The 50,204-nt window shown below is 57.9% G+C and carries 55 protein-coding genes (1 of these 55 only partly in view); 10 read left to right on the top strand and 45 right to left on the bottom strand.

Translation table 11 applies throughout. The features are described 5' to 3' along the window. The 3 genes from fumC to HMPREF1627_RS04240 all read left to right on the top strand — a co-directional run. A partial coding sequence (fumC, locus tag HMPREF1627_RS04250; protein WP_034501407.1) for a class II fumarate hydratase occupies window positions 1-1,329 on the top strand: 1,329 nt, incomplete at its 5' end. Between the two features lie 211 nt (window positions 1,330-1,540). Then, window positions 1,541-1,792: a hypothetical protein gene (locus HMPREF1627_RS04245; RefSeq protein WP_158705811.1), complete on the top strand. Its 252-nt coding sequence runs from the start codon at window positions 1,541-1,543 to the stop codon at window positions 1,790-1,792. 317 nt (window positions 1,793-2,109) lie between these two features. Then, the gene (locus tag HMPREF1627_RS04240) at window positions 2,110-2,580 is read left to right on the top strand and encodes a hypothetical protein (RefSeq protein ID WP_034501404.1); all 471 of its coding nucleotides are present in this window, start codon (window positions 2,110-2,112) and stop codon (window positions 2,578-2,580) included. A 46-nt stretch (window positions 2,581-2,626) separates the two neighbouring features. Here the strand turns inward: HMPREF1627_RS04240 and HMPREF1627_RS04235 are convergent, their stop codons facing one another. Beyond that, a complete protein-coding gene (locus tag HMPREF1627_RS04235; protein WP_034501402.1) occupies window positions 2,627-3,748 on the bottom strand; it encodes a GuaB3 family IMP dehydrogenase-related protein in 1,122 nt (373 codons plus the stop codon). A 672-nt stretch (window positions 3,749-4,420) separates the two neighbouring features. Between HMPREF1627_RS04235 and HMPREF1627_RS04225 the strand changes: the two genes are divergently transcribed. After that, window positions 4,421-5,185: an exonuclease domain-containing protein gene (locus HMPREF1627_RS04225; protein ID WP_034501390.1), complete on the top strand. Its 765-nt coding sequence runs from the start codon at window positions 4,421-4,423 to the stop codon at window positions 5,183-5,185. A 322-nt stretch (window positions 5,186-5,507) separates the two neighbouring features. Here HMPREF1627_RS04225 and HMPREF1627_RS04220 read toward each other — a convergent pair whose 3' ends face one another. From HMPREF1627_RS04220 to HMPREF1627_RS04200, 5 genes are all read right to left on the bottom strand, one after another. Then, on the bottom strand, window positions 5,508-6,674 hold the full coding sequence (locus HMPREF1627_RS04220; protein WP_034501387.1) for a macrolide family glycosyltransferase: 1,167 nt from the start codon (window positions 6,672-6,674) through the stop codon (window positions 5,508-5,510). Beyond that, the gene (locus HMPREF1627_RS04215; protein ID WP_034501385.1) at window positions 6,667-7,305 is read right to left on the bottom strand and encodes a TetR/AcrR family transcriptional regulator; all 639 of its coding nucleotides are present in this window, start codon (window positions 7,303-7,305) and stop codon (window positions 6,667-6,669) included. Before HMPREF1627_RS04215 ends, HMPREF1627_RS04220 begins: the two co-directional genes overlap by 8 nt. Window positions 7,306-7,615: 310 nt before the next feature. Continuing rightward, on the bottom strand, window positions 7,616-9,133 hold the full coding sequence (gene guaB / locus HMPREF1627_RS04210; protein WP_034501382.1) for an IMP dehydrogenase: 1,518 nt from the start codon (window positions 9,131-9,133) through the stop codon (window positions 7,616-7,618). Between the two features lie 91 nt (window positions 9,134-9,224). Then, window positions 9,225-10,508, bottom strand: a complete 1,284-nt coding sequence (locus tag HMPREF1627_RS04205; RefSeq protein WP_052040838.1) for an AGE family epimerase/isomerase — start codon at window positions 10,506-10,508, stop codon at window positions 9,225-9,227. 133 nt (window positions 10,509-10,641) lie between these two features. Beyond that, the gene (locus HMPREF1627_RS04200; RefSeq protein ID WP_034501381.1) at window positions 10,642-11,574 is read right to left on the bottom strand and encodes a MerR family transcriptional regulator; all 933 of its coding nucleotides are present in this window, start codon (window positions 11,572-11,574) and stop codon (window positions 10,642-10,644) included. 344 nt (window positions 11,575-11,918) lie between these two features. On the opposite strand from HMPREF1627_RS04200, the gene HMPREF1627_RS04195 reads away from it, so the two are divergent. The 3 genes from HMPREF1627_RS04195 to HMPREF1627_RS04185 all read left to right on the top strand — a co-directional run bounded on the left by HMPREF1627_RS04195 (window position 11,919) and on the right by HMPREF1627_RS04185 (window position 14,097). After that, window positions 11,919-12,212, top strand: coding sequence for a WhiB family transcriptional regulator (locus tag HMPREF1627_RS04195; protein ID WP_034501378.1), 294 nt, complete (start codon window positions 11,919-11,921; stop codon window positions 12,210-12,212). Window positions 12,213-12,349: 137 nt separating this feature from the next. Further along, window positions 12,350-13,144: a DsbA family protein gene (locus HMPREF1627_RS04190; protein ID WP_034501376.1), complete on the top strand. Its 795-nt coding sequence runs from the start codon at window positions 12,350-12,352 to the stop codon at window positions 13,142-13,144. A 56-nt stretch (window positions 13,145-13,200) separates the two neighbouring features. Beyond that, window positions 13,201-14,097, top strand: coding sequence for a cytochrome c biogenesis protein CcdA (locus HMPREF1627_RS04185; protein WP_052040837.1), 897 nt, complete (start codon window positions 13,201-13,203; stop codon window positions 14,095-14,097). A gap of 65 nt (window positions 14,098-14,162) precedes the next feature. Here the strand turns inward: HMPREF1627_RS04185 and groES are convergent, their stop codons facing one another. Continuing rightward, complete coding sequence (gene groES / locus HMPREF1627_RS04180) at window positions 14,163-14,459, bottom strand: co-chaperone GroES (protein ID WP_034501374.1); 297 nt, start codon at window positions 14,457-14,459, stop codon at window positions 14,163-14,165. A 214-nt stretch (window positions 14,460-14,673) separates the two neighbouring features. Between groES and HMPREF1627_RS04175 the strand changes: the two genes are divergently transcribed. Beyond that, window positions 14,674-15,912 (top strand): THUMP-like domain-containing protein, encoded by a 1,239-nt coding sequence (locus HMPREF1627_RS04175; RefSeq protein ID WP_034501373.1) that lies wholly within the window; start codon window positions 14,674-14,676, stop codon window positions 15,910-15,912. On the opposite strand, the gene tsaD is transcribed toward HMPREF1627_RS04175, so the two are convergent. The 10 genes from tsaD to HMPREF1627_RS04125 form a co-directional block, all read right to left on the bottom strand. Continuing rightward, the gene (tsaD, locus tag HMPREF1627_RS04170; RefSeq protein WP_034501372.1) at window positions 15,893-16,954 is read right to left on the bottom strand and encodes a tRNA (adenosine(37)-N6)-threonylcarbamoyltransferase complex transferase subunit TsaD; all 1,062 of its coding nucleotides are present in this window, start codon (window positions 16,952-16,954) and stop codon (window positions 15,893-15,895) included. The two genes, HMPREF1627_RS04175 and tsaD, sit on opposite strands and share 20 nt — an antisense overlap. Before the next feature lie 99 nt (window positions 16,955-17,053). Then, entirely contained in the window at window positions 17,054-17,797 is a 744-nt protein-coding gene (locus HMPREF1627_RS04165) for a succinate dehydrogenase/fumarate reductase iron-sulfur subunit (RefSeq protein WP_034501371.1), read from the bottom strand. Next, a complete protein-coding gene (locus HMPREF1627_RS04160; protein WP_034501370.1) occupies window positions 17,794-19,773 on the bottom strand; it encodes a fumarate reductase/succinate dehydrogenase flavoprotein subunit in 1,980 nt (659 codons plus the stop codon). The genes HMPREF1627_RS04165 and HMPREF1627_RS04160 overlap by 4 nt, the downstream gene beginning before the upstream one ends. Window positions 19,774-19,788: 15 nt before the next feature. Further along, entirely contained in the window at window positions 19,789-20,490 is a 702-nt protein-coding gene (locus tag HMPREF1627_RS04155; RefSeq protein ID WP_034501369.1) for a succinate dehydrogenase cytochrome b subunit, read from the bottom strand. 210 nt (window positions 20,491-20,700) lie between these two features. Beyond that, the gene (rimI, locus tag HMPREF1627_RS04150; protein WP_052040836.1) at window positions 20,701-21,204 is read right to left on the bottom strand and encodes a ribosomal protein S18-alanine N-acetyltransferase; all 504 of its coding nucleotides are present in this window, start codon (window positions 21,202-21,204) and stop codon (window positions 20,701-20,703) included. After that, a complete protein-coding gene (gene tsaB, locus HMPREF1627_RS04145; RefSeq protein ID WP_034501368.1) occupies window positions 21,201-21,896 on the bottom strand; it encodes a tRNA (adenosine(37)-N6)-threonylcarbamoyltransferase complex dimerization subunit type 1 TsaB in 696 nt (231 codons plus the stop codon). The genes rimI and tsaB overlap by 4 nt, the downstream gene beginning before the upstream one ends. A 9-nt stretch (window positions 21,897-21,905) precedes the next feature. After that, window positions 21,906-22,460, bottom strand: coding sequence for a tRNA (adenosine(37)-N6)-threonylcarbamoyltransferase complex ATPase subunit type 1 TsaE (gene tsaE / locus HMPREF1627_RS04140; RefSeq protein ID WP_034501366.1), 555 nt, complete (start codon window positions 22,458-22,460; stop codon window positions 21,906-21,908). Next, window positions 22,457-23,698, bottom strand: a complete 1,242-nt coding sequence (gene alr / locus HMPREF1627_RS04135; protein WP_034501365.1) for an alanine racemase — start codon at window positions 23,696-23,698, stop codon at window positions 22,457-22,459. The genes tsaE and alr overlap by 4 nt, the downstream gene beginning before the upstream one ends. A 25-nt stretch (window positions 23,699-23,723) precedes the next feature. Further along, window positions 23,724-24,644, bottom strand: a complete 921-nt coding sequence (locus HMPREF1627_RS04130) for an ADP-dependent NAD(P)H-hydrate dehydratase (protein WP_052040835.1) — start codon at window positions 24,642-24,644, stop codon at window positions 23,724-23,726. Window positions 24,645-24,674: 30 nt separating this feature from the next. Next, window positions 24,675-25,607, bottom strand: coding sequence for a GRP family sugar transporter (locus tag HMPREF1627_RS04125; RefSeq protein WP_234305245.1), 933 nt, complete (start codon window positions 25,605-25,607; stop codon window positions 24,675-24,677). 142 nt (window positions 25,608-25,749) lie between these two features. Here HMPREF1627_RS04125 and coaA point away from each other — a divergent pair, with 142 nt between their 5' ends. After that, window positions 25,750-26,700, top strand: coding sequence for a type I pantothenate kinase (gene coaA / locus HMPREF1627_RS04120; RefSeq protein ID WP_034501363.1), 951 nt, complete (start codon window positions 25,750-25,752; stop codon window positions 26,698-26,700). Here the strand turns inward: coaA and HMPREF1627_RS04115 are convergent. The 5 genes from HMPREF1627_RS04115 to HMPREF1627_RS04095 all read right to left on the bottom strand — a co-directional run bounded on the left by HMPREF1627_RS04115 (window position 26,690) and on the right by HMPREF1627_RS04095 (window position 34,445). Next, a complete protein-coding gene (locus HMPREF1627_RS04115) occupies window positions 26,690-28,123 on the bottom strand; it encodes an alpha-L-fucosidase (RefSeq protein ID WP_034501362.1) in 1,434 nt (477 codons plus the stop codon). The genes coaA and HMPREF1627_RS04115 overlap by 11 nt on opposite strands. A gap of 20 nt (window positions 28,124-28,143) precedes the next feature. Continuing rightward, complete coding sequence (locus tag HMPREF1627_RS04110; RefSeq protein ID WP_034501360.1) at window positions 28,144-29,079, bottom strand: carbohydrate ABC transporter permease; 936 nt, start codon at window positions 29,077-29,079, stop codon at window positions 28,144-28,146. Next, a complete protein-coding gene (locus HMPREF1627_RS04105) occupies window positions 29,076-29,987 on the bottom strand; it encodes a carbohydrate ABC transporter permease (RefSeq protein WP_034501358.1) in 912 nt (303 codons plus the stop codon). Before HMPREF1627_RS04105 ends, HMPREF1627_RS04110 begins: the two co-directional genes overlap by 4 nt. Before the next feature lie 74 nt (window positions 29,988-30,061). Further along, the gene (locus tag HMPREF1627_RS04100; RefSeq protein WP_034501357.1) at window positions 30,062-31,477 is read right to left on the bottom strand and encodes an extracellular solute-binding protein; all 1,416 of its coding nucleotides are present in this window, start codon (window positions 31,475-31,477) and stop codon (window positions 30,062-30,064) included. Between the two features lie 124 nt (window positions 31,478-31,601). Next, window positions 31,602-34,445 carry a glycoside hydrolase family 2 TIM barrel-domain containing protein gene (locus tag HMPREF1627_RS04095; RefSeq protein WP_034501356.1) on the bottom strand — a complete coding sequence of 948 codons (2,844 nt, stop codon included), beginning with the start codon at window positions 34,443-34,445 and terminating at the stop codon, window positions 31,602-31,604. Between the two features lie 114 nt (window positions 34,446-34,559). Here HMPREF1627_RS04095 and HMPREF1627_RS04090 point away from each other — a divergent pair, with 114 nt between their 5' ends. Continuing rightward, complete coding sequence (locus HMPREF1627_RS04090; protein WP_034501355.1) at window positions 34,560-35,582, top strand: LacI family DNA-binding transcriptional regulator; 1,023 nt, start codon at window positions 34,560-34,562, stop codon at window positions 35,580-35,582. Here HMPREF1627_RS04090 and glmM read toward each other — a convergent pair. From glmM to rplX, 23 genes are all read right to left on the bottom strand, one after another. Continuing rightward, the gene (gene glmM / locus HMPREF1627_RS04085) at window positions 35,579-36,928 is read right to left on the bottom strand and encodes a phosphoglucosamine mutase (RefSeq protein WP_034501353.1); all 1,350 of its coding nucleotides are present in this window, start codon (window positions 36,926-36,928) and stop codon (window positions 35,579-35,581) included. The two genes, HMPREF1627_RS04090 and glmM, sit on opposite strands and share 4 nt — an antisense overlap. A gap of 177 nt (window positions 36,929-37,105) precedes the next feature. Then, window positions 37,106-37,597 carry a 30S ribosomal protein S9 gene (rpsI, locus tag HMPREF1627_RS04080; RefSeq protein WP_009408809.1) on the bottom strand — a complete coding sequence of 164 codons (492 nt, stop codon included), beginning with the start codon at window positions 37,595-37,597 and terminating at the stop codon, window positions 37,106-37,108. A gap of 44 nt (window positions 37,598-37,641) precedes the next feature. Further along, window positions 37,642-38,085, bottom strand: a complete 444-nt coding sequence (gene rplM, locus HMPREF1627_RS04075; RefSeq protein ID WP_019126481.1) for a 50S ribosomal protein L13 — start codon at window positions 38,083-38,085, stop codon at window positions 37,642-37,644. Window positions 38,086-38,310: 225 nt separating this feature from the next. Continuing rightward, window positions 38,311-39,297 (bottom strand): tRNA pseudouridine synthase A, encoded by a 987-nt coding sequence (locus HMPREF1627_RS04070; protein ID WP_034501350.1) that lies wholly within the window; start codon window positions 39,295-39,297, stop codon window positions 38,311-38,313. Then, on the bottom strand, window positions 39,285-40,034 hold the full coding sequence (locus tag HMPREF1627_RS04065) for an ROK family protein (RefSeq protein WP_034501348.1): 750 nt from the start codon (window positions 40,032-40,034) through the stop codon (window positions 39,285-39,287). Before HMPREF1627_RS04065 ends, HMPREF1627_RS04070 begins: the two co-directional genes overlap by 13 nt. A gap of 131 nt (window positions 40,035-40,165) precedes the next feature. After that, on the bottom strand, window positions 40,166-40,747 hold the full coding sequence (rplQ, locus tag HMPREF1627_RS04060; RefSeq protein WP_034501347.1) for a 50S ribosomal protein L17: 582 nt from the start codon (window positions 40,745-40,747) through the stop codon (window positions 40,166-40,168). Window positions 40,748-40,788: 41 nt separating this feature from the next. Continuing rightward, window positions 40,789-41,787, bottom strand: a complete 999-nt coding sequence (locus HMPREF1627_RS04055; protein WP_034501346.1) for a DNA-directed RNA polymerase subunit alpha — start codon at window positions 41,785-41,787, stop codon at window positions 40,789-40,791. Window positions 41,788-41,938: 151 nt separating this feature from the next. Then, window positions 41,939-42,346 (bottom strand): 30S ribosomal protein S11, encoded by a 408-nt coding sequence (gene rpsK, locus HMPREF1627_RS04050; RefSeq protein WP_009408802.1) that lies wholly within the window; start codon window positions 42,344-42,346, stop codon window positions 41,939-41,941. 55 nt (window positions 42,347-42,401) lie between these two features. Continuing rightward, on the bottom strand, window positions 42,402-42,776 hold the full coding sequence (rpsM, locus tag HMPREF1627_RS04045) for a 30S ribosomal protein S13 (RefSeq protein WP_009408801.1): 375 nt from the start codon (window positions 42,774-42,776) through the stop codon (window positions 42,402-42,404). A gap of 141 nt (window positions 42,777-42,917) precedes the next feature. After that, window positions 42,918-43,031, bottom strand: coding sequence for a 50S ribosomal protein L36 (gene rpmJ, locus HMPREF1627_RS04040; protein ID WP_003790577.1), 114 nt, complete (start codon window positions 43,029-43,031; stop codon window positions 42,918-42,920). 43 nt (window positions 43,032-43,074) lie between these two features. Then, complete coding sequence (gene infA / locus HMPREF1627_RS04035; RefSeq protein ID WP_034501345.1) at window positions 43,075-43,296, bottom strand: translation initiation factor IF-1; 222 nt, start codon at window positions 43,294-43,296, stop codon at window positions 43,075-43,077. Between the two features lie 171 nt (window positions 43,297-43,467). Next, entirely contained in the window at window positions 43,468-44,448 is a 981-nt protein-coding gene (locus tag HMPREF1627_RS04030; protein ID WP_034501344.1) for a type I methionyl aminopeptidase, read from the bottom strand. 99 nt (window positions 44,449-44,547) lie between these two features. Then, on the bottom strand, window positions 44,548-45,123 hold the full coding sequence (locus HMPREF1627_RS04025) for an adenylate kinase (RefSeq protein WP_034501343.1): 576 nt from the start codon (window positions 45,121-45,123) through the stop codon (window positions 44,548-44,550). Continuing rightward, window positions 45,120-46,412: a preprotein translocase subunit SecY gene (secY, locus tag HMPREF1627_RS04020; RefSeq protein WP_034501342.1), complete on the bottom strand. Its 1,293-nt coding sequence runs from the start codon at window positions 46,410-46,412 to the stop codon at window positions 45,120-45,122. Before secY ends, HMPREF1627_RS04025 begins: the two co-directional genes overlap by 4 nt. 232 nt (window positions 46,413-46,644) lie before the next feature. Next, complete coding sequence (gene rplO / locus HMPREF1627_RS04015; RefSeq protein ID WP_034501341.1) at window positions 46,645-47,124, bottom strand: 50S ribosomal protein L15; 480 nt, start codon at window positions 47,122-47,124, stop codon at window positions 46,645-46,647. A 2-nt stretch (window positions 47,125-47,126) separates the two neighbouring features. Further along, on the bottom strand, window positions 47,127-47,309 hold the full coding sequence (gene rpmD / locus HMPREF1627_RS04010; protein WP_034501339.1) for a 50S ribosomal protein L30: 183 nt from the start codon (window positions 47,307-47,309) through the stop codon (window positions 47,127-47,129). Then, a complete protein-coding gene (rpsE, locus tag HMPREF1627_RS04005; RefSeq protein WP_034501435.1) occupies window positions 47,309-48,001 on the bottom strand; it encodes a 30S ribosomal protein S5 in 693 nt (230 codons plus the stop codon). The genes rpmD and rpsE overlap by 1 nt, the downstream gene beginning before the upstream one ends. Window positions 48,002-48,030: 29 nt before the next feature. Next, complete coding sequence (gene rplR / locus HMPREF1627_RS04000) at window positions 48,031-48,402, bottom strand: 50S ribosomal protein L18 (RefSeq protein ID WP_034501337.1); 372 nt, start codon at window positions 48,400-48,402, stop codon at window positions 48,031-48,033. After that, complete coding sequence (gene rplF / locus HMPREF1627_RS03995) at window positions 48,402-48,938, bottom strand: 50S ribosomal protein L6 (protein WP_034501334.1); 537 nt, start codon at window positions 48,936-48,938, stop codon at window positions 48,402-48,404. Before rplF ends, rplR begins: the two co-directional genes overlap by 1 nt. Window positions 48,939-48,953: 15 nt before the next feature. Beyond that, window positions 48,954-49,352, bottom strand: coding sequence for a 30S ribosomal protein S8 (gene rpsH, locus HMPREF1627_RS03990; RefSeq protein ID WP_034501333.1), 399 nt, complete (start codon window positions 49,350-49,352; stop codon window positions 48,954-48,956). Window positions 49,353-49,414: 62 nt separating this feature from the next. After that, window positions 49,415-49,600, bottom strand: a complete 186-nt coding sequence (locus tag HMPREF1627_RS03985; RefSeq protein WP_009408789.1) for a type Z 30S ribosomal protein S14 — start codon at window positions 49,598-49,600, stop codon at window positions 49,415-49,417. A gap of 2 nt (window positions 49,601-49,602) precedes the next feature. Further along, window positions 49,603-50,148: a 50S ribosomal protein L5 gene (rplE, locus tag HMPREF1627_RS03980; RefSeq protein WP_034501332.1), complete on the bottom strand. Its 546-nt coding sequence runs from the start codon at window positions 50,146-50,148 to the stop codon at window positions 49,603-49,605. A 2-nt stretch (window positions 50,149-50,150) separates the two neighbouring features. Beyond that, a protein-coding gene (gene rplX / locus HMPREF1627_RS03975; protein WP_034501330.1) for a 50S ribosomal protein L24 crosses the window boundary here: on the bottom strand, window positions 50,151-50,204 show its end. 381 nt of this gene lie beyond the right edge of the window; the window shows 54 of its 435 coding nt (coding positions 382-435); its start codon lies off the right edge, out of view; it ends in the stop codon at window positions 50,151-50,153.

The following is a 50,204-nucleotide window of genomic DNA, read 5'->3' as shown; positions in this document are numbered from 1 at the left end:
GAGCGTTCGCTGCACAATTTCGACATCGGCCGTAACACTTTCGTCTGGGGCCGCCCGATGGTGCGCGCACTGGGAACCCTGAAGAAGGCTGCTGCGCTGGCAAACGCCGAACTCGGCGAGCTGCCCCAAGATATCGCAGACCTGATTGCACGCGCCGCCGATGAGGTCATTGAGGGCAAGCTTGACGACCATTTCCCACTGGTTGTCTTCCAGACCGGTTCGGGCACCCAGTCGAACATGAATGCCAACGAGGTGATCTCGAACCGCGCCATCGAACTTGCGGGCGGCGTCATGGGCTCCAAGACTCCCGTTCACCCCAACGACCACGTGAACCGCGGCCAGTCCTCAAATGACACCTTCCCCACCGCAATGCACATTGCTGTGGTCCAGGAGCTTCAGGCGATGTACCCGCGCGTTGAGCAACTGCGCAACACCCTGGACAAGAAGTCGAAGGAATACGCCGACGTCGTCATGGTTGGCCGCACCCACCTGCAGGATGCAACGCCCATTACGCTTGGCCAGGTTATTTCCGGCTGGGTCGCGCAGATCGATTTCGCACTTGATGGCATTCACTACGCGGATTCTCGCGCACGTGAACTCGCAATTGGCGGAACCGCGGTGGGAACCGGCCTCAATGCTCACCCTGCATTCGGTCAGCTGGCTGCACAGAAGATTTCTGATGAAACCGGCATCGAGTTCAAGCAGGCCGATAACCTCTTCGCAGCCCTGGGCGCACACGACGCGCTGGTATTGGTTTCCGGCGCACTGCGTGTTCTGGCAGATGCACTCATGAAGATCGCCAACGATGTGCGCTGGTACGCTTCCGGCCCGCGCGACGGCATCGGCGAGCTCATCATCCCCGAGAACGAACCCGGATCGTCGATTATGCCCGGCAAGGTCAACCCGACCCAGTGTGAGGCCATGACTATGGTCGCAACCCAGGTCTTCGGCAACGATGCAACCGTCGGTTTCGCTGGTTCACAGGGCAACTTCCAGCTCAACGTTTTCAAGCCCGTCATGGCATGGAATGTTCTGGAGTCCATCCGTCTCCTGGGTGATGCCTGCGTTTCCTTTGATATCCACTGCGCATACGGCATTGAGCCGAACCGCGAAAAGATTCAGCACCACCTGGATATCAACCTCATGCAGGTGACGGCCCTGAACCGCCACATCGGTTACGACAAGGCCTCAAAGATCGCGAAGAATGCCCACCACAAGGGCATTTCACTTCGCGAGTCCGCTCTGGAGCTCGGTTTCGTCACGCCCGAAGAGTTTGATGCATGGGTTGTTCCCGCGGATATGACGCACCCCAGCGCAGCAGATCAGTGATCTAGGGAGCGTCTAGCAAGTTACTGAGAGTGGTCCCGGTCTGGTTTTCTAGACCGGGACCACTTTTCACGTTCTAAACCGTCGCCAAAACATCACTATTTATGCATGATGCTGGAAACTATTCAACCGAAATATGCACACAGTCGCAGACTTAATCAAAATCACAAGCGCTTGTACTGAAGCTCCAACTGCTCAGATTTATGATTTTTCCGTGAGAAAATCCCTGATCACTCCCATCATCCTTGCAGTCGCCCTTTTCGCCTGCGTTTTTGCTCCAGCACTGCGCCCCATGGTTCTCGTTGTGGGACTAGTGGCCGCAGTCTTCTTACCTTTTGCAGCGATCTGGCATCAGACCGCTTCCGAAGGCCCCTCATACCAACGAAATCTCTACGGCGCACTAGCCTTAGCTCTGATTCTCATCAGCCCGGCAATCACTGCCCTGGTGATGAACACAGCCGCCTAAAGCCAAGCACCAACCCCCTTCAATAGTTGTGGGGCGATCACAACTGTGGTCGCCCCACATTTTCATGCCTTGACCTGCAGAAAAACTATTGACAAGGGATTAAACACCCGGGGATAATTATTCATGGGTGCACCAAAGAACCGCTGCACGCCACCTGTCTTTCCTTCGCGGCCTCCCCCACCGCCACCGCCAGCTTTGCGCGACCCTTTTCCTTCGGTTTCAAGGAAGAAATCTAGTTCACTCCAAACTGGCCATCGTTTGCATTTCGGCTCCTGCTGCAACCAATGGGATCCGAATTCGTTCCACTAGGAGGAATAATGTCAAATCTACGCAGCGCGACTGTCGACACTCAATGGAACGCATGGGAGACATCCACCTATCTTGCTTTCGTTGGTGGCCTCCCACTTCTCGTGCTTTGGCTTCCGCCTCTCTTCCATGACAATCCATTAATCTGGCTCACGAAACCAGTCGCTATCGCCATTGTTATTGGGCTCTTACTGGCACTCACTGGAAGCATTCTCAGGATAAGAAATATCGTCGGACCCTCACGGGTGATTCGGATTATTTCAGTAGTCGTCAATTTCAGTATTCCTTTAATCGTCATTGGAACACTGTTGGGAACACTCCATACGACCGCTGCCGATAGCTTCTACGCTTTCTCACTAGAGTACGAAAACATTCTCTGGCCGAGCTGTTTGTCTTTGGCCTTCGCTGGATTCACGGCATTAGATCTGTGGGTTCCACGAGCGGAAGTTGCTTCGCTTACTCTTCACAAACCCACCCTCTAACTGATCTGGGTGGCGAACTAAGACGTTCGCCACCCAGAATTTTGTGTCAGCGCGAATAGGGGCTGACGACGACTTCCGCCTTTTGCAGGTCCTTCACTTCCGAATACCCTGTCGAGGCCATAGTTCGCTTGAGCGCACCAATAAAGTTCAGCGTTCCATCCGCTCGCGTCGAGGGACCGTACAAGATTTCACTGAAGGTCCCCGAAGTCCCCACGCGCACACGGTGGCCTCGCGGGAGCTCCGGGTGCGTGGCCTCGGAACCCCAGTGCCAACCACGTCCGGGAGCTTCCTCGGCGCGAGCAAGGGCAGCACCCATCATCACCGCGTCTGCACCACAAGCAATTGCGCGCGTCATGTCCCCAGAGCGCCCAATTCCACCATCCGCAATCACGTGGACGTAGCGGCCGCCAGATTCATCCATGTAGTCGCGGCGCGCCGCAGCAACGTCGGCGATTGCCGTCGCCATGGGAGCATGAACTCCCAGCGACTGGCGAGTTGCATGGGCTGCTCCCCCACCAAAACCGACCAGAATACCTGCAGCGCCCGTACGCATCAGATGCAAGGCAGCGGTATCTGTGGAGACTCCACCCACAATGACGGGAACATCAAGCTCATAGATGAAGCGTTTGAGATTGAGGGGCTCTGCACGCGAGGAGACGTGCTCGGCAGACACCGTCGTTCCGCGGATAACGAAGAGATCAACACCCGCCTCGACAACAGCGCGCCAGTAGCGCTGGGTGCGCTGGGGCGAAAGCCTTCCTGCCACCACGACTCCCGCATCTCGGATGTATTGGAGACGTTCGGTGATGAGATCGGCTTGGATAGGTGCCGAATAAATTTGTTGAAGTCGAGCGATTGAGCCTTCGGCGGGGAGCTGGGCAATCTCATCCAAGATCGGTTGAGGATTTTCGTATCGAGTCCACAGACCGTCCAGGTCTAAAACCCCAATTCCACCGAGCTTGCCGAAGAGAATTGCCGTATCGGGACTCATCACCGAGTCCATGGGGGCAGCCATGATGGGGACATCGACGTGGTAGGCATCGATCTGCCATCCAACGTTCACGTCGGCAGGGTCCCTGGTTCTGCGTGCCGAAACAAGTGCGATGTCATCTAGCGTGTAGGCGCGGCGGCCTCGTTTTCCTCGACCGATTTCGACCTCATTACCCATGGGGCCATTGTAGTCACTCCACATGGGCGCGATATTGACGCCGCATCGAAGACACGCCACATACACCGAGCATAAAGTGGCATATTTCACAGTCGGCTTGCATTCTGATACGACTTTACTTTTACCCCGAAAGCCCTGTGGAGACATGACGATCGCCCACAAATTTTTACCGAATTTTTAGATTATTGAGGACGAGGCCATGGGGAGACTTCACCAGTTCCCAACCTTTTGCTTTTCAATCCACGCCTGAAGGAACGACCCTGCACGCCGAGGGTGAAAAACACTTGAAGAGATCGTCGGCAATGCGCAGAATGTATACGTCATCACAAATACACCCGCAAGTGGTGTTCGCCATTTGATCCGCAGGAGGTCATCATGTTGACAGCAGCAGCTGCCACTCAAAGGGATTTCCGTCGCAGTTCACGCGCGGAAAGCCGCATTGCGCAGGATGTATCGCGCCGCACAAACGAGCGCACACCCCGTAAGTTGGGATCTCGCGATCGCGCCCAGATGCCTGGTGCATACACGCGTTTCTCGTTCCCCTTGCCTTTGCATCCCTGATTCACCACAGTTCATCTAGCGATGTCCCACTTCCATGACGAAGTGGGACATCTTTTTTATGCGGATCTGAAATTGGACGCAAATGACGGAGCAACAGTGCACACTTAAGGCATGACACACACATCAGTTCCGTCGTGGGCACAACTCCCCTGGCTTGGCTTTGATACCGAAACAACAGGGGTTAACCCCCACAGTGACCGCTTGGTTACTGCAGCACTCGTTCTACGCGCAGACGGAGCTGCAGCCACTGCCGGCTCTGACGTCATTACGACATGGCTCGCAGACCCCGAAGTTGTCATCCCTGACTCTGCAGCTCAGATTCACGGGATTACGACGCAAACGGCACAAACCCATGGCCGTCCGATCCGTGAAGTTCTTGAAGAACTTGCCACTTCTCTTGCTTCGCATATGGGACGCGGATATCCCGTTGTCGCATTCAATGGAAGTTTCGATTTCACCTTGCTTGAAGAAGAGCTACGCAGACATAAGCTCCCCACTCTCAGTGAACGGCTCGGTCTAAGCGAGCCCGCGCCCATCATCGATCCCTTGGTCTTGGACCGTCATCTTGATCGCTACCGCAAGGGCAAAAAGCAGCTTTCTCTCATGGCCAGCGCGTACGGGGTTCCAGTTTCAGAAAATGCACATACCGCCGAATACGACGTGGTCATGACCTTGGACGTGCTGGCCGCGATCGCCCGAAAGTTCCCGGATTGTGCGGCTCAGAGCTGCATTCAAATCCACGCATTCCAAAAGGAAGCTCACGCAGCGTGGGCAGAAAACTTTGAAAACTTTCTACGTTCAAGGGGACGGGAGACCCACATCGACCGAGAGTGGCCCCAGATCACGCCGAGAGGTCGTAGCGACGACCAGGAGTAAGCATGCTTCGTACGGGTACGCCGAGTACCGCCGTTTTCGCCATGTCTTGGGAATCGCCTGCGTCTGGGCGCCCGTCGGGCAGGAAGATGTTGAATTAAGTGCCGAACGCCGAGGAGTTCCTTGTCCTCCCGGTGCAGAATCGTTAGGACGGTCGTCAATCCGTCGATGGGCGGCCATTCCAGGGGCTTTGCCGTGGAATAGACATCCGCATGATCGATGAGGATGAACATTGGAGCGATTCTATTTTGCACTCTTGCGAGTTTTCGTAGCTTTAAGACAGTGCTGGCGGGGAGCAGCCCGTCAACTGCTCCCCGCCCGCGTTTCACGCTCGATTGAGCCGTTCGACGATGAGCTTCGCAGCTTCTGCATTGCCACCTGCGTTGCATGTCTCTCTGCGAAACTCGGAAAGACGCGTGTGACACTCACGATCAGATAACACACGCATGGCAGCCTCACGAAGCACATCGGCAGTTACTGCATGGGCCTCCAACACTTCGCCCAATCCCAGCTCTTTCACCCGCCGAGCCACAGTCGGTTGATCGTTACCAACTGGTACAACCAGCATCGGCACTCCGTAGAAGAGTGCCTCATTAACGCTGTTCATTCCTCCGTGGGTAATAAAGAGAGATGCTCGTGCAAGCACCTCAAGCTGCGGAACCCTGCTGCGGACCATAATCGTGGGTGGCAGGGAGCCCAGGCTCTCAGGACGTACAGACCCACCGATCGCCATAACAACGCGCACGCCACAGCTGCGGAACGCTTCCACACACCGGCGGAAGAAACGCTCGGACTTATTGAGTTCTGTCCCTAGAGATATATAGATGAGGGGGCCACTACCCCCGGGAGGCGAAAATGGCTCGCTGCAACGTCCATCGATAGACGCCCCTACGAACGCGTATCGAGATGAAGGGAATTCCTTGGCATATATCTGAAAGCTCCGGGGCGTATAGACGATATTGAGGCTAGGGCTATTACACGCAATCTCGGCTTCGATCTCTCGGAAGCGCCACCCATATCTCCTACTTAAAGGTGCAGAAATGAGCGATCTAAGGCGCGGAAAACGGAAGATCGACGTTAAGTACAACCCGCCGCTTCGCCCGAAGTCGTCTAGTACATGCTCATTGAGCGCAAAGGTTGAGAAGATCCTGATCGGGACTATCCCCAAACGGTCGGCGAGTGCTTTGCCTGAAACAAAGAGCATCTCGTAGATAAGGCAGTCGTAGTCTGAGCCGATACGCAGCACCGTCCGGTAAGCAGCACTCCAGCAGTGCATGCGATCCTGGAATGGACTCGGACAGAGGGGATAGTCGTCATAGGGGACAAAATCTGCGCCCGTATCTTCCACAGCTTCCCGCCACGTAGGCGAATGAATGTAGGTCACACGATGTCCCATATCAGTGAGTACCCGAGCTAAGCCGAGCGTCGGGTTCGTGTGCCCAGAAAACGGTAGATTCACCATGAGAATGGAGTAGAAATCGCGCTCATTCATAGAAACGACCTACCCCATTTTTGATGACTGCGATAGAGTCCTCACTGAGCACCGGGGCGTCGAAACGTTCGAGGAAAGCAGCAATAAAATCCACCTTTTGGCACTTTCGCTCATAAGAATCCGAAACGATCAGCGGGTCAATCCACACATCTACAAGCAGAACCAACACTTCAGCGACTTCACCCGGGAAGGCACAGCCAATTTCACCAGACTCCATTCCCTGGCGCAGCATTTGTTCCAAGTGGGGCGCGAGCGTTGTCAGGGAGTGGCGCAATGATCCCAGCAAGGCTTCAGGAACCTCGCTTACCCAGTTGGCGCGCCCGATACCATTTTGCGGACCGGAGGCGACCATATGCGCCGTGAGGCTTGTCATCCTATCGATCACCGACACATCCGATTGTGCAGCCAAATCTTCGACAAATGCATTCAAATACTGCAACTCACCCTGAATAACGGAACCCAACACCTCCTGCTTCGATGAGAAATGGTGATAGATCGCCCCCTTCGACATTCCGCTTGCCCCGACGATATCTTGCATGGTTGTGCTGTCGTACCCATTCTCTGCGAATAGCTGTCGGGCAGCTGCACAGATCATTTCCCGAGTACGCTCGGACTTCTCCGCCTGATTCATACAACCTCCAAAACCGACCGACGGTCGGTTTTATTTTAACGCCCTCCCCCACACCTGCAAGACAGTTCACTGGCGAGTCCAAATGACAAGACCGACCGCACTGCCACGACTGAACGGAAGAACCAGCTCCCGCCCCGCTTTTCCCCGCACCTATCTATGCAGTGGCTATATAAATATTTAATTACCTCCAAAACGCGAACGCCCCCACTGCCTCAGATACCATCATTCGCCCCGGTCACCTTCAGCAATAGAAAGCGGGCGGGAGCAGTCCACCGACTGCTCCCGCCCGTCACGAACGCTCGAACTGCGATTACTTCGCCGAAGAGTGGTAGTTCGGAGCCTCTGTTGTCATCTGAACATCGTGCGGATGCGACTCACGCAGACCCGCAGACGTGATGCGCACAAAGCGACCATTGCGCTTCACAGCATCAATGGTTGAGGCCCCCAGATAGAACATCGTCTGGTGCAAACCACCAACCAGCTGGTAGACGACCGCCGCAAGAGCTCCGGTGTAGGGAACCTGGCCTTCGATGCCCTCAGGAACAATCTTGTCGTCTGAAGACACATCTGCCTGGAAGTAGCGATCCTTCGAGTACGACTTACGACCACGCGAGCTCATAGCACCCAAGGAACCCATGCCGCGGTAACGCTTGTACTGCTTGCCATTGGTGAAGACGACCTCGCCGGGAGATTCTTCGCAGCCTGCCAGCAAGGACCCCAGCATGACTGTGTCGGCGCCAGCGACGATGGCCTTGCCAATATCGCCCGAGTACTGCAGCCCACCATCAGCAATGAGCGGGACACCCGCAGGCTTGCAAGCCAAGGACGCCAGGTGAATCGCGGTGACTTGAGGAACTCCCACACCCGCAACGACGCGAGTCGTGCAGATAGAACCCGGCCCAACGCCGACCTTCACAGCGTCGACACCCGCATCGATCAAAGCTTGAGCGCCTTCGGTCGTTGCGACGTTGCCGCCAATGATCTGAACGCCATCAAAAGTCGGGTCCGCCTTGATCTTGCGGACCATCTCCAATGCCAAAGCTGCGCCGCCGTTTGCGGTGTCAACTACCAAGACATCGACACCCGCATCACGAAGCGCACACGCACGCTCCCAGGTATCTCCCCAGTAGCCCACTGCAGCGCCAACCATGAGGCGGCCTCGTTCATCCTTTGTCGCGTTCGGATACTGCTCAGTCTTGACGAAGTCCTTAACGGTAATCAGACCCGTCAGGCGCCCATCCTCATCGACAATCGGCAGCTTTTCAACGCGGTTCGTCGCAAGCAAAGCCTTCGCTTCTTCGCGGCTAGTTCCAACCTTTCCGGTTACCAGTCGCTCGCGAGGAGTCATGCAATCACGAACCTTCAAGGAAGCCCACTGATCCGTGGGAACGAAGCGTAGATCGCGGTTGGTAATGATGCCGATGAGCTGCTGGTCATCATCCACGACGGGCAGGCCAGAGACTCGATAGTGCCCACACAGCTGATCCAGTTCTTCGATGGTCGCATCGGGGCCGATGGTCACGGGATCCTCGACCATTCCCGACTCGGAACGCTTCACCTGACGAACCTGGGAAGCCTGTTCTTCGATCGAAAGGTTGCGGTGCAGAATTCCGATACCACCTTGGCGGGCCATCGCAATCGCCATGCGCGCCTCGGTCACCGTATCCATCGCCGCAGAAAGCAGAGGAATACGCAGGCGGATCTTCTTCGTCAGCTGAGCAGATGTATCAACCTCAGAGGGAACAACATCGGTCAGCTCGGGAAGAAGCAGAACGTCATCGTAGGTCAGTCCGGTCAAAGCAAAAGGATCATTGTGAATGTCTGCCATGAACGAAGTCTAGGCCTCTCGAAGCCCCAGAGCATACTGCCGTCGACCGAAATACCGCGAGGCGTGGTTAAGCTCACCAATAATGAGCCGATTACTCCGCGAGTTGCTTGAGAGCCAGGGCAAAGCAGGGAGTGTTTCCGACCTGCGGGAGCAGCAGCATCTGGGCCACATGGTAAGCATCCGCCTTGCCTTCCCACGTCGTACCAGACTCCACACCCGAGGCGTCCACTTCGTGAATCCAACGCCCCGTGGCCTCGCGGAGATAACGGTCAGCCCAATCAACCCACTGCGCATACAAAGTACTCAACTCCGCCACGCGGGAAGCGTCCCCTGCTTCTTCATGAACTCGACCGAGCACACACGCACTATTAACGGCCTCGCACAAGACCCAGTGCATACGGGTATCCACGACCGGGCGACCGTTCCAGTCGGTTGTGTAGACGAAGCCTCCGGCGCCATGGCGATCCCAACCATCGGCGCACGAACGATTAAAGAGTTGTTCAGCAGCTTCGACCATCCAGTCATCGCGATCTCCGAGGCCGATCAGTGCTGCGCGCGTATGAAGAATCAGACGCGCCCACTCCATACCGTGACCGGGGGTAGCGCCATAGGGACGGAAAGGATCCGAAGGGCGATCCGCGTTGTGCTCGGGGAGCATATTCCAGTCAGCGTCGAAGTGTTCAGGAATGCGCCAGTGCAATTGCTCAGCAGTGTCGGCAACGAAACGGCAAATGCCGCGAGCACGGTCCACCCACAGGCGATCCCCCGTCGCATCGAAGGCGGCAAGGTAGGCCTCGACAGTGTGCATATTGGCATTCACGCCGCGGTAGTCCTCGCTGATGGTGTAGTCACGGTTCCACGCCTCGCGGACACGTCCGAACTCGGGTTCCCACCAGTGCTGGTCTTGGTCAGCCAATGCACGGTCGAGCAGTTCTCTAGCTCCGGGACGCCCCAAAACAGTGGCGGCACTTGAGGACAAGATGACGAAAGCGTGCGCGTAGGCTTGCTTGAGGCCGCCATTTGCGGGTTCAACGACCTTCCAATGTGGGCCGTCTTCGCGTTCAACAATTTCAGTGACGAGGCCCGAGTACCATCCACCGTTCTCGCGGTCGTACATCGGGCCTTCTAAGAGGCAGCGAATTCCGTGGTCTACCAGAGGAATTGCCCAGTCATAGCCCTTGAGTGCAGCCAGTGCAAAAACATAGGTCATGCGCCCCGTAATCCACAGTTCAACGGGCTTGGAAGGATCAACAGCACCATTGCGATCGAGGTATCCGAATCCACAGTCAACGACGGATCCTGCTGCAAAATGAGCAAGTTCTTCGAATTCTTCGTCAAATGCCTCAATGAGCTGAGGATCTTCCCACGGGGTCATCTTTATTCCTCTGCGTGTTGCCGCACCTGCGCGGCGTAATAGATACGCGTCTACGCTAACACGTTCTTCAACGTGCAGTAACCGTTACGAGGCCAATTCCACTAAACCGGGCAAGTTCCCTGTTTATGCGGGGTTACTTTGTGCGCGCTGCGGCTCGAGCAAGCTTCGCTCCAAGCAGCGCTAAAGTTTCTTCCACACACGCTGAAACAGTGCGAACACGCAACACATGATCATCCAGAACGCGCGGCGACTGGGAGCCAACCGCGATCACGTCAATTCCATGGTTGTGCACTGCTGAGGCCACGAAGTTTTTACACTCTTCCCCTTGGCCCAAGGTAATAAGTGCAGCGACGTTGGAATCGATATTCTCGACAAAGGCATCGAGCTTTTCTTTTCCGCCAACCCATCCGCGACTGCAGGCACCCAAGACAATAACATTGGGCCCATACCAGCGAAGAGCAACTCCGATAACGTGAGCAGGAAGCAGGTGCGCACGGTCTCCCAAAATAATGATGCTGGGAGAGGAAGGGAACTTCGGTTCAGGACGCTGCTCCGACATCGCACGCAGAACGTCATACATCGCCTGGGTTAAGAGCGACGAACCTGCAACACCGGGAATCTCCCCGTGATAGTCCGTCGCCATGACTTCGAAAGCAGGCTCAACTAAAAGCATCCACGTATGAAGCAGGCCTTTTTCACTGATGCTCGCCTCGATCAAGTGAACAAGCTTCTCGCGGTCTCCCGTGCGCGCGGCAGCAACCAATTCATCCGCTGTCCGCGGAGGGGCAACTTCTTCGAGATCTCCTCTGGACTGAGAAAGCACAATCGCAGCGGCATCTGAGGGAGTGACACCACTTTGAATGAGCTCGATCATGTGACTGAGTCGAGCAACATCTTCGGGAAGGTATCGCCGGTGACTACCCGCGGAACGCTCGCCCGGTCCCAGACCATAACGTCGTTCCCAGGTTCGAAGAGTCGAGGCAGAGACGCCAAGCTTGGAAGAAACAGCAGTAACGGTCAGCGGTGCGTCATGAGCGGGGGGAAGCACAAGTTGTGCGCGGGGCATCGCCTTCTCCTGCCTTTCTGAAGGATACCTAAATGAATGCTACCTATTGATTGTCAGCTCTGAAGGTCGTCTTCGCCAATCGAGGGCTGAGATTTTGTCCGCTCACAGCTGAGCAAGAATATGTGACAGGCAACAAAATTGCGCTTTCAGCCTCCTTACAGCTGGCCGTTATATGCCGTAATAATGCGGTTTTCGCTGGAAGTTAAAGCATTTTCGGTTTCCTGTGAAACAACTATGATTCTGTGACAAGGGCTTGAATAACTCTTGCACAATTCGGTAGCCTTCATTCAGTCCTTCCTCAAGAGATCGTCTCTTGCCGGAAAGACCAATGAATGGAGGTACTCATGTCTGACGTCTCCCGACTGCCCGGACCTTCGATTGATGCGTGGGAATGGCAGTACCAGGGCGCATGTCGCGACCTCGACACGGAACTTTTCTTCCACCCCGAGGGTGAACGAGGCTCTACTCGTCGCCGTCGTGCAGCTGGCGCTAAGGCCATTTGCGCAACCTGCCCCGTCATCGAGCAGTGCCGCGAATATGCTCTGCGCGCTCAGGAGCCCTACGGAATCTGGGGCGGCATGACAGAAGAAGAACGACGCGAAGAAGTTCAGCGTCGTCGGATCCGCCGAGCATCCTGACGCACTTCATACGTAAACAACAAACTCGCTCGGGACGCTTTCCCGGGCGAGTTTCCTATGCTCACAGGCTATTCGCCCTCACGGGCCCCATACAATACACTGAACTCATCCCCATCAATTCAGGCGAAAGGTGACCAATGACGACGCGCCAAGGCAGCAAACAACGAATCATCGCTATCGCTCTTCTCGCATGTGCTATCGCACTCATTTGCGGTGCCGTGTGGTGGACCAACCGCCCCGCTACCCCCGCAGCAACTTCGTCGGCCTCGGCAATGCCCAGCGCAACTGCAATGCAGCAGTCACCACAAGCGACGGTCGCGCCCACCGCGCAAAGTTCCTTCGCCCCCACGGTCACCGATGAGCAGGGACTCAGCATCATTCACGCCCAGCAACACCGTGACCCCAGCGATGCTCGCGCGAAGGGAAGCGTTGACGCTCCCGTCGTCATGGTGCTCTACTCGGATTTCTCGTGCCCCTACTGCACGCGCCTTGCCAAGCAGGTCGAACCTCAGCTTGAGGATTTGGTTGCAAACGGCACGCTCAGGATCGAGTGGCGCGACCTCGCACAGATTTCCCAGTCCTCTCCCCTTGCCGCTCAGGCAGGAATCGCAGCGGCCAATCAGGGGCGCTTCTGGGAATTTGTCGCAGCAGCCTACGGAGAAGCCGATCCCTCCGGACACCCCGAATACACGATGGATTCTTTGACCGCACTAGCCCAAAAGGCTGGCGTGAGTGACCTCGATAAGTTCCGTGCGGATACGACGGATGCGAATACCGCAGCCCAAGTCAAGCAGGCGCAGAACGATGCCTACCAGATCGGGATTCAAGGCACCCCCTTCATGTTCATTGGCGATAGCTTCATTTCGGGCTACCGCGATGCTGACTACATCCGCGCAACCATTGCGAACCAAGCCGAGCACCTCAAGAAGTGAACCCTTTTATCGCCTTCTTAGGCGGAGTTTTGACGCTGTGTGCTCCATGCTCGGTCATGCTCCTGCCTGCGTTCTTTTCCTACGCATTTCGTTCTCCTAGTCAGCTCATCGCGCGCTGCGGGATCTTTTGGCTCGGTCTCATGACTCCGCTTATCCCGCTCGGCATTGCTCTATCTGGGGTCGTTGCGCTCATCCGCGAGCATGCCTCTTTGATCACCCACGTTGTTGCCTTCCTCGTGATCTGCGCGGGAATCATCACCATCGCGGCCCTTGACTTTCCAAAATTCCGCTTCGGTAGCCCGAGGCCTGCGCCCACGCGGCCGGGCACGAAACTTACCTTGAGCACGCCCACTGCAGCTGGCCAGCTCAGCACTCGCGAGGCCTCGACACCTCAAGTTTCTCTTTCCCCCGCCGGCGCACCCTCGGGAGAAAAGAGCACCCCCATCGCGGTTTATCTTCTGGGGATTACCTACGGGATCGCGGGCGTCGGATGCGCGGGGCCCATTCTAGGAGCGGTTCTTGCGACCTCAGCACTGGGAGGCTCCCCGGTTTCTGGTGCAATTTCGATGGTCTTCTACTCGGCAGGAATGGCATTTCCTTTGCTTGTCCTTGCACTGGTCTGGAGAAAAACTGCCGGCCGCGTTCAGGCAATTATCCGCCCCAAACCGCTGCGATTTTTGGGCCGCGAAACGACCTGGACCAATGTCATTTCGGGCTTGGTTTTAATCGCTCTGGGGCTGCTTCTCCTGCTCGTTGACCTCGGCAATCCTCTTGGAGGTCTCATCTCACTGGGAACCTTGTCGGGGTGGGAGGAGACGATCATCGCTACCTTCGGCGCGATCCCCTGGTGGGTCTTTGCAGCTGCTGGAGTATTGATTGTTGCTGCTATTTTCATGCTGGTTCCCCGCAGCGAGTCCTCGAATCAACCCGGGACTTCTTCAGATAAAAAGTGATGGGCCCGGACCTTATTGTCCGGACCCATCCTCAACAAGCGCTGAGCGCGCCTGTATCAAGATTTTCAGCGCTCGACGATCGCCAGAACGTCGCGTGCAGACAGGATCTGCAGCTCTTCGCCGTCGTACTTGACTTCGGTGCCACCGAAACGGCTGAAGATCACGTGGTCGCCAACCTTGACGTCGACGGGGACGCGATTGCCGTTGTCATCAACGCGGCCGGGGCCAACAGCCAGAACTTCGCCTTCCTGGGGCTTTTCCTTGGCTGCATCGGGGATGTAGAGACCTGAAGCGGTCTTTTCTTCGCTGTCAACCTGACGGATAACAATGCGATCTTCGAGGGGCTTAATGGTGATTGCCATGTCAGCACTCCCTTTCTTCTCGTAACGATTTGTCATCCCTTCCCTGCCGTCGCGGGGGTCAGGTATGGGATCGCAATGTGTTTACGGACTCAGTTTAGGCTTCGATTGGCACTCTAGCAAACTGAGTGCCAGCTTCTTCCTTTCTCTCCACCTGAACTCCCACACGCCCCACTCGGTTTCTCTTCTACCTTGAATTTCAGCAAGAATAGTGTGCATGTCCTCCATTACGCCCCTCCTGTCCTCCCCCGGCCGCGAGCTGCTTGCCCAATGGGAACGCGAGGGTGCGTTTCGTTCTCTCTCCCCCATGGATCTTGCGCTCGCAATACGCTCCCAAGTCGCAGACCCGGAAGTCGCCTCGGCAGTTGCTTCCCAACTGCAGCTGCGCACCCAAGCGGAGAAGAAGTTCGGCTCTCTTGCTCGCACGCTTTTGTGGACGCGCGATGGTTATGAGCAAGCAACTCGCTGGGTGCTCGCCCGCCTGCACGCGCAACGTTTCCTTGATTCAGGGGCACACCACGTCGGCGACCTCGGGTGCGGAATCGGAGCGGATTCCTTTGCTTTTGCCCGCGCGGGAATGCGCGTGACGTCCTTCGACATCGACGACGAGGCCCTTGCCGCAGCGGGGGCGAACCTTTCTGCTTTCCCCTCGTGCCGCGTTGAAAAAAGAGACGTCACGACGCTTCACGGCGAGGACTTTCACGCCTATGGTTTTGACGCTCTTTTCGCCGATCCTGCAAGGCGCACGGGCAAGCAGGGCGGCTCGAAGCGCATTACTTCCCCCGAGGATTGGTCGCCTGCCCTAGACCACGTGCTGGCTTGGGGGGATTCCATCCCCCGCCTCGGCGTCAAGGTGGCCCCCGGGATCCCCTACGACTTAATCCCCGAGCACTTCCACGCGCAGTGGACCAGCGTCGATGGAGACCTTCTCGAGGCCGCGCTGTGGGCGCCTGAGCTCGCTCCAGAAGGGGCGGGGCGATCGGCAAGCGTCATCACTGCTGATCAGGTCCATACCCTCATCGATCCACAGACGCAGGCGGCAAATTCGCAGCCTCGCCAAGCCGAGTGCGGTCCGCTGGACAGTTATATCTTCGAGCCAGATTCTGCGGTGATCCGCTCAGGGACAATCGCCTGTCTTGCAGAGCAGATGGGGGCTCACCTTGTCAGTGAATCGATTGCATACCTGAGTGGTCCCACCCTGCACCACACACCTTTCGCCAGTGCTTTCGAAGTGATCGATCACGTGAATCTGCGCGTCAAGAACATTCAGCAGGTACTGCGTGCGCTTAACGTCGGGCGCGTCGAAATTAAGAAACGCGGGGCTGACATTCAGCCAGATGCCTTAAGAAAATCCCTGAAACTCAAGGGAGACGCCGAAGCCGTCATCATTGCAACGCGCATCGGCGGCGCCCACCGGGCAATTATTGCCCGGAGAATCAGCGACGGGGAAGCATAGAAGTCTGCGTCAGCGGCATCCCAGAATCTGGAGAGAAATCCCAGTCTGAAGGGGCAACGCCCGCGCGGACCAATTCCGATCCCATCGCCGCGATCTGCGCACCATTATCCGTGCAGAAACGCAAGGGAGGCATACGGACGGTCAGTCCCGCGGCCTCGGCGCGCTGAACGATCAGGGAACGCAAGCGCGAGTTAGCGGAGAACCCGCCACCCACGACGATGGTGTCGCAACCATGATCCAGTGCGGCGCGTACCGCCTTTGAGGTCAGGGAATCATTCACAGCTTCCGAGAAACCGGCACAAATATCCTCGGCGGGAAGGGATTCTCCGCGTTCTTTTAGTCCTTCTACGTAGCGCGCGACAGCAGTCTTGAGGCCGGAGAAGGAGAAGTTGTACTTGTGACGCTCCTGGTCTTTCCCGGCTGCCAAACCACGCGGGAAACGGATCGCTTGAGGATCTCCCTGCTGCGAGAGACGGTCAACGTGGGGGCCACCCGGATAGGGAAGATCCAGCAGACGACCCACCTTGTCGAAGGCTTCACCGGCAGCATCGTCAAGGGTCCCGCCGAGTTCACGGACATCGGTCGCGATGTCATTAATGAGAAGCAGGTTCGAGTGTCCGCCCGAGACCACCAAACCGATGAAACGCTCTGGGAGGGGGCCATCGGCGAGTTTGTCGACGGCGAGGTGGCCGATAACGTGATTGACCCCGTACAGTGGCTTTCCAATTGACGAGGCCAGCGCTTTGGCTGCGCAAATACCGACGGTAAGTGAGCCGACGAGGCCTGGGCCGGCAGCAACCGCGACTGCGTCCACCTCGTCAAGAGTAACGCCTGCTTCTTCGAGCGCACTGTCCAAGGTCGGAATGAAGGATTCCAGGTGTGCACGCGAGGCAATTTCAGGAATGATGCCGCCGTAGCGGGCGTACTGATCCATGGAGGTCGCGGTCCGGTCAACCAGAAGATCACAGCCACGCACCAAGGCGACACCTGTCTCATCGCAGGTGGATTCAATTCCCAATACCAAGGGGTCTTTTTCACTCACCCGGCCATTTTAGTCCGGCGGCTCATGATGCGCATACGCCGCAAAAGGGATGGGGACGATCCCGAAGGATCGTCCCCAAACCAGTGAGTATTGAAAGACTCAGACGCCCTTGAGGGCTGCCTTTCCAAGCTGACGGTTCAGCGTGGAAATCACGTCGAGCGGGATCTGCTTGGGGCAGACCGCTGCACACTCACCGATGTTCGTGCAGGAACCGAATCCTTCTTCGTCCATCTGGTTGAGCATGCTGACAACGCGACGGTAGTTCTCGGGCTTGCCCTGCGGAAGCAGGTGCAGGTGAGTGACCTTCGCCGAGGTGAAGAGCATTGCCGAGGCGTTCGGGCAGGCTGCCACGCAGGCGCCACAGCCGATGCAGGCAGCGGCTTCGAATGCGCGATCTGCGTCCTGCTTGGGAACCGGAGTGCCGTTCGCATCCGGAGCCGCACCCGTGTTCACCGAGATGTAGCCACCGGCCTGAACGATTCGGTCCAGAGCGCTGCGGTTAACAACCAGGTCCTTGATGATCGGGAATGCTTCTGCGCGCCAAGGCTCGATGGTGATGACATCACCATCGTGGAAGGTACGCATGTGCAACTGGCAGGTCGTGGTGACCTCGGGGCCGTGCGCAATGCCGTTGATGACAATGCCGCACTGGCCACAGATACCTTCACGGCAGTCCGAATCAAATGCGATCGGTTCTTCTCCGCGGGCAAAGAGCTCTTCGTTCAACACGTCGAGCATTTCCAGGAACGAGGATTCCTCAGAGATGCCGCGGACTTGGTATTCGTGCATGGCACCCGGATCCTCGGGTCCGTTTTGGCGCCAAATCTTCAGTGTCAGGTTCACTTGTAACTCCGCTGCTTCAGCTCGATGTTGTTGTAGATCAAGGCTTCCTTGTGGAGGATCGGAGGCTGGTCCTCGCCACCCCACTGCCATGCTGCAACATAGAGGTACTTGTCATCGTGACGGAGGGCTTCACCTTCCGGTGTCTGCGACTCCGCACGGAAGTGGCCACCGCAGGATTCCTCACGGTGCAGGGCATCGATGCACATGAGCTCGCCCAGCTCCATGAAGTCCGCAACGCGGCCGGCCTTTTCCAGGGACTGGTTCAGCTCGCCGATGGACTTGCCCGGAACGCGAACATCACGCCAGTAGTCAGCGCGAAGCTTGCGGATCATCTCGATAGCCTTCTTCAGGCCTTCCTCGCGACGCTCCATACCACAGTATTCCCACATGATCTGGCCCAGTTCCTTGTGGAAGGAATCCACCGAACGCGAACCGTTGACCGACATGAGCTTGTCAATGCGCTCCTGAGCGGAGTTCAGTGCCTCGACGACATCCGGGGACTGAGCATCCAGCTTGGGCAGGTTGAAGCAGTGTGCCAGGTAGTCGTTGATGGTGTTCGGAAGAACGAAGTAACCATCAGACAGACCCTGCATTAGTGCCGATGCACCCAGGCGGTTGGCACCGTGATCGGAGAAGTTTGCTTCACCAGCGACGTACAGGCCGGGCAGGTTGGACTCCAGGTCGTAGTCAACCCACAAACCACCCATCGTGTAGTGAACGGCCGGGTAGATACGCATGGGCACTTCGTAGGGGTTATCACCCGTGATGCGCTCATACATATCGAAGAGGTTGCCGTACTTGGCGGACACTGCAGCCTTGCCCATGCGCTGGATGGCCTCGGAGAAGTCCAAGTACACGCCGCGCGCAACGCCATCGATCTTCGGGCCAACGCCGCGTCCCTCATCGCACATGTTCTTTGCCTGGCGGCTTGCGATATCACGAGGAACGAGGTTGCCGAAGGAGGGGTAGATGCGCTCCAAGTAGTAGTCGCGATCTTCTTCGGGAATGTCGCGAGGATCCTTTTCGCAGTCCTCAGCCTTCTTGGGAACCCAAATACGACCGTCGTTACGCAGGGACTCGGACATCAGCGTCAGCTTGGACTGCTGGTCGCCGTGCTGCGGGATGCAGGTCGGGTGAATCTGGGTGAAGCAGGGGTTCGCGAAGTATGCGCCCTTGCGGTATGCACGCCAGATTGCGGTAGCGTTGCAGCCCATCGCGTTCGTCGAGAGGAAGAAGACGTTTCCGTAACCGCCGGTTGCCAGAACAACCGCATCAGCGATGTGGGTTTCGAGCTTGCCGGTGGCCATGTCGCGCGCAACAATACCGCGAGCGCGACCGTCGGAAACGATGAGTTCCACCATCTCGTGGCGAGAGTGCTCGGTCACGGTGCCGGCGGCAACCTGACGCTCCAGTGCCTGGTAGGCACCGATGAGCAGCTGCTGACCTGTCTGGCCGCGTGCGTAGAACGTACGCGAGACCTGGACACCACCGAAGGAACGGTTGTCCAGCAGGCCGCCGTATTCACGTGCGAAGGGAACGCCCTGCGCCACGCACTGGTCAATGATGCTGGCGCTGACTTCAGCGAGGCGGTACACGTTGGTTTCACGTGCACGGTAGTCGCCGCCCTTGACGGTGTCGTAAAAGAGGCGGTAAACGGAGTCGTTATCGTTGCGGTAGTTCTTCGCAGCGTTGATACCACCCTGCGCTGCAATGGAGTGCGCGCGGCGGGCGGAGTCCTGGTAGAAGAAGACGTCGATGTTGTAGCCCATCTCGCCCAGCGATGCGGCGGCTGCGCCACCGGCAAGGCCGGTACCGACGATGATGACGTGGAGCTTACGACGGTTGGCGGGGTTCACCAGAGCCGCGTTGAACTTACGCTGTTCCCAGGCCTGAGCCAAGGGAACATCCATGGGGGCCTTGGAGTCGGCGATCTCTTCGCCTTCGCGGTACAGCCCGTGAATCAAAGTATCAGTCATGTCTCAATGTCCTTGTCAGGAGATGTAACCGGCAACGATCGCCAGAGGAGGAAGCGCGAACATCAGGAAGATCAGGGCTCCGACCAAGCCGGAAACGATCTCCATGAACTTACGAGTTCCACCGCGGACCCATCCCAGCGACTGGAATGCCGACCAGAAGCCGTGGGAGACGTGAAGCGCTGCAAGACCGACGAAGATCAGGTAGACAACAACCATCAGCGGGCTGTGGAAGGTTGCAACCATGCGCTCGTAAGGAGTGGAGTCTGCAGCAAAACCGGTGCGGACCGTTCCCGTCGTGAAGTGCAGGATGTGGAAGACAATGAGGAAGAAGAGCAGGACGCCGGTCATGCGCATTGTGCGTGCGGCGTAAGCATCTGCCGCACTGCGCTTAACGACGTATGCACTGCGACGTGCACGGCGCGAACGCTTCCAGGTCACGGCAGCTGCCCAGATGTGGATGACCAGCATCAGGACCATTGCACCGCGGAACACCCAGATGAATCCGCCGTGGGGGAAGATCGGCACAAAGGCTTCTTCTTTCAGCCAGTGTGCGTAGTGGTCGTAGGCGTCTTGTCCCAAGAACATCTTGAGATTGCCATAGGAATGGAAGAGCAGGAAGAGCACGAACACAATGCCGGAAATCGCCATCAGCTGTTTGACGAAAACCGTCGTGGTCCATGCGCGACGCTTCTTTGTTGCGACTGTTTGTGAGGCCATGAGATAAGCCTATGCTGAGGAAGCGTCACTTCGATGGGACCGGCGACCCTCTTAGGAAAAAACCGCCTCCCACGTCAACGAAGTATTCCGGAAAACCTGAGGTTTTGAGGGACAAAGCGCACGAATTAGTCAGGAAAAAGACTCGTCACAAATTCGACAAAATCACCCTAAAATCCCGCCATTAAGGCAACATCCTTTTTCGTATTTTATTCATCGGACAATGAGCCGCATATTCAGGGCATCTTCACGCGGGTTGCGGAAGTAGCCTTTCGTCCGACCAACGACCTCAAAACCAGAATTCTCATAGAGAGAAATCGCAGCAGCATTGGATTCGCGAACCTCGAGGAAAACCCTTTCACTCCCCCAACGACGGGCGACATCGATCAGGGCATCCATCAAAACGCGACCCAGTCCACGGCCTCGAAAATCGGGCAAAACACCCATGGTCATCACATCCGCGTCGATCCCCAGCGCGATTCCCGCATACCCGTATAAAACCGGCGGCGCGACCGCATCATCATTCACGCAGACACCGAAATACACGCTGCGACCCGAGCTCAGCTCTTGAGCGATCATCCCGGTCGTCCATGGGTCTTCGGGAAAAATCTCCTGCTCGAGAGTCACAAGAGCCTGCCGGTCCTCAATTCCGAGGACAAGAAGCTGCCCCCCAGAGGCCTCGGCTCTCTCGCGAGCAATAGATTCAAGCGAGGTCACATGCGCTCCGGGGCCTGGCCGTGAATATCGGGACGACGCAGGTAAAGGGGCTCGGTTCCTAAACGCTCTTCCTCCCCGCGAGCCAAGCGAGCGCGAACAATACGAACCATAACCGCGGGATCAAGCGGGAGTACCGGCCCCATCTCAGCACCAGCCAAGACATCGGCACTGTGAGAAGGAATGGGAGCATCCGAGACTAAAAGCCCGGATTGCTCGCGAAGAGCTCCCCCGAGAGCGCGTGCAAATCCGACTTCGAGCTGGCCGATGAGGCGCACGTCATCGGGGCCTTCAGCTACGAAATGACCCCAATACAATTCCTTTCGCCTAGCGTCGGTAAGGGCGTAGACATGGGTATCAGGCGAGAGATGATCAAGAGCAAGTCGCGCAATAGCATCTAGACTGCAGACCCCGTACACAGGAATGCCAGCAGCTTTGGCAAAGACCCGCGCCGACACCAGGCCTGCACGCAAACCTGTGAAGGGAGCCGGCCCCGTTCCTACGCAGACGGCGTCTAATCCCGCACGTGAGACATCGGTGGGAAGTCCAGCGTCCTCGAGGGCCTCCAGCACGCAGGGGGTGATGGACTCGGCGTGGTGGCGTCCTGACTCATTACGAGAAGCACCGATCACTTGCCCATCGCGAACGATGGAGACAGCGGTTGCCCCGGAGGTATCAATACACAATTCGGTCATAAGTCGATCCTATTCCACGCTGGTTTTCAGCTCAGGAGCAAGCTCGTCGAAAACCCCATCCCAGCGGCTCGAATAGGGAGTGAAGGTAATAATTCGCTGCCCATCATCCATGCTTTCCAGGTCAACGACGCCACCGTCTAGTGAGGCCTCCCCACCTTCTTCACGGCGCACCTCGATCTCGAGGCGGGAATCACTCATCGCTTCCGTCTTGCCTTCGCCCCACTCAACGACCGTGACCGCTTGGCCGATGGTCGAGTCCAAGTCCAGCGTTTCAAGATCGTCCAGGTCGCGGATCCTGTAGGCATCGGCGTGGATCAGGTCCGGACCGCCGACCAGTGAGGGGTGGACGCGCGCAACGATGAAGGTCGGCGAGGCAACAGTTCCGCGTACGCCGAGCCCACGCCCAATCCCCTGCGTCAAAGTCGTTTTTCCTGCTCCCAAGCCGCCTCGGAGCATGATGAGATCTCCGGCGCGTAGGTGATGCGCAAGTTCTTCACCCAAGTGGCGAGTCTGGTCAGCATCACTCACGCGATAGCTGAAGCGGATAGTGCTGTTCTCGGTCATCGTTCCTCTTCGTACTGATAGTTGCGGGGGATGCGCTCCCCTAAACGCGTAACAATCTCGTAGTTGATGGTTCCCGCGTGAAGCGCCCACTTGTCAGCCGATGGGCATCCCTTTTCGGGATCGCCGAAAAGAAATGCTCGGTCGCCCACGTGGGCAGGCGGGCGCCCGCTGGCCGAGGTCGGCGTCCCCTCCTCGCCTTCGGCTGGACCAAGGTCAATCATGAATTGGTCCATACACACTCGCCCGACAATCTGCGTTGGGAATAATCCCCGCTCAGTTTCGACGACGACCGGTGCCCCGTTTGACGATGCCCGCAAAATCCCATCACCGTAGCCCAGCGGCACCAGCCCGATCCACCTGCGCGTCGGCGCCTGCCAGGTTCCTCCGTACGAGGCCGGGGTTCCTTCCTCGATCACCTTCACTGAGGTCAGTGGTGCACTGAGCGTCATTGCGGCCTCGACGCCCAGTTGACGTGCGCTTTTGACGGATGGGTCAGGGGAGAGACCGTACATCCCGATTCCCGCCCGGACCATGTCGTAGTGGGTCTCGGGGTGCCATAAGATTCCCGAGGTCGCGGCAAGGTGGCGGATTTGCGGATGCACACCTGCCTGGGCAAGAATTCGCAGTCCTTCTTCAAAGATCTTGACATGAGAGCGCGTTGATTCTTCACCCGAGGGGCTGGGGTCATCGGCACGCGACATGTGACTCCACGCGCCCACGACCTCAATCAGTCCCTGATCCTGCGCCTCGCGAAGAGCCTGTGCGAGTTCGGGAAGGTCAGCAAGAGTCGAACCTGCACGCGACATTCCTGTATCGATCTTGACATGCACTCGGGCGGGCCTGCCCAGCGCCCGCGCGGCTGCACATATCTCATCGAGCACCCACGTCCACGAGACTGACAGGTCGATATCCGCTTCGATTGCCGCGGTAAAGTCGGTGCCCATCGCAGAAATCCAGGAAAAAATCGGCGCGTCCTTACGCGCAATACCAGCCTCGTCAAGACCTGCACGAAGTTCCAGCGCCTCGGCCAGCTGTGCAACGCCCAACCACTGTGCTCCCGCCTTCAACGAAGCAAGCGCGACGGGAATCAGGCCGTGACCATAGGCATTAGCTTTAACGATTGCCATCTGAATAGTCGTCGGCGAAGCGGCACGCAAGACAGCTAAGTTTCGCGCAATAGCGGAGAGATTTACTGAGGCTACAGACGGATAGCCTCGTCCAACTTCGGAAAGTTCCACTCCCCCAGTATCGCACCCTCGTCTATCAGGAACACAGCGGCCCTACGATATCTGGAACTTTGCGGGCAATTTCGATGGCTTGAATGGGACGGAAACACGCGTCCTCACCCCTGCTGCCCTTCGCCCCTGCCCGCGATTGAACCCAGACTCCCGCTCCCGCGCACTCGCCGCACTCGGCCTCGGAAATGGTCGCACCCGGACTGCGGCGTTCCACGCGGGCTTGGTATGCCGCCAAGGTTCCCGCGACAACCCCGGCGAGTACGTCACCACTTCCGGCGACTCCTGCCCACGGAGTTTCCTGGGGGATTTCGACGGCGGTGATGCGGCGCTGCCCCTGGCTGTACTGGCCATAAACACACAGTGTGCGCGCACTCTTAAGAACAACAACCGCGTCCGTTAGCTCCACCAACGCTCGTGCCGCTCCAAGAGGATCGGCATCGACCTTCGCGCGCGTCGTCTCTTCCCCAAGTTGGGAAAGCAAGCGTGCGGCCTCCCCGTGGTGCGGGGTAAGGATTGTGCGCGACAAGCTTCTACCGCGCTCCTTCCCATAAGCCACGAGGCCTGCGACCTCGTCGAGTGCACCGGCATCGATCACCAGTGGGAGCTTGGAATCGATACAAAAACGGGCGAGTTCCACGCAGTCCTCGCGCCTGTCGGTATCGCATCCAGGACCGACGAGGCCCGCTTGAATCCTTCCACCAAGGGTGACGACACCGGGAACATGCGCCAGCACCAAGTCTTCAACCCTGCGCGGAGCGTTCAAACGCACCATCCCCACACCGGTCTGCGCGGCGGCGAAAGAAGCAAGAAGCCCGGCCCCGGGATAGGTATCAGAGCCCGCGACTACTCCAACAACGCCTCGGCGATACTTATCGTCGCTGGGGCCAGGAGTGCGAAAGTAGGCGCGTGCTTGTTCCTGAGCGAAAGGAAGAGTGTCCGGTGTCATGAGCGTATTCTTTCACGCCCGGTGCCAACCTCAGCTGAAGGAACGAGCAACACCCACCATGATGACGCCGATAACCATGATGACAACGCCAATGATGGTCCAGCGCATCTCACGACGCGTGCGCGTCTCGTGGAGGATCAAGATTCCGCCGAAAGTCTGAATAATGACGCCCATCTGCGACAGAGGGAAAGCAACCGCGACACCAAGAAGTGAGGAGGAAACCTGGGTTAGCAAAATCGCGGCTCCCCACATCATGCCGGGGATCAATTGGCGAAGAGTGAGCAGGCTCCAGCGATTGTCTTCCTTGCCCAGTTGAGGCGAAAGCGCAGGGATCGTTGCGATGAGGCCGACAAGGAAGTAACCGACCGATTGGGGAAGGATCACGGAGCGTCCATCCAAACCAAAGCCTTGAACAATCAGCAGGTAGGCGACAAGGCAGGAGGTCGAGATCACCAGAAGAATTGTCCCGCGCTTCCAATCAACGTTTTCGTCGGCAGCTTCCTCTGTCTTTTCAGTCTTGGAGATGAAGACCACGCCCAGGGTGAGAAGCGCGATAGAGCTCAGTGCAAAGACAAGTGCAAGGCCATGGTTCATCTCACCGAAGAGAATGATCCCGCCCAGGCACATGAAGATAATCTGCCCCGCAGTTGTCAGCGGCATGGTGCGCGAAACACCGAGCACCTTCAGGCAGAGAATTTGGAGATACTGCCCAAATCCAAGGATCAAGCCTGAAAGGAAGGAAATGAGCAGGGTCTTGGTTGTCCAATGAACATCAATGAAAGGGGTTGCCAGCGCTGAGAAGAGGAAGGCACCTCCCAAAGTTCCCAGGGTCTTTTGCCGATCATCGCCGCCTTGAGCAACAAGGACGATGGACATAAAGCCAAGGAAAAGAGCCGGGAGCAAAGCGACGAAGTAGTCGATCACGACATACCCACTTTCTGGTGCGTCAATTGGTGCAACCAAGGAATGATGTTTTCAGGCTAGTGGACAATCAAGTAAACACAAGGGGCGAGATCCCTATCTGGGCTGCGCGATAGATAACAATTTGGCGCACAACTAGCCCTAAATCGTGTGCGTCGCACAGCAAATTGCGACAATGAAGACCGTGAGTGAAATCAACAACACCGAAGAATCTCCCTTCGACTTTTTCTCCCGCGACCAGTGGGATCGACTCGCCGACAGATCTCCCCTACCACTCACACACACTGACCTTTCGCGTTTAGCATCCCTTGGCGACCCCATCGATATTGCCGAGGTCGATGCGATCTACCGCCCATTGACCGCACTGTTGCAGCTCTACGTGGAAGGACACCGGCGCGTTGAGCACGAACGCTCTCATTTCCTCACGCGCTCTCACCAAGCTCCTGTCCCCTTCATCATCGGAATCGGCGGCTCAGTTGCCGTTGGAAAATCTACTGTCGCCCGCCTCTTACGTTTCCTCTTGTCCCGATGGGAAAAGACCCCGCGAGTTGACCTGATCACAACAGATGGTTTCCTTTTCCCCAACGCGGTTCTCCGTTCCAAAGGCTTGCTTGGGCGAAAAGGTTTTCCCGAGTCCTACGACCGCCCAGCGCTCATTTCTTTCCTCTCGGCGGTGAAGTCGGGGATGCGCAATGTTCAGGCTCCCGTCTATTCACATGTCGTTTACGACATCGTCGAAGGCGAGAGCGTTGTCGTAGACTGCCCGGATATTCTCATCGTTGAAGGACTCAATGTCCTCCAACCTCCCAAGTGGGGACCAGGAGTCATGCCGATCGCGGTCTCGGATTTTTTTGACTTCAGCATCTACGTGGACGCCAACGCCGAGCACATCCAGCAGTGGTACGTTGATCGTTTCCTCACCCTGCGCCAGACCGCGTTCACTCGCGAGGATTCCTTCTTCCGCACCTACGCTTCCTTAACGGACGCTCAGGCCGAGGCGACTGCTCGCTCGATTTGGGAGGAGATCAACCTCCCGAACCTTTTGGAGAACATTGCTCCCACCCGTGAGCGCGCAACGATGATCTTCACCAAGGGTGCGGATCACCGTGTCGAGTCGCTGCGCCTTAGAAGGTGAGTTCTACTCCCACCGCGTAGCGCAGATCAGTCTGTGGAATCACGAGGCGTGATGAACCTTCGCGCGCCTCGACGATGACCCCTTCCTCGCTTCCGAGGATCCGTGCGCTGTGTACCTTGCCGGGGACCTCAAGCCAGGTTGACGCAAGACCCACAGCGGCAAAGGTTGCGTCCTCAAGCGAGAGGTCCGCGGCCTCGTCAGCCGTTGGCGCCGGGGGCATTCCGAAGAGGAAGACGCGAGCCTCGCTGTCCTTTGGGTGGGTCGCGTACCAAGACCAGCCCTCTTGCGCGCGTACCGAGGTGATCGGCGTCCACGGACGAGTCGCGTAGATCCCCTCACCGTTGACGCGTAAGAAATCGCCGAGCTCTCCGAGGCCTCTCGAAATCCACGAGGACATCCTTCCGCGAGCGTCAGGACCGATCCCAATGAGATAGTTTCCGCCTCGCGACACGATCGCCAAGAGGTTGGAGATGATATGACGCATGGGCTTGATCGGTTCTTCGGGACGCATCGAGCACCAACCGCGAGTCATGGTGATGCATGATTCCCAGGGGTAGCGTCGAATATCGTCCGGAATTTCCTGCTCGGGGGTTCGGTAGTTTTCGTTCACCCCATGGACTTCTCGGTCAACGACCAAGATATCGGGCTGGAGACGGCGTGCATTCTCAGCGATCTCATCGATATCAATCGGTTCATCTGGTTCGCGAACCCAGCCGGCATCGAGCCATAGCACGTTGATGCGCCCGTAATTGCGCAAGAGCTCGTCGATTTGATTGTGGGTGTAGCGAACGAAGGAATCCCACTTTGCGCGGTGTTTTTCGATATCGAAGTTGTGGTAGCGATCAGTGATGGCGCGAGCGCGATCCCAGTACCCCGGGTGGTTCCAATCGGCCTTGGAGAAATAGACACCCGTTTCCATGTTGTGAGCACGGAAAGCATCGAAAATTTCACGGACGATGTCGCGACCAAGACCGGATTCTTCGCTGGTCGACTTAAAGTTCGAGAAGTCCGTGTCGTACATGGCGTAACCGTCATGATGTTTTGTCGTAAAAACGACGTAACGCATTCCAGCATCGGCGCATGCACAGGCCCATTCTTCGGCGTTGAAATCATCCCCCGTAAAGGAACGAGCTTGGTCGCAGTACCACGAGTGGTATTCCTCGTCGCTCCCCTTCCAGTCCTCGGGCGGATCAGTGAATCCGCCCAAATGCTGACGATGTAGGGACCAGGAGCCATCTTGGCCGATGTGAGAGAAGATCCCCCAGTGGATGATGACACCGACCTTGTGGTCCCTCCACCGCTCAAGCGCGGCGACGGTGCGCGGGTTCGTTGGCCAGATGTATCCGGGATCCGGGTATTGACGCAGCGCACCCGCGGCTTCTAGTGCATCGGGAGCAAAATCTTCGCTCAGTTCGTCACTCATTGGTGTGTGCCTCTATCGGTCTAGAACTTCAATCCGCCGTCTTCGATTCCACGGAAGAAGTACTTCTGCGAGAAGGCGAAGACTACAACGACAGGAACCAATGCAACGACCGCGCCGGCCAGGACCAATTGATAAGTCGTTCCCTGAGCAGAGTTTTGGATTGCGGTAAGTTCCAGCATCAAAGTGTGCTTGTCGTTGTCGACCAGCATGAGTAGTGGGAAGAGGAAATCCGACCAAGCGCCAATGAAGGAGGTCAGTCCCACGACCGTGAGAGTTCCACGAACTTGAGGAAGGAAGATCCTCCAGAAGCGCGCCCACTCTCCTGCCCCGTCAATCAGTGCTGCATCTTCAATTTCTTCGGGGATCCCAAGGAAAGCTGCGCGCATCATAAGGATCTGGAAGGGGCCAATCATGGCGACCATCCACACACTGGTCAGGGTCTTGTACGTGCCGATGGACACCATCATCGAGTACAAGGACAGCATGATCGATTCGAAGGGGAAGATCATCGCAGAGAGGACGACGAAGTACATGATGTTGCGGCCGGTCCATCCTCGCCGCGAGAGCATGTATCCACCCAAGCAGGACAAGATGATGTTAGAGATGACCGTCAGCGTTGCGACGATCACCGAGTTCCCAATCGCGCGCAGGATCGCAGTTTGCTTAAACAATGTGCTGAAAGCTGCAAGCGACCACGTCTGTGGGAAGATCGTGGCACCTTGACCGAACACCGACTCCCCCGGAGCTTTGAATGCTGCAAGGAGAGGAAGCAGAAGCGGTCCCACCATGAGAATCGCGACGACGACCAGCGTGATGTAGCGCAGGACAAGGCGAGAACCTTTGAGCTGGCGCGATGCAACGTTGCGCGATTGGTGCTCAAGCTTGCGAGCCTTACGCCAACTCGCGAACTTTGACGAGGCCGTGGCTGGGCTGGTTGAAGAAACTGCGGTGCTCATTGGTCTTCAGCCTTCCTCTGGAGTTTCTGGGAGGCGATGATGAATCCGAAAGTGATGAGGAAGAGGCAGACCGAGGCTGCATCGCCCTTACCTAAAGACCCATATGTTGGATCGGTCCAGTCTCGGATGTACATGGTCAAGGTCTTTGTCGGGGAGGCACTTCCACCAAGGAGGTAGACCTCGGTGAAGATCTTGAGGCAGCCAATGGTTGTGAGTGTCGCGACCAAGAACATCATGACTTTGACGCCCGGAACAGTGACGGTGAAGAAACGACGGACGCTTCCTGCCCCGTCAAGCTCGGCGGCCTCGTAGAGGGATTTATCGACGTTCGCAAGAGCGGACAAGTAGAGAATCATGTAGTAGGGCAAGCCCTGCCACAGGGTAATGAGCATCGCGCAAAAGAGGATGAGCCATTGGTTTGAGAGGAATGGGACCGTATCCATTCCCCACGAGGTCAAGAGGTTATTTACCGGTCCTCTTTCATTGAGCAGGTAGCGCCAAGCCAAGGAAATGACAACGAGCGAGGAAACCGCAGGCAGGTAGTAGAGCGCGCGGAAGAATCCGATGCCCGGAACATAGGACTTGACTAGTAGCGCAAGGAGAAGAGGGAGAAGCACCATCAAAGGGACAACGCAGACCGCGTAGATCAGCGAGTTGCGAAGAGAAGCCCAAAATTCCGCGTCGTTCAGAACGTAGGTGTAGTTCTCGATCCCGATGAAGGGACCAATTTTTCGCAGCGGTTTTGTTTTTGTGAAAGAGACGAAAACCGTTGTAATGAAGGGATAAATGTAGAAAGTAATAATGGCCAAGACCGGGAGTGTAATCCAGATCCACGGCATCCATCCCGGGCGGAAACGCGCGGCCCCATTAAGAGATCGACTTGGGGCACGTCCTGTACGCGACGACATTGTCAGGTCCTTCGGTGCTGTTCAAGGGTTTTGCCGGGGCGAAACCGTCATGTTTCGCCCCGGCAAGGGGTAGATCATTCGCCCAGAGCCTTGAGCTTCTTGTTCATCTGATCTTGTGCAGTCTTCAGAGCGGTCTTCGGGTCGACCTCTCCGCGGATTGCCTTGTTCACATTCTCAACCAGACTGTCCTGAACAGCACCGGTGGTGTAGAAGACGTCGGTGTAGGCCTCGGCGTCCTTTGCAGCCTTTGCGGCTTCTTCGTAAGCGGCCTTGAAGACCGGGTCGTTAGCGATCTCCGGCGGGTTGGCAACGAGCTTGTCAAGAGCGCTTGTTGCTGCCGGGAAGATGATCGCACCACCGTCGTGGGTCCATGCGTATTCGTTCTCAGCGTTGGTGATCCACTCGGCGAACTTCATTGCCAAAGGAGCGTTCTTGGTCGAGACGGATACGCCGATGTACTGGCCTTCGAAGACCGGCTTGATTCCGGGGTTGGTCGGGAAGGGGCCGACACCGGTGTTGTTGTAGACGGTCGCGTTGTTTGCCTTGACGGACTTGAGGAAGGAAGCGTTCGGGGTACCGAATGCGAGGTTTCCATCGGCGTATGCCTTGCCCGGATCGGGTTCGCCGGTCAGTGAGTCCTTCGGGATTGCACCGCTCTTGTAGAGCTCGGAGAGGCGGGTCACATACTTGATGGCCTGCTCATTGTCAGCAAAGTTGAACTCGGTCTTGTCAGCATTCATCAGGCTGACACCCATTCCGTGCAGCTGGGCGGTCATGTACCACTGCGGGGAGCCGTAGATACCGTAATCGCCCTTGCCGTCCGCTCCGACCTTAGCGGCGTAGTCAAACATCTCTTCCATGGTCTTGGGAGAAGTGTTTTCATCCAAGCCTGCGCGCTTGAAAACTTCCTTGTTGTAGGTGGTGATGTAGGGGCCGAAGTACCACGGAAGTGCGGTGTGGTGCTTGTTTGCGCCCAGCTCGGTCGAGTCCCAAATGGTCTTGACGAACTTGTCACCAATACCGGGAGCCTTCACATCGAAGTCCATGAGGAGGTTGGACTTGGACAGGGCCAGGATGGTGGAGGAAGGAACGTTCACAACGTCTGCCATCTGGCAATTGGTTGCCTGAGCAGTGATGGTCTGGTCGAATTCGGCGCCACCTGCCTGATCAGTCCACTTGATCTTGACACCGGGGTTAGCGTCCTCAAATTCCTTGATCTTCTTGGTGAAGAAGTCGCCGAAGTCGGTCTTGAGGCCCTGGGTCTGGAAGGTGATTTCGCCTTCGACCTTCGAGGTGTCGATCTTCGAATCATCGAGATTCGTTGCGGGGATATCACAGGAAACATCGGGCTTGGGGATAGAACCCGATGCGGCTCCGCCGCTTGCAGAACTTGAGGAAGAGTCGCTGCTGCCGTTCGAGCAGGCGCTCAATCCTAGAGTGCTCACCATGGCCAGGGCGACGACGCCAGCGGCCATCTTTTTCTTCAACATGCGAAACCTCCATTGGTTCGTGTCGTAGATCGATATGAATACCGAATCACTAACTATCTCGTGTTAGTTGATAAGCCTAGGCTACCGTTGAGAACCTAGCTTTACGTTGCGTAGCGGATAATTGTTATAGATCCGTTACACAAACAATGAATTCGATGACAAACGGATTCATCCGAGCACCGAATTCGGGGCGCGCATCAGGGCCACACGAGCGAGTCCCGATGCCATCTTGAATGGCATCAAGCCAAACAAAAGTCCGATTCGAATCCGGCAAATCTTCCCAGTGCCCGGCCTGTGCAAGTTCTTGTTCACTCCACGGCGAGGCGCTCCACCCCACCTCGCTTCGAGGAACGATCGTGAGCGCACGGCCTTCCCCACGCAGCTCGAGGACCTTCAGTCCCGGTCGATGCCCGCCTTCTTGAGGCTTGACGCCCACATCCCATAGCTCCTCGAGCTTCGCGCACCCAAAACCATCTGGATTGACGCCAGGCATATCCGCATAAGCGATATCCGTCTCCCCTACCCACGAGGCCGTCCACCCCGTTTCGGGGATGCGCAGACGAACCCCTGCGCGAGGGATGCGCTCGGGCCAGTGCCCGTAGGGGGTCATTTCAACCTTGACGGCGAGGCAACTTCCCGGCAGTGCAGCACCCGCAGATGCGCCTCCGGTTTTTCCGTCTACGGGAGTAAAACTCCAGCGAGCCTCAAGCCCAAACTGTGCAGCAGGTGGCGCCCAGCGTTCAATCAGCACTCGCGCTCCATGCTCACACGAGCTTCCGTGCCAGGTCCTGCACAGAAGGTGCAAACGCGCCATTTCCCATCGCTGGGCATGAGAGACTCCCCATTGCCCGGTCCCTGTTCCCAGCGGCCCTAGATCATCAGAAGAAATCCCCCAGTAATCGACGGGACCGCGACCGCGATCGTTGTCCGTCGGTGCTCGATAGACACTAATCTCCATCGAGATCGGAAGCCCGCCCAAACTCTCCACGCGCCCACGATCATCAAACACGGCGCCACACTCGGCCTCGCCAGTGGGAAGGAGGGAAGAAGCTGCGAGGGCCAGACCACGCAAGCGCTCCTCAGCCTCGCCCCCCGATTTCTGCGCACGCTCACGAAGAATTGGCGCATCGGGAGCAAGCGCACGAATCCATGCCCAGGTCCCCGCATAGGGACGCGACAGCGCATCGACTAAGCCATCGCAGACGAAATTCCCATCATGGACGTCCTCGCCAAAATCGCCGCCATAGGCAAGAGAACGACGCCCGTCAGGAAGAGTGCGCCACAGCGCATGGTCACGCCACTCCCACACGAAGCCTCCAGCGTGGCGAGGATGACTCATTTGCTGGGCATAAGCGGCGGCTCCACCGGGGCCAGTTCCCATCGCGTGGAGATACTCGCACATGATGTAGGGAGCACTGCGAATACGTTCTTTCGCGGCGTCATCCACAGTCGCACTTGCATGGCTTGGGACAGCAACGGGCGCATGCTTGTCCGTATCGTCGAGCACCGCAGCGACTTCTTCAAGCGTCGGATACATCCGCGAGTAGATATCGACGTACTCCATTGCGTGGTCGCCCTCGTAGTGGACGATCCCGCGCCCGCAGGTGCGTTCGTGGAGCCAACGTGCGGACGCTGCCAAGTTACGTCCCGTTCCAGATTCGTTCCCCAGGCTCCAGCAGAAAATGCTGGCATGATTCTTGTCGCGCTCAAAGGCGCGTTCGGTGCGGTCAAGGTAGGAGGCTTCCCAGCGCGGATCATCGGAGGGGTTATCAATCCACGTGCGATTACCCTCAAAACCGTGAGTTTCAATATCCCCCTCGAGCATGACCCACAGTCCAATTTCATCGGCCAGATCAAGCAGGTGTGGGTGAGGCGGGTAATGAGAGGTTCGGATCGCATTGATTCCCATCGACTTCATGAGTTCAAGATCGATGCGCGCAAATTCTTCGCTGAATACCCTTCCCTCGTCGGCGCGAATTTCATGGCGATTGACACCATTCAGCGTCAGGGGCTGCCCATTGGCACGCAGCACGCCATCAACGATTTCGACCCTTCGGAAACCGAGGCGTAGATGGCGCTCTTCCGTCAGGCAGCCTCCCTCCCCCACCGCTTGCACGCGCGCGGCGTAAAGTTTCGGGGATTGCGGGCTCCACGCCTGGACAGTTCCGAGGCCGATGTTTTCGCTCCGGTAGCGACCATCCTCCCCTCGCGCGAGCGTCAGCACTGAGGTACCGAGGCCCTCGATGTCCAGATTCGCTTCAAGCGTTTCGCTTTGCGCTCCGCGCACTCTCAGCTCGAGGGCCGCAAATCCTTGCCCGGCCTCATAATCAGTGCTAATCCACAGATCCTCGATTGAAAAAGCGGGGAGATAGCGCAGCGAAACTGAGCGGAAAACTCCGGGAAGCCACCACTGATCCTGGTCCTCAAGATAGGATCCCGCGCTGAACTGATGGACGCGAAGAGTCACCGTATTTTCACCGGGGACAAGCGCCTGGGTGATGTCGAATTCATGGGCGAGGCGTGAACCGCGAGCCATTCCGATCCATTGCCCGTTGACCCAGACAATGATCTGGGATTCAACGCCCTCGAAGCGCAGGCGGATCTGGCCTCCCGAGGAAAGCCACGACTCTGGACACACGAAATGTCGCGAATAGTCACCGACAGGATTATCTTCCGGGGGGAAAGGCGGATCCACAGGGAAGGGGAAATCAACGTTGGTATAGGCGGGAGCACCCCAGCGTCCATCTCCTCGAAGAACCCAGTGGCTTGGGACATCGATCGTCTCTTCACCTGATACGAGAGGAAGGGGAAATGCTTCTTCGGGATTCGCGCTGGGATTGGGATCAACACGGTGATAGATGAATGCCCAGCGGCCGTCGAGGCTCATCTGCCCTGGATCATCAGTGAGATACGCGCGAGCAGGAGAAAGTGCTCCCACACAAGGTGCGTATGAGGGCATAATTTTCATGATGAGCCTTTCAGGTGAGTCAACATTGAAACTCCTAGCAGTACACAAAGACTAACACGTTATAGTTGTTGTGTTAACACGCTTTTATTCCACCGCAAATCAGGAGCAGGAAGAATGGAACGAGCAACGCGGGCCGATGTGGCCCGAGCAGCAGGAGTTGCTCCTTCGACGGTTTCTTTGGTACTGAACGGCCGCGGACCAGAAGTGAAGATCGCGCCGGCAACAATTCAAAGGGTCCAAGATGCCGCGCGAGACCTGAACTATATTCCTAACGCTGCTGCACGTTCACTTCGGCGCGGCAGTTCTCGCCTGATCGCCCTACTCATGGCAGAACTCCCAGATAATCCTTTCGTTCCCGTCGTTCACACGGTTCTCACAACCGCCATGATCGAAATCCAAAAGCGCGGATACTTACTTCTTCCACTCTTCCAGTCAAGCAACGACCCCTCAGATGCGCAGACAATTCGCTCCGTCTTAGGGGACACACAATTAGCAGGGGTCATCCGGGAAACGACCTCCGCAGAAAGCTTCACATCGACGCTTCTGGCAAACCTTGGCATCCCGATCGTTGCAATGTCGATGATTAATACGGAAGACACTCAAGGGGCCAGTGCCCTCGTGAGCATTGATGAATGCGCAGGGGTGAAAGAAATCCTCAGTGAGCACCTGAACGTGGGCAAGCGCGGACACGCAGTTTTTCTTGCGGGACCGAATACCAATCACTCACGCCAGCTCCCCCTTGAAGCCGCCTTCGGCACGGGTTTCACTTTGCTTTCACTTCCCGATTGGGATGCCTCGAGCGCATACCAGGCAGCCCTGCGCCTTCTCTCAGACAACCCAGATATCACCTTGATCGCCGTCGCCGATGACTCGCAGGCACCGGGCGTGTTCCAAGCCGCCACCGATCTTGATCGCCGCGTTCCACAAGACCTTTCCATCCTGGGATTTGGTAATCAAGAACCCGCGAGTAGCCAAGCCCTCGGCCTCACAACCGTCGAGTGGCCGCTGCGCGAAATGACGCAGGGCGCCGTTGAGGCGATGATTTCGGCGATCGAAAAGCCTCGCAAAGCGAAAAAAGCCCAGCGACTCACCGTCCCCACTCGCGCGGTTTGGCGTTCCTCAGTCGCCCGTCCTTAGAGCGAAAGGTTTTCCTTCACAACATCAGCCAAACGCGAAGCCACGCCATCAGCTTGCGCCTGCGTCGCTGCCTCGACCATGACGCGAACCAAAGGCTCGGTACCGGAGGGGCGCAGCAGCACGCGTCCGGTATTACCCAGCACGGCCTCGGCAGCGGCGACGGCCTCGGCCACGACCGGGTCTGTATTCGCGCGAGAACGATCCACTCCCCCAACGTTGATCAGGGTCTGCGGGAGGCGCTTGATGAAGCTGGTGAGGTCAGCCAGGTCTCGACCAGATTCCTTCACCATGCGCGCGAGCAGGAGCGAGGAGAGGATACCGTCACCGGTCGTCGCGTACTTCTTCGCAATGATGTGCCCGGACTGCTCGCCGCCCAAGGAGTAGCCGCCCTCGAGCATCGCTTCGAGCACGTAGCGGTCACCAACTCCGGTCTGAACCGTCTGAATACCAGCCTCCTGCATGGCAAGAATCAAGCCGAGATTCGACATCACCGTAACAACCAGAGTGTCCTTGGCAAGCTGGCCTTCATCGCGCATGTGGACAGCCAGTGCACCCATGATCTTGTCGCCGTCAACAATGTTGCCATCGCGGTCCACAGCCAAGCAGCGGTCGGCGTCGCCATCGTAAGCAACGCCGAAATCGGCCTCGGAGGCAACGGTCAGCGCCTGAAGCTGCTCGGGATGGGTCGAGCCGGCCTTGTCATTGATATTCCGGCCATCGGGGGCAGCATTAATGACAACGGCATCGGCACCCGCCTGACGGAAGGCTTCGGGAGCGAGGAAAGACGCACCACCATTGGCGCAGTCAACCGCGATGCGTAGACCATGAAGGTCTGTACCCAAGGAGGTCATCAAGTGCTCAATGTAGGACTTTTCCGCCCAGTCATCGTCATATTCGACCTCACCAACGGCGGCGCCAGTGGGACGATCCCAAGGAGTATTGAGGAGCTCTTGGATTTGGTCCTCGACTTGGTCAGGGAGCTTGTAGCCGCCGTGCGCGAAGAACTTGATGCCGTTGTCGGGCATAGGGTTGTGCGAAGCGGAGATCATGACGCCCAGATCGACTGGGGACGAGGCCGTCAGGTGAGCAACGGTCGGAGTGGTGACGACACCAACGCGGACAACGTCCATTCCGGCACTTGCCAAGCCCGCCGCCAGCGCGTGGTCGAGGAATTCGCCGGAGATTCGTGTATCGCGACCGATGATGGCTTTTAGTTTGTGTCCCGAGGCCGGGCGTCCCGAAATCGCCAGGCGAGCTGCCGCTTCACCCAGTTCCAGTGCGAGGGGCGCGGTCAAATCAACATTTGCCAGTCCGCGTACGCCGTCAGTTCCGAACAACCTGGTCATCGGGGTTCCTCCCGCTCGAAAATTAATCCACCGCTATTCTAGCTGCTCACTGTTCACTCAATCGATTGACCAGCAAGCAACATTGCAGGAAAGCAAGCAGAGAACAAGGCATTCCGAATACAAAAAGTGTGGCCCCAATCTTCCGATTGGGGCCACACCTTGAAGTAAAGGCGAAGATCAGCGCTTCGAGAACTGCGAAGCCTTGCGTGCCTTCTTGAGGCCTGCCTTCTTACGCTCAACAGCGCGGGCGTCGCGGGTCAGGAAGCCAGCCTTCTTCAGTGCGGGGCGGTTCGCGTCACGATCGATCTCGTTCAGTGCGCGAGAGATGCCCAGGCGCAGCGCGCCGGCCTGGCCGGAGATGCCGCCACCATTGATACGAGCGATCACATCGAAGCGACCGTCGATATCAAGCAGGGTGAAGGGGGACTTCACGAGCTGCTGGTGCAGCTTGTTCGGGAAGTAATCTTCAAGAGTGCGTCCGTTAATGGTCCACTGGCCGTTGCCGGGAACCAGGCGAACACGGGCAACGGCTTCCTTACGGCGGCCAAGGCCCGCGCCGGGCGCGGTGATGGACTGACCAGCACCAGCAGGCGCTGACTCAGTCTCTGTGGTGTAGGAGCTGGGGACAACTTCCTCATCCAGCTCAAGAATCTCGGTGGTCTCAGCCACAGTTCTCCTCAGTGCAGTTCGTTGGGCTCAGAAGCGCGACGCGCTCACTGGGCGACCTGGGTGATTTCGTAGGGAATCGGCTGCTGGCCGATGTGCGGGTGCTCAGCTCCGGCGTAGACGTGCAGCTTCTTGAACTGCGCGCGGCCGAGGCTGGTGTGAGGAAGCATGCCACGGACTGCCTTCTCAACTGCGCGTTCAGGACGCTCAGCCATGAGATCGCGATAACGTGTTGCACTCAAACCACCGGGGCGACCGGAGTGGCGGTAGGCCATCTTCTGGTCGAGCTTCTTACCGGTGAGGGCAACCTTGTCCGCATTGATGATGATGACGTAATCGCCCATATCAAGGTGAGGGGCAAACGTCGGCTTGTGCTTCCCACGAAGGATAGCGGCAACTTGAGCCGCCAGGCGGCCGAGGACGACGTCAGTGGCGTCGATGACGTACCACTGCTTGTCGGCATCCGCCGGCTTAGGTGAATAGGTGCGCACGGGCGTAACCTTCAATTCTTTCTGTCATGGGGCCTAGCATCGAGTGCTCGACGCACCGGCCCGCTATGAAACGGTTCCGCGAGGCATCAGCCGAATTTCTTCTCCGGCGAGTGGGAAGGCACCAGAGGTCCAGCTGACACACAGCACCTGTTAGTTTATGCGTCTGCTGCGCTCCGGGTCAAAGCGCAGGCCAGAGTGTGGCTAATTCCTCAAATCGTTTCTTGCTCAACCAGCGCAGCAATTGCCACCCATGGCCCACTCTTCAACGCTTCCATCGAAGGCGAAGCCACGAATCCGGCGAGTGCGGTGTACCTGCGCACTCCACTCGGCCTCGTCGGGATAGCTAACGGATTCCAAAGTCAGCCCGTGCGCGGGGGCAATGGGGGCCGCGTCCTGGCGCGAGGCATTCTCGAGCAGTTGCGCGGGCCATGTCTCCTCGCGCGCTCCCCTACCGACTTCAATAAGGGCACCGACAAGAGAGCGAACCATGGAGTGACAGAAGGCGTCAGCGCGCACGTGACACTCAAGTACGCCGTTTTCCTGGGCCTCGGGAGCAATGCGTAACTCACGCAGTTCACGAATCGTCGTCGCACCCTCGCGCGGGCGGCAATACGCAAGGAAGTCATGCTCACCCAGCAACGGTTGCGCCGCACGGTTCATTGCCTCGACGTCAAGGGCGTGGGGGACCTCGCACACATCCCAGCGCCTGGCTAAAGGAAGCTTCCCTTCGGGGGCGAGGCGGTAGGTGTAGGAGCGCTCAAGGGCGGCGAAGCGCGCATCGAAGTCAGTGCTCACGACGCTCACGCGATCAACGCGCACATCACTGGTTCCTCGAGGAGCCTTGAGCCCACTGCCAATAATGAAATCAACATACGCACGCCCGAGAAGGGAGTTCACTCGCCGCTGGAGAGCATCCGCACACGCTGCGTGCAATTCCCCTTCATCGCTGGGTCGATTCTTCTCCCTCACGAGGCCTCGGAAAGCCTCCGGGGAGCAGTCGAAGTGAGCAACCTGGTGACGTGCGTGCACTCCCGCATCGGTCCGCCCCGCGACGGTGAGCGTCATGCTGTGGCGAAGAATCGTCTCGAGTGCGTGGGTGAGAACTCCTTGAACAGTGCGCAAACCATCTTGGGCAGCCCAGCCGTGAAAGAAAGTCCCATCGTAAGCGAGGTCGAGACGGATCCTCAGCGGGGCAGATTCTAGAGTTCCCATGAGCGCACTCCCCCAATAATTCCCGCGTCGTTGGGAACGATGATGACATCATCCCCAAGCTTTTCACGTTGCGAAGGAACAATGCGCTTAGAGTTTCCCCCACCCAAATACAGGCGATCCCACATGTACATGGGGCGCAGGCCCTCAACGACGCGGCGGACGCGACGTGACCAATGCATATCGCCCAATCGCAAGCGTTCGTGCTCGCCGATGTAGTCGTCATAGGTGAGTCCCCAGCGAATCGGCCCCTGGGAGACTTCAACGTGTGGGGCAAGGCGTCCGCCGTCAAAAACAGCGTTTCCAAGACCCGTGCCCAAAGTGATAATCATTTCGAGGCCTCGGCCGGTCACAACACCCGCACCCGCGACTTCTGCATCATTGAGGACTTTCGTGGGCAGACTCAACGCCTTCTCCAACGCACCTGCCATATCAAAGTGATCCCACAAGGTGACAAGTTCAGGGACAACGCGAGAACGGGGACCATCTTTGGTGATGTAGTGCGGAGTGGCGATGACAATGCCGTGGCGAATCATTCCCGGCATTCCAAGGGTGACTCGATCGGCAGCCGGAAGCTGCGAGGCCAATTCGACGACAGTGTCGACCAAGAGCTGCGGAGGAAGAGGATAGGGAGTCGGAGTGCGTTTGGGCGGAGCGACCATTGTTCCAAGGGAATCCAATACGGATGCTTTGATTCCGCCGCCGCCACAGTCGACAGCCAAGGTCATCTTACGAGTCATACGTACAGGCTACAGCCACCACCGATTTTCATCCTGAAGAGGCAAGAAATACAGGGGAAATAGGCATAGCACAAGGGCCGGGCACCACAGTTGTGGTGCCCGGCCCTGAAAAGTCGCTTACGCGAGCGTGGTCACTTCTCTTCTTCGACCTGCTCGGCGGCGTCAGCTTCTTCGCCGGCCTCGGCTGCGATTTCTTCAGCCTCGTTAGCCTTGGCGAGGTCACCTTCTTCACGAGCCTCTTCGGCGCGCTCTGCTGCTGCTTCTGCGGCTTCCTCAGCTTCTGCTGCAACTTCAGCAGCAGCGGCCTTTTCGGCAGCCTTCTCAGCAGACTTCACGACTGCCTTCTTCTCGACGGCCTCCATGCAGAACTCAATCTGCATCATGGGGGCATTGTCGCCCTTGCGGTTGCCCAGGCGGGTCAGACGGGTGTAGCCGCCCTTACGCTCGGGGTCAAGAGCAGGAGCAATGACGTCGAACAGGGTGTAGAGCGCATCGCGGTCGGTGATGACGCGTGCAACGGTACGGCGAGCGTGGATGTCGCCACGCTTTGCCTTGGTCACGAGCTTCTCAACGAAGGGGCGCAGGGCCTTAGCCTTGGCCTCGGTCGTGGTCAGAGAGCGGTGTTCAATGAGCTGAGTCGCGAGGTTCTTGAGGATCAGCTTCTGGTGTGCCGGGCTTCCGCCCAGACGAGCACCCTTCTTGGGGGTGGGCATTTTGTCTCCTAGGAATTTATGCGTCCACCGGACGCAGCATGTCAGATGGACTGGTCGTCGCTGAAGTGGATAGACCCGGATTCGCTGACCTCACCGGAGGGCAGGACGGAATCCTTCAGGGTCATACCAAGGGTTGCAAGAGCTTCCTTGATTTCTTCAATCGACTTCGTTCCGAAGTTGCGAATGTCAAGCAGATCCGCCTCGGAGTGAGCCACGAGCTCGCCAACAGTGAGGATTCCGCGGCGACGCAGGGCGTTGTAGGAACGCGACTGCAGGCCGAGGTTCTCAATGGGCAGCGCGAGGTCGGCAGCGAGAGTGGCATCGGTGGTCGAGGGACCAACTTCAATGCCTTCGGCTTCCTCGTTCAGTTCGCGCATCAGACCAAAGAGCTCAACCAAGGTCTTGCCAGCGGAGGCAACGGCGTCACGCGGGGTGATTGCCGGCTTGGTTTCGACATCGATGATCAGGCGATCGAAGTCGGTGCGCTGCTCAACACGCGTTGCCTCGACCTTGTAGGTCACCTTGACAACGGGCGAGTAGATCGAATCGATCGGGATGCGGGAAATCTCAGCCTGAGGATCCTTGTTCTGAGCTGCCGAAACGTAGCCGCGGCCACGCTCAACAGTCAGCTCGATCTCCAGCTTGCCCTTCTCATTCAGGGTTGCCAGGTGCAGATCGGGGTTGTGAATCTCAACGCCGGCCGGAGGGGTGATATCCCCTGCGACGACCTCTCCCGGGCCTGCCTTGCGCAGGTACATGACAACAGGCTCGTCATTCTCGGAGGAGAGAACGATCTGCTTGATGTTCAGGATGATCTCGGCGACGTCTTCCTTCACGCCCTCGATCGTGCGGAACTCGTGAGGCACTCCATCAATGCGGATGGAGGTCACAGCAGCGCCGGGGATCGACGAGAGCAGGGTTCGGCGCAGGGAGTTACCCAGCGTGTAGCCGAAACCGGGCTCAAGGGGCTCCAGGATGAAACGGGAGCGCAGTTCGCTGACCTTCTCTTCGGTCAGGATGGGTCGCTCTGCAATGAGCACGTCTTAGTCCTTTCTTCCCGGCGCCCGCCATATGACGCCGGATAGGGGTCCCGCATTGCGGGGAAAAAGGTAAGGACGAGGCCACGGATTCTTTTGTGATCCCGCCCAGACGTGGGGGGTGGATTTCCGTCGGATTTCCACCCTCCGGGGCTCAGACGCGACGACGCTTCGGGGGACGAGCGCCGTTGAATGCCTGGGGCGTCACGTCCTGGATCGAGCCAACTTCCAGGCCAGCAGCCTGCAGCGAGCGGATCGCGGTCTCACGGCCGGAGCCGGGACCCTTCACGAAGACGTCGACCTTCTTCATGCCGTGCTCCTGAGCGCGACGCGCGGCAGCCTCGGCGGCAAGCTGAGCAGCGAAGGGGGTCGACTTACGCGAACCCTTGAAGCCCACCTGACCGGAAGAGGCCCAGGAGATCACTGCACCGGTGGGGTCAGTGATAGAAACGATAGTGTTGTTGAACGTCGACTTGATGTACGCGTGTCCGTGAGTAACGTTCTTTGAAATCCGGCGGCGCGGCTTGCGTCCAGCGCCGGAACGAGTGGTCTTTGCAGCCATTACTTTCAGTTCCTTCGAAGTCGTGTTGTATCAGTCCACACAGGACTGAGTGGCTTTACTTAGCCTTCTTCTTACCTGCAACGGTGCGCTTGGGGCCCTTGCGGGTACGCGCATTGGTCTTGGTGCGCTGACCGTGGACCGGCAGGCCACGACGGTGACGAAGTCCCTGGTAGGATCCGATCTCAATCTTGCGACGGATATCTGCCTGAACCTCACGACGCAGATCGCCTTCCACCTTAAAGGTGTTCTCGATGTATTCGCGCAGCTTGACGAGGTCTTCCTCGGTAGCATCCTTCACGCGAAGATCGGGGCTCACGCCGGTGGCCTCGAGGGTCTCCTTGGCGCGGGTGCGTCCAACTCCATAGATGTACGTGAGCGCGATCTCCATACGCTTTTCGCGAGGGAGGTCGACGCCGGCAATACGTGCCATGTTTATGCTCCAAATTGTTCATCGGAGGTCGTCACCACTCCTCCCGGGTGAGCCACCCGGCCCCGGCCTCCGAACCGAGGGTCGCGCAAGCGCGTGTGGAATGATGCTGCCGGATTGCTCCGGCGTTTTCACAGCGAGGGATCAGCCCTGACGCTGCTTGTGCCTGGGGTTGTCACAGATGACCATGACGTTGCCGTGGCGACGAATCACCTTGCACTTGTCACAGATCTTCTTGACACTCGGCTTGACCTTCATGGTGTGTACCTCCGCTACCCGCGGGTAGCTTGTGTCGGTTTGTTCACTTGTAGCGGTAGACGATGCGGCCTCGGGAGAGGTCGTAGGGGCTCAGCTCGACGACCACACGGTCCTCGGGCAGAATGCGGATGTAGTGCTGACGCATCTTGCCGGCAATGTGGCCAAGCACGATGTGTCCATTGCTCAATTCCACGCGGAACATCGCATTCGGCAAGGCTTCGACAACCGTGCCTTCGATTTCGATGACGCCGTCCTTCTTCGCCATATCCTCCGTCTATCCTCTACTACTTTTTCGGAATCGGGCGGCCACAGGCCGCTCGGGATGGTCTTTGAAAACAGGCATACTGATCCCAAAGACACGTCCAAGGGTCGAGCCTACGCTATTTGAGGCCCTCTTGAAAAGCCGGAGACAATGTCTATCGCCTCACGCTTAATGTCAGTCGAGGCTGACCGGGGTCACGCCGAAGGGCGCTAAGCCAGCCACTCCCCCATCGATCGCACTGAGAATACTGATGCCATCGTCGAGGATCGCCACGGTATGCTCCCACTGAGCGGCATCCGAACCGTCAACCGAACGCACGGTCCAGTCATCGTTTTCTGTCAGCGTCTCAATATCACCGGTCGTCAGCATCGGTTCCACAGCAAGCACCATTCCCGGACGCAATTTCGGCATGAGCCCGCGCACGCGATAGTTCAGGACCTCCGGGTCCTGATGCATCTTTGTTCCGATGCCGTGCCCCGTGAAGTCCTCAATGATTCCCGCTTCCCAGCCCAAGTCTTCCGCGCGTTCAGCAACGACGCGCTCCACGGCCTCGCCGATCGCGCTTACACGCCTACCGTGCGCGACGGAAGCAAGCGCGGCCCACAAAGCCTCGCGCGTCACCAGGTCCAGCTCACGCCTGCGCGCGACGCTCCCCTGCTTCGATACCACTGCCGAGGCCTCGGCCGGCGAGGACGCACCTGCTGCAGGAAGTGCGCTACCCCAGCGCTTGCCTGCTCCGGGGCCTTGGTGGCGGCGCACCCAAGTGGCGGCAAAGTCCTCGTCGCTCGTGAATTCGTCGCCAATGACCAAGGTGAAGGCAGCGTCACCGTGCCACTGCTGGCCAGAGCGCTCGAGCCATGCGCCACAGTCAAAGCTCACGATGTCACCGGCGGCAAGCTTGTACTTTCCTGGGATGCCATGGACGATAACGTCATTGGGGGAAATACATACGGTGGCGGGATAACCGTAGTAGTTGAGGAAATTCGAACGAGCACCACAGCGGCGGATCGCGTCGGCACTCACTTCATCAAGTTCAGCAGTCGTGATACCAGGGCGTGCTGCTTCACGCAGGCTGCGGTGAATTTCTGCGACGACAAGTCCAGACTCACGCATCCACTTCATCTGGTCGCGAGTTTTGTATTCAATGCGAGACATGCTGTTTCCTTCAGATAAAAATTATGGGGCGCGATGGTCGTTTGCCACCGCGCCCCAGTTTTGCGTCAACGCCACATCGAGCGCCATGTACGCAATGCTTTAGTTATTGAGACCGTCCAAGACTGCGAAGATGCGTTCGCTGACTTCGTCAATCGTTCCGCGACCATCGATTGCCTGAAGCAGATCCTGGTCTGCGTAGTAGGTGGCCATGGGCTCGGTCAGTTCATGGTAGATCTCGAGGCGGTGGCGGATCACGGGTTCGGTGTCATCCGCGCGGTTCTGCTCGGTCGCGCGCTTGAGCATGCGAGCAACAACCTCGTCTTCGTCGACCTGAATTTCGAGGACGACGTCGAGGCTGACTCCGAGCTCAGCGAGCATATCGCGTAGGACATGCGCTTGCTCGAGCGTGCGCGGGTAGCCGTCAAGAAGGAAACCATTTGCGGTGTCGGGTGCCGCGAGGCGAACCTTCACCATGGGGTTCGTGACAGAGTCGGGAACGAACTCTCCGCGTTCCATGTACTCCTTGGCACGCTTGCCCAGCTCGGTGCCCTCGGACATATTGGCGCGGAAAATCTCTCCGGTCGAGATCGCGGGAATACCCAAACGCTCGGCGATACGTGCTGCCTGTGTGCCCTTGCCCGCTCCGGGAGGGCCGAGGAGAACGATAGCGGTCATCGCAAGAATCCTTCGTAGTGGTGCTGTTGAAGCTGTGTATTAATTTCCTTCACCGTCTGCAGGCCGACACCGATGATAATCAGAAGGGTCGTGCCACCGAAGGGCATTTGTCCTTGAGAAATATGCAGCGGGATGATCGCCAACGACGGGATCAATGCGACAGTGACCAAGTAGAGAGCACCGGCGGTGGTGATTCGGTTGATCACGTAGCGCAGATATTCAGCCGTCGGACGGCCGGCACGATAGCCGGGAATAAAGCCGCCGTAGCGCTTCATGTTGTCCGCTACTTCATCGGGATCGAAAGTGATCGCGGTGTAGAAGAAGGTGAAGAAGAGCGTGAGCAGGGCGTAGGTGGTCAAGTAGGGCCACGCGTCCTGATGGAAGTTGGCACTGATCCATTGGACCCACTTGGAGTCCTGGCGGCCAAACTGAGCAAGCATCGGGGGGAATGCAAGAAGAGATGACGCGAAGATGACCGGGATAACGCCGGACATGTTGATCTTGAGCGGGATATAGGTGGTGGTTCCACCGTACTGGCGCCGGCCGATCATGCGCTTTGCGTACTGAACCGGAATTCGGCGCTGAGCCTGCTCGAGATAGACGACCACAATTGAGACGACAAGCATGAGGCCGAGGATCGCGAAGACCGCTCCCCACTTACCGCCCTGGCCGATGGTCAGAAGCTGCGCGGGCATACGCGCGGTGATTGAGGTGAAGATCAAGAGGGACATACCGTTACCGATGCCGCGCTCGGTGATCAATTCACCCAGCCACATGATGACGCCGGTACCGGCCGTCATCACGATCATCATGAGGAGGAAAGTCCACACGGAGTTCGAGGGGATGACCTTCTCAGAGCATCCGGCGAAAAGGTTGCCGGAGCGGGCCAGCGAGATCATCGTCGTCGACTGGAGAATACCCAGGAAGATTGTCAGGTAACGCGTGTACTGCGTGAGCTTTGCCTGGCCTGTCTGACCTTCCTTGTGGAGGTCATCGAAGCGCGGAATCACGACGCGAAGAAGCTGGATAATAATCGACGCGGTGATGTAGGGCATGATGCCCAACGCGAAGACAGACAACTGGAGGAGCGCCCCACCGGAGAATAGGTTGACGAGGTCCAGAAGCGAGGCGTCATTTTGCTGAGCTAGACACTTCGCAACTGCCTGCGAGTCAACGCCCGGAGTTGGGATAAAAGATCCAAGACGGAACATCGCCATAATGAACAGCGAGAAAAGAAGCTTCCGTCGAAGATCTGGGGTACGGAATGCCTGCGCGAACGCACTGAGCAAGGCTTCCTCCTAGTAAATGGAATAAATGCGATCCACAGATCGCAGGACTCCCAAAAGCCTACCTGAAATAACACTGATTCTGTGAATTAAAAGTAGCAAACTTGGGAAACTGTGAGATGGGTAAAGGCCCTCTCCCCTATGCACACAATGCTGCTTGCGGGGATTAGGCCCTGTTGATGAGAAAGCGGAACGGGGTGGCCCGGAAACCGAGCCACCCCGTGGCAATCACTGGTCAGCGGGTCTTGATGGATCCGCCAGCAGCAGTAATCTTTGCTTCTGCAGAAGCCGACCAAGAGTCGACCTCAACCTCGAGCTTAACAGTGAGCTCGCCGGTGCCCAGCACCTTAACTGCCCAACCGTCGCGCACCGCATTGCGTGCAACGAGATCCTCGACAGTCACCTTTCCACCTTCGGGGAAAAGCTCCTGCAGACGACCAACGTTGACGACCTGGTACTCAACGCGGAAGGGGTTCTTGAAACCACGCAGCTTGGGAAGGCGCATGTGGATGGGCATCTGTCCACCCTCGAAGCCTGCGGGAACCTGGTAACGGGCCTTGGTGCCCTTGGTACCACGTCCAGCGGTCTTACCCTTTGAACCTTCACCGCGGCCAACGCGGGTCTTCGCGGTCTTTGCACCAGCGGCGGGACGCAGGTGGTGCAGTCGAACGACGCGCACCTGCTCTTCACCGGTGTTCTTCGTGGAGTCCGCCATGGTCAGTCGACCTCCTCAACAGTAACCAGGTGACGCACCGTGTGGATCGCACCGCGAACGGTTTCCGAATCCTCACGAACGACGCTCTGGCCGATCTTGCGCAGCCCGAGGGTGCGCAGTGTGTCCTTCATGTTCTGCTTGGCGCCGATGGAGGACTTGACCTGTGTGATCTTCAGATTTGCCATCACTCAGTCACCCCCGCTGCAGCCTTGTCAGCTTCGCTTGCCTCTGCGGCAGCGCGCTTCTCAGCTTCGCCTTCTGCGCGTGCACGGAGCATCGAGGCCGGAGCAACGCGCTCGAGCGGAAGACCGCGGCGAGCTGCGACTGCTTCGGGCTGTTCCAGAAGCTTCAGTGCGGCAACAGTTGCATGAACAATGTTGATTGCGTTGTCAGAACCGAGCGACTTCGTCAACACGTCGTGGACGCCTGCAGCCTCGAGGACTGCACGGACGGGGCCGCCGGCGATAACGCCGGTACCGGGGGCTGCCGGACGAAGCAGAACCTCGCCGGCCGCGTCGCGGCCCTGAACAACGTGAGTGATGGTACGGCGGATCATGGGGACGCGGAAGAAGTTCTTCTTCGCTTCCTCAACACCCTTGGAAATAGCCTGGGGAACTTCCTTGGCCTTTCCGTAGCCGATACCGACGGTGCCTTCACCGTCACCGACGACAACCAGAGCGGTGAAGGAGAAACGACGTCCACCCTTCACAACCTTGGACACGCGGTTGATGGTGACAACACGCTCGATGTACTGATCTTTGTTTTCGCCCCGACGAGCGTCGCGGTTCTCGCGACCGGAGCGACGGTCACGGCGTTCGCCGTCGCCTGAGCGCTCGGCGCCTTCCTGACCGTTCCTGCTTCGCTGCGATGCAGCCATCAGTTGATCTCCCTTTCCTCGAGCCTCAGTCACAGCTCAAGTCCGCCCTCACGGGCGGCTTCTGCGACTGCCGCAACGCGGCCGTGGTACTTATTGCCACCGCGGTCGAAGACCACAGCGGTGATGCCTGCGGCCTTTGCGCGCTCTGCAATGAGAGTGCCGACCTGGTAGGCCTTGTCCTTCTTCGTACCTTCAGCGGCAACGAGTGCAGCTTCCTTGGTCGAAGCGGAGACCAGAGTGTGACCGATGGTATCGTCCACAATCTGTGCGACCATATGGCGGTTCGAACGGGTGACAACCAAACGCGGACGCGCAGGGGTGCCCTGAACCTTCTTGCGCAGGCGCAGGTGACGACGCTTGCGAGCGACGAACTTGCCCTTGCCCTTGACTGTGTACGCCATCACTTACCAGCCTTTCCAACCTTGCGACGGATGGTCTCGCCCACGTAGTGGATACCCTTGCCCTTGTAGGGTTCAGGCTTCTTGAGCTTACGGATGCGAGCGGCGGTCTCTCCGACGAGCTGCTTGTCGATGCCTGCGACGGTGAACTTCGTCTGAGACTCAACGGTGAACTCGATGCCCTCGGGAGCGGTGACCAGGACCGTGTGCGAGAAACCGAGGGAGAACTCAAGGTCCTTGCCCTTGGCAACAACGCGGTAACCGGTACCGGCGATTTCGAGCTGCTTGGAGAAGCCCTTCGTCACACCTTCGATCATGTTAGCGATCAGGGTGCGAGTCAGGCCGTGAAGCGAACGCGCGACGCGGTCATCGCTGGGGCGGGTCACAACGACCTGGCTTCCCTCGATGGCGACGTTGATCGGTTCAGCCACAACGTGGCTCAGCGTTCCCTTGGGGCCCTTGACGGTAACGTCTGCACCATTGATGGTGACGTCAACGCCGGCGGGGATATCGATCGGATTCTTACCAATACGCGACATTACTCAGCCTCCTCATCACCAGATGTAGGCGAGGACTTCCCCACCCACACCCTTCTCGGCTGCCTGGCGGTCGGTGAGCAGGCCAGAAGACGTGGACAGAATTGCCACGCCGAGGCCGCCGCGGACCTTGGGCAGGTTGGTGGACTTGGCATAGACGCGCAGACCGGGCTTGGAAACGCGCTGCAGGCCCTCGATGGCGGACTCGCGGTGCGAGCCGTACTTGAGGGTGATGACGAGCGTCTTGCCGACCTTGGCATCCTCGACGTCGATGGAGGCGATGTAGCCTTCCTCGACGAGAATCTTCGCGATTGCGGCCTTGAGCTTCGAGTACGGCATTGAAACCGACTCGTGGCGCGCATGGTTCGCGTTACGCAGACGCGTCAGCATGTCTGCGATCGGATCAGTCATTGTCATTTGGGGATTCTCCCCTTCCTCGTCGCGGTTTCTCCGGTAACCCGGGACCTACGACGTCAGTTTTACCAGCTGCTCTTGGTGACACCCGGAAGATCGCCACGAAGGGCGAGCTCACGCAGGCACACACGGCACAGTCCGAACTTGCGGTACACCGAGCGGGGACGACCGCAGCGGTTGCACCGGGTGTAGCCGCGCACGCCGAACTTGGGCTTACGCGCAGCCTTGATCTTCAGTGACGTCTTAGCCATGGTCAGTCCTCCTTAAACGGGAAGCCGAGGTGACGCAGGAGGGCGCGGCCCTCTTCGTCGGTGGAGGCCGAGGTGACGACCGTGATATCCATGCCGCGAACGCGGTCGATGGAATCCTGATCGATCTCGTGGAACATGGACTGCTCCGTCAGGCCAAAGGTGTAGTTGCCGTGTCCGTCGAACTGCTTCGAGGACAGACCGCGGAAGTCACGAATACGCGGAAGCGCAGTCGAGAGCAGACGGTCAAGGAACTCCCACATGCGATCGCCACGCAGCGTCACGAAAGCGCCAATAACCTGGCCCTCACGCAGCTTGAACTGTGCGATCGACTTCTTCGCCTTACTCGTCTGAGGCTTCTGGCCAGTGATGGCAGTGAGGTCGCGGATCGCGCCCTCAAGTGCCTTCGAATCACGAGCCGCCTCGCCGACGCCCATGTTGACAACGATCTTGACAAGACCGCCAACCTGCATGGGGTTTTCGTGCTTGAACTCTTCGCGCAGAGCGTCACGAATTTCGGAGTTGTACTTTTCCTTCAAACGCGGGGCCATTGTCAGATCTCCTTGCCCTGCTCGATACCGCGGCGAGCACCGCCACGGGTGACGCG

Origin of the sequence: Actinomyces sp. S6-Spd3, assembly GCF_000758755.1 — a bacterium.
Taxonomy (GTDB): Bacteria; Actinomycetota; Actinomycetes; order Actinomycetales; family Actinomycetaceae; genus Pauljensenia.
This window is presented reverse-complemented; position numbering and strand designations above follow the sequence as displayed.

Bases quoted from the DNA above. Each gene is read 5' to 3' on its own strand.
- HMPREF1627_RS04240 (WP_034501404.1), top strand. From the start codon at position 2,110: ATGTCAAATCTACGCAGCGCGACTGTCGACACTCAATGGAACGCATGG.
- HMPREF1627_RS04235 (WP_034501402.1), bottom strand. From the start codon at position 3,748: ATGGGTAATGAGGTCGAAATCGGTCGAGGAAAACGAGGCCGCCGCGCC.
- HMPREF1627_RS04225 (WP_034501390.1), top strand. From the start codon at position 4,421: ATGACACACACATCAGTTCCGTCGTGGGCACAACTCCCCTGGCTTGGC.
- HMPREF1627_RS04220 (WP_034501387.1), bottom strand. From the start codon at position 6,674: ATGAATGAGCGCGATTTCTACTCCATTCTCATGGTGAATCTACCGTTT.
- HMPREF1627_RS04215 (WP_034501385.1), bottom strand. From the start codon at position 7,305: ATGAATCAGGCGGAGAAGTCCGAGCGTACTCGGGAAATGATCTGTGCA.
- guaB (WP_034501382.1), bottom strand. From the start codon at position 9,133: ATGGCAGACATTCACAATGATCCTTTTGCTTTGACCGGACTGACCTAC.
- HMPREF1627_RS04205 (WP_052040838.1), bottom strand. From the start codon at position 10,508: ATGACCCCGTGGGAAGATCCTCAGCTCATTGAGGCATTTGACGAAGAA.
- HMPREF1627_RS04200 (WP_034501381.1), bottom strand. From the start codon at position 11,574: ATGCCCCGCGCACAACTTGTGCTTCCCCCCGCTCATGACGCACCGCTG.
- HMPREF1627_RS04195 (WP_034501378.1), top strand. From the start codon at position 11,919: ATGTCTGACGTCTCCCGACTGCCCGGACCTTCGATTGATGCGTGGGAA.
- HMPREF1627_RS04190 (WP_034501376.1), top strand. From the start codon at position 12,350: ATGACGACGCGCCAAGGCAGCAAACAACGAATCATCGCTATCGCTCTT.
- HMPREF1627_RS04185 (WP_052040837.1), top strand. From the start codon at position 13,201: ATGCTCCTGCCTGCGTTCTTTTCCTACGCATTTCGTTCTCCTAGTCAG.
- groES (WP_034501374.1), bottom strand. From the start codon at position 14,459: ATGGCAATCACCATTAAGCCCCTCGAAGATCGCATTGTTATCCGTCAG.
- HMPREF1627_RS04175 (WP_034501373.1), top strand. From the start codon at position 14,674: ATGTCCTCCATTACGCCCCTCCTGTCCTCCCCCGGCCGCGAGCTGCTT.
- HMPREF1627_RS04160 (WP_034501370.1), bottom strand. From the start codon at position 19,773: ATGACTGATACTTTGATTCACGGGCTGTACCGCGAAGGCGAAGAGATC.
- HMPREF1627_RS04155 (WP_034501369.1), bottom strand. From the start codon at position 20,490: ATGGCCTCACAAACAGTCGCAACAAAGAAGCGTCGCGCATGGACCACG.
- tsaB (WP_034501368.1), bottom strand. From the start codon at position 21,896: ATGACCGAATTGTGTATTGATACCTCCGGGGCAACCGCTGTCTCCATC.
- tsaE (WP_034501366.1), bottom strand. From the start codon at position 22,460: ATGACCGAGAACAGCACTATCCGCTTCAGCTATCGCGTGAGTGATGCT.
- HMPREF1627_RS04130 (WP_052040835.1), bottom strand. From the start codon at position 24,644: ATGACACCGGACACTCTTCCTTTCGCTCAGGAACAAGCACGCGCCTAC.
- HMPREF1627_RS04115 (WP_034501362.1), bottom strand. From the start codon at position 28,123: ATGAGTGACGAACTGAGCGAAGATTTTGCTCCCGATGCACTAGAAGCC.
- HMPREF1627_RS04110 (WP_034501360.1), bottom strand. From the start codon at position 29,079: ATGAGCACCGCAGTTTCTTCAACCAGCCCAGCCACGGCCTCGTCAAAG.
- HMPREF1627_RS04105 (WP_034501358.1), bottom strand. From the start codon at position 29,987: ATGTCGTCGCGTACAGGACGTGCCCCAAGTCGATCTCTTAATGGGGCC.
- HMPREF1627_RS04100 (WP_034501357.1), bottom strand. From the start codon at position 31,477: ATGTTGAAGAAAAAGATGGCCGCTGGCGTCGTCGCCCTGGCCATGGTG.
- HMPREF1627_RS04095 (WP_034501356.1), bottom strand. From the start codon at position 34,445: ATGAAAATTATGCCCTCATACGCACCTTGTGTGGGAGCACTTTCTCCT.
- HMPREF1627_RS04090 (WP_034501355.1), top strand. From the start codon at position 34,560: ATGGAACGAGCAACGCGGGCCGATGTGGCCCGAGCAGCAGGAGTTGCT.
- glmM (WP_034501353.1), bottom strand. From the start codon at position 36,928: ATGACCAGGTTGTTCGGAACTGACGGCGTACGCGGACTGGCAAATGTT.
- HMPREF1627_RS04070 (WP_034501350.1), bottom strand. From the start codon at position 39,297: ATGGGAACTCTAGAATCTGCCCCGCTGAGGATCCGTCTCGACCTCGCT.
- HMPREF1627_RS04065 (WP_034501348.1), bottom strand. From the start codon at position 40,034: ATGACTCGTAAGATGACCTTGGCTGTCGACTGTGGCGGCGGCGGAATC.
- rplQ (WP_034501347.1), bottom strand. From the start codon at position 40,747: ATGCCCACCCCCAAGAAGGGTGCTCGTCTGGGCGGAAGCCCGGCACAC.
- rpsK (WP_009408802.1), bottom strand. From the start codon at position 42,346: ATGGCTGCAAAGACCACTCGTTCCGGCGCTGGACGCAAGCCGCGCCGC.
- rpsM (WP_009408801.1), bottom strand. From the start codon at position 42,776: ATGGCACGTATTGCCGGCGTCGACCTCCCTCGCGAAAAGCGTATGGAG.
- rpmJ (WP_003790577.1), bottom strand. From the start codon at position 43,031: ATGAAGGTCAAGCCGAGTGTCAAGAAGATCTGTGACAAGTGCAAGGTG.
- infA (WP_034501345.1), bottom strand. From the start codon at position 43,296: ATGGCGAAGAAGGACGGCGTCATCGAAATCGAAGGCACGGTTGTCGAA.
- HMPREF1627_RS04030 (WP_034501344.1), bottom strand. From the start codon at position 44,448: ATGTCTCGCATTGAATACAAAACTCGCGACCAGATGAAGTGGATGCGT.
- HMPREF1627_RS04025 (WP_034501343.1), bottom strand. From the start codon at position 45,123: ATGACCGCTATCGTTCTCCTCGGCCCTCCCGGAGCGGGCAAGGGCACA.
- rplO (WP_034501341.1), bottom strand. From the start codon at position 47,124: ATGGCGGACTCCACGAAGAACACCGGTGAAGAGCAGGTGCGCGTCGTT.
- rpmD (WP_034501339.1), bottom strand. From the start codon at position 47,309: ATGGCAAATCTGAAGATCACACAGGTCAAGTCCTCCATCGGCGCCAAG.
- rpsE (WP_034501435.1), bottom strand. From the start codon at position 48,001: ATGGCTGCATCGCAGCGAAGCAGGAACGGTCAGGAAGGCGCCGAGCGC.
- rplR (WP_034501337.1), bottom strand. From the start codon at position 48,402: ATGGCGTACACAGTCAAGGGCAAGGGCAAGTTCGTCGCTCGCAAGCGT.
- rplF (WP_034501334.1), bottom strand. From the start codon at position 48,938: ATGTCGCGTATTGGTAAGAATCCGATCGATATCCCCGCCGGCGTTGAC.
- rpsH (WP_034501333.1), bottom strand. From the start codon at position 49,352: ATGACAATGACTGATCCGATCGCAGACATGCTGACGCGTCTGCGTAAC.
- HMPREF1627_RS03985 (WP_009408789.1), bottom strand. From the start codon at position 49,600: ATGGCTAAGACGTCACTGAAGATCAAGGCTGCGCGTAAGCCCAAGTTC.
- rplE (WP_034501332.1), bottom strand. From the start codon at position 50,148: ATGGCCCCGCGTTTGAAGGAAAAGTACAACTCCGAAATTCGTGACGCT.